Origin of the sequence: Jeotgalicoccus psychrophilus DSM 19085 (assembly GCF_000425845.1) — a bacterium.
Classification (GTDB): domain Bacteria; phylum Bacillota; class Bacilli; order Staphylococcales; family Salinicoccaceae; genus Jeotgalicoccus; species Jeotgalicoccus psychrophilus.
Window position 1 is genome coordinate 1 of the sequence record NZ_AUEF01000015.1, and the last position, 56928, is coordinate 56928.

64 protein-coding genes, 3 tRNA genes and 1 riboswitch are annotated in these 56928 nt (G+C 41.5%); of the genes, 6 read left to right on the forward strand and 61 right to left on the reverse strand.

What is annotated here, in order from left to right; all coding sequences use genetic code 11:
* Window positions 1–101 precede the first annotated feature (101 nt).
* The 3 genes from H625_RS0106600 to H625_RS0106610 all read right to left on the reverse strand — a co-directional run bounded on the left by H625_RS0106600 (window position 102) and on the right by H625_RS0106610 (window position 571).
* Window positions 102–175, reverse strand: a tRNA-Gly gene (locus H625_RS0106600).
* Window positions 176–202: 27 nt separating this feature from the next.
* A tRNA-Leu gene (locus H625_RS0106605) sits at window positions 203–291 on the reverse strand.
* Between the two features lie 205 nt (window positions 292–496).
* Window positions 497–571: transfer RNA gene (locus tag H625_RS0106610), tRNA-Glu, on the reverse strand.
* Between the two features lie 314 nt (window positions 572–885).
* Here H625_RS0106610 and H625_RS0106615 point away from each other — a divergent pair.
* The gene (locus tag H625_RS0106615; protein WP_026859219.1) at window positions 886–2385 is read left to right on the forward strand and encodes a catalase; all 1500 of its coding nucleotides are present in this window, start codon (window positions 886–888) and stop codon (window positions 2383–2385) included.
* Window positions 2386–2426: 41 nt separating this feature from the next.
* Here H625_RS0106615 and H625_RS0106620 read toward each other — a convergent pair whose 3' ends face one another.
* The 15 genes from H625_RS0106620 to H625_RS0106690 form a co-directional block, all read right to left on the reverse strand.
* Window positions 2427–4568 carry a Tex family protein gene (locus H625_RS0106620; RefSeq protein ID WP_026859220.1) on the reverse strand — a complete coding sequence of 714 codons (2142 nt, stop codon included), beginning with the start codon at window positions 4566–4568 and terminating at the stop codon, window positions 2427–2429.
* A 60-nt stretch (window positions 4569–4628) separates the two neighbouring features.
* Entirely contained in the window at window positions 4629–5408 is a 780-nt protein-coding gene (gene sigB, locus H625_RS0106625) for an RNA polymerase sigma factor SigB (RefSeq protein ID WP_026859221.1), read from the reverse strand.
* Entirely contained in the window at window positions 5386–5859 is a 474-nt protein-coding gene (gene rsbW, locus H625_RS0106630) for an anti-sigma B factor RsbW (protein WP_026859222.1), read from the reverse strand. The genes sigB and rsbW overlap by 23 nt, the downstream gene beginning before the upstream one ends.
* Window positions 5860–5862: 3 nt before the next feature.
* Complete coding sequence (locus H625_RS0106635; protein ID WP_026859223.1) at window positions 5863–6189, reverse strand: STAS domain-containing protein; 327 nt, start codon at window positions 6187–6189, stop codon at window positions 5863–5865.
* An 81-nt stretch (window positions 6190–6270) separates the two neighbouring features.
* The gene (locus tag H625_RS0106640; protein WP_051239008.1) at window positions 6271–7290 is read right to left on the reverse strand and encodes a SpoIIE family protein phosphatase; all 1020 of its coding nucleotides are present in this window, start codon (window positions 7288–7290) and stop codon (window positions 6271–6273) included.
* Window positions 7291–7335: 45 nt separating this feature from the next.
* Window positions 7336–7713: a type II toxin-antitoxin system PemK/MazF family toxin gene (locus tag H625_RS0106645; RefSeq protein ID WP_026859225.1), complete on the reverse strand. Its 378-nt coding sequence runs from the start codon at window positions 7711–7713 to the stop codon at window positions 7336–7338.
* Window positions 7714–7899: a hypothetical protein gene (locus H625_RS0106650; protein ID WP_026859226.1), complete on the reverse strand. Its 186-nt coding sequence runs from the start codon at window positions 7897–7899 to the stop codon at window positions 7714–7716. It lies immediately after the preceding gene.
* Between the two features lie 80 nt (window positions 7900–7979).
* Window positions 7980–9131, reverse strand: a complete 1152-nt coding sequence (gene alr / locus H625_RS0106655; protein ID WP_026859227.1) for an alanine racemase — start codon at window positions 9129–9131, stop codon at window positions 7980–7982.
* On the reverse strand, window positions 9121–9480 hold the full coding sequence (gene acpS, locus H625_RS0106660) for a holo-ACP synthase (protein WP_026859228.1): 360 nt from the start codon (window positions 9478–9480) through the stop codon (window positions 9121–9123). The genes alr and acpS overlap by 11 nt, the downstream gene beginning before the upstream one ends.
* A complete protein-coding gene (locus H625_RS0106665) occupies window positions 9477–9962 on the reverse strand; it encodes a PH domain-containing protein (protein WP_026859229.1) in 486 nt (161 codons plus the stop codon). Before H625_RS0106665 ends, acpS begins: the two co-directional genes overlap by 4 nt.
* Complete coding sequence (locus H625_RS0106670) at window positions 9919–11484, reverse strand: PH domain-containing protein (protein WP_026859230.1); 1566 nt, start codon at window positions 11482–11484, stop codon at window positions 9919–9921. The genes H625_RS0106665 and H625_RS0106670 overlap by 44 nt, the downstream gene beginning before the upstream one ends.
* Window positions 11477–11941: a PH domain-containing protein gene (locus H625_RS0106675; RefSeq protein ID WP_026859231.1), complete on the reverse strand. Its 465-nt coding sequence runs from the start codon at window positions 11939–11941 to the stop codon at window positions 11477–11479. The genes H625_RS0106670 and H625_RS0106675 overlap by 8 nt, the downstream gene beginning before the upstream one ends.
* Before the next feature lie 97 nt (window positions 11942–12038).
* Complete coding sequence (locus H625_RS0106680; RefSeq protein ID WP_026859232.1) at window positions 12039–13556, reverse strand: DEAD/DEAH box helicase; 1518 nt, start codon at window positions 13554–13556, stop codon at window positions 12039–12041.
* 66 nt (window positions 13557–13622) lie between these two features.
* Complete coding sequence (locus tag H625_RS0106685) at window positions 13623–14336, reverse strand: alpha/beta hydrolase (RefSeq protein ID WP_245573112.1); 714 nt, start codon at window positions 14334–14336, stop codon at window positions 13623–13625.
* Complete coding sequence (locus H625_RS0106690) at window positions 14323–15675, reverse strand: UDP-N-acetylmuramoyl-tripeptide--D-alanyl-D-alanine ligase (RefSeq protein ID WP_026859234.1); 1353 nt, start codon at window positions 15673–15675, stop codon at window positions 14323–14325. The genes H625_RS0106685 and H625_RS0106690 overlap by 14 nt, the downstream gene beginning before the upstream one ends.
* A 94-nt stretch (window positions 15676–15769) precedes the next feature.
* Here H625_RS0106690 and H625_RS0106695 point away from each other — a divergent pair, with 94 nt between their 5' ends.
* Entirely contained in the window at window positions 15770–16957 is a 1188-nt protein-coding gene (locus tag H625_RS0106695) for an FtsW/RodA/SpoVE family cell cycle protein (RefSeq protein WP_026859235.1), read from the forward strand.
* A gap of 40 nt (window positions 16958–16997) precedes the next feature.
* On the opposite strand, the gene H625_RS13740 is transcribed toward H625_RS0106695, so the two are convergent.
* Window positions 16998–17147, reverse strand: coding sequence for an Lmo0850 family protein (locus H625_RS13740; RefSeq protein WP_169516118.1), 150 nt, complete (start codon window positions 17145–17147; stop codon window positions 16998–17000).
* Window positions 17148–17270: 123 nt separating this feature from the next.
* On the opposite strand from H625_RS13740, the gene cls reads away from it, so the two are divergent.
* Window positions 17271–18755 (forward strand): cardiolipin synthase, encoded by a 1485-nt coding sequence (cls, locus tag H625_RS0106705; RefSeq protein WP_035785361.1) that lies wholly within the window; start codon window positions 17271–17273, stop codon window positions 18753–18755.
* A 178-nt stretch (window positions 18756–18933) separates the two neighbouring features.
* Here the strand turns inward: cls and yidC are convergent, their stop codons facing one another.
* The 8 genes from yidC to H625_RS12740 form a co-directional block, all read right to left on the reverse strand.
* Complete coding sequence (gene yidC / locus H625_RS0106710) at window positions 18934–19797, reverse strand: membrane protein insertase YidC (protein WP_026859237.1); 864 nt, start codon at window positions 19795–19797, stop codon at window positions 18934–18936.
* Window positions 19798–19896: 99 nt separating this feature from the next.
* Window positions 19897–20511: a thiamine phosphate synthase gene (gene thiE, locus H625_RS0106715; RefSeq protein WP_026859238.1), complete on the reverse strand. Its 615-nt coding sequence runs from the start codon at window positions 20509–20511 to the stop codon at window positions 19897–19899.
* A complete protein-coding gene (thiM, locus tag H625_RS0106720; RefSeq protein ID WP_035785363.1) occupies window positions 20511–21275 on the reverse strand; it encodes a hydroxyethylthiazole kinase in 765 nt (254 codons plus the stop codon). The genes thiE and thiM overlap by 1 nt, the downstream gene beginning before the upstream one ends.
* A 5-nt stretch (window positions 21276–21280) precedes the next feature.
* Window positions 21281–22075, reverse strand: a complete 795-nt coding sequence (thiD, locus tag H625_RS0106725; protein ID WP_026859240.1) for a bifunctional hydroxymethylpyrimidine kinase/phosphomethylpyrimidine kinase — start codon at window positions 22073–22075, stop codon at window positions 21281–21283.
* A 71-nt stretch (window positions 22076–22146) separates the two neighbouring features.
* A riboswitch (TPP riboswitch) is annotated at window positions 22147–22246 on the reverse strand.
* Between the two features lie 42 nt (window positions 22247–22288).
* Window positions 22289–23854 (reverse strand): ABC transporter permease, encoded by a 1566-nt coding sequence (locus tag H625_RS0106730; RefSeq protein ID WP_026859241.1) that lies wholly within the window; start codon window positions 23852–23854, stop codon window positions 22289–22291.
* Window positions 23851–24726: an ABC transporter ATP-binding protein gene (locus H625_RS0106735; RefSeq protein ID WP_342664942.1), complete on the reverse strand. Its 876-nt coding sequence runs from the start codon at window positions 24724–24726 to the stop codon at window positions 23851–23853. Before H625_RS0106735 ends, H625_RS0106730 begins: the two co-directional genes overlap by 4 nt.
* A gap of 113 nt (window positions 24727–24839) precedes the next feature.
* Window positions 24840–25694 (reverse strand): transglycosylase family protein, encoded by an 855-nt coding sequence (locus tag H625_RS13980; protein WP_026859243.1) that lies wholly within the window; start codon window positions 25692–25694, stop codon window positions 24840–24842.
* Window positions 25695–26153: 459 nt separating this feature from the next.
* Window positions 26154–26702 carry a single-stranded DNA-binding protein gene (locus tag H625_RS12740; RefSeq protein WP_051239009.1) on the reverse strand — a complete coding sequence of 183 codons (549 nt, stop codon included), beginning with the start codon at window positions 26700–26702 and terminating at the stop codon, window positions 26154–26156.
* 196 nt (window positions 26703–26898) lie between these two features.
* Here H625_RS12740 and H625_RS0106750 point away from each other — a divergent pair, with 196 nt between their 5' ends.
* Window positions 26899–27327: a YwpF family protein gene (locus H625_RS0106750; RefSeq protein WP_026859244.1), complete on the forward strand. Its 429-nt coding sequence runs from the start codon at window positions 26899–26901 to the stop codon at window positions 27325–27327.
* Window positions 27328–27380: 53 nt separating this feature from the next.
* Here H625_RS0106750 and fabZ read toward each other — a convergent pair whose 3' ends face one another.
* From fabZ to H625_RS0106900, 30 genes are all read right to left on the reverse strand, one after another.
* Window positions 27381–27824, reverse strand: coding sequence for a 3-hydroxyacyl-ACP dehydratase FabZ (gene fabZ, locus H625_RS0106755; protein ID WP_026859245.1), 444 nt, complete (start codon window positions 27822–27824; stop codon window positions 27381–27383).
* Window positions 27825–27832: 8 nt separating this feature from the next.
* The gene (locus tag H625_RS0106760) at window positions 27833–28021 is read right to left on the reverse strand and encodes a DNA-directed RNA polymerase subunit beta (protein ID WP_026859246.1); all 189 of its coding nucleotides are present in this window, start codon (window positions 28019–28021) and stop codon (window positions 27833–27835) included.
* A gap of 12 nt (window positions 28022–28033) precedes the next feature.
* On the reverse strand, window positions 28034–29326 hold the full coding sequence (gene murA, locus H625_RS0106765) for a UDP-N-acetylglucosamine 1-carboxyvinyltransferase (protein WP_026859247.1): 1293 nt from the start codon (window positions 29324–29326) through the stop codon (window positions 28034–28036).
* A 70-nt stretch (window positions 29327–29396) separates the two neighbouring features.
* Window positions 29397–29627 carry a DUF1146 family protein gene (locus H625_RS0106770; RefSeq protein ID WP_245573113.1) on the reverse strand — a complete coding sequence of 77 codons (231 nt, stop codon included), beginning with the start codon at window positions 29625–29627 and terminating at the stop codon, window positions 29397–29399.
* 56 nt (window positions 29628–29683) lie between these two features.
* Window positions 29684–30088 (reverse strand): F0F1 ATP synthase subunit epsilon, encoded by a 405-nt coding sequence (locus H625_RS0106775; protein ID WP_026859249.1) that lies wholly within the window; start codon window positions 30086–30088, stop codon window positions 29684–29686.
* 16 nt (window positions 30089–30104) lie between these two features.
* A complete protein-coding gene (gene atpD / locus H625_RS0106780; protein ID WP_026859250.1) occupies window positions 30105–31520 on the reverse strand; it encodes a F0F1 ATP synthase subunit beta in 1416 nt (471 codons plus the stop codon).
* A gap of 21 nt (window positions 31521–31541) precedes the next feature.
* Entirely contained in the window at window positions 31542–32417 is an 876-nt protein-coding gene (gene atpG, locus H625_RS0106785; RefSeq protein ID WP_026859251.1) for an ATP synthase F1 subunit gamma, read from the reverse strand.
* 30 nt (window positions 32418–32447) lie between these two features.
* Window positions 32448–33956 carry a F0F1 ATP synthase subunit alpha gene (atpA, locus tag H625_RS0106790; protein WP_026859252.1) on the reverse strand — a complete coding sequence of 503 codons (1509 nt, stop codon included), beginning with the start codon at window positions 33954–33956 and terminating at the stop codon, window positions 32448–32450.
* Between the two features lie 15 nt (window positions 33957–33971).
* A complete protein-coding gene (locus H625_RS0106795; RefSeq protein WP_026859253.1) occupies window positions 33972–34514 on the reverse strand; it encodes a F0F1 ATP synthase subunit delta in 543 nt (180 codons plus the stop codon).
* Window positions 34514–35032 (reverse strand): F0F1 ATP synthase subunit B, encoded by a 519-nt coding sequence (locus H625_RS0106800; RefSeq protein WP_026859254.1) that lies wholly within the window; start codon window positions 35030–35032, stop codon window positions 34514–34516. The genes H625_RS0106795 and H625_RS0106800 overlap by 1 nt, the downstream gene beginning before the upstream one ends.
* Window positions 35033–35131: 99 nt before the next feature.
* Complete coding sequence (gene atpE, locus H625_RS0106805) at window positions 35132–35347, reverse strand: F0F1 ATP synthase subunit C (protein WP_026859255.1); 216 nt, start codon at window positions 35345–35347, stop codon at window positions 35132–35134.
* 47 nt (window positions 35348–35394) lie between these two features.
* Window positions 35395–36129 (reverse strand): F0F1 ATP synthase subunit A, encoded by a 735-nt coding sequence (gene atpB, locus H625_RS0106810; protein WP_026859256.1) that lies wholly within the window; start codon window positions 36127–36129, stop codon window positions 35395–35397.
* Between the two features lie 4 nt (window positions 36130–36133).
* A complete protein-coding gene (locus H625_RS0106815; RefSeq protein ID WP_026859257.1) occupies window positions 36134–36496 on the reverse strand; it encodes an ATP synthase subunit I in 363 nt (120 codons plus the stop codon).
* Window positions 36497–36622: 126 nt separating this feature from the next.
* A complete protein-coding gene (gene wecB / locus H625_RS0106820) occupies window positions 36623–37762 on the reverse strand; it encodes a non-hydrolyzing UDP-N-acetylglucosamine 2-epimerase (RefSeq protein WP_026859258.1) in 1140 nt (379 codons plus the stop codon).
* A gap of 19 nt (window positions 37763–37781) precedes the next feature.
* A complete protein-coding gene (upp, locus tag H625_RS0106825; protein WP_026859259.1) occupies window positions 37782–38411 on the reverse strand; it encodes a uracil phosphoribosyltransferase in 630 nt (209 codons plus the stop codon).
* 62 nt (window positions 38412–38473) lie between these two features.
* Window positions 38474–39709 carry a serine hydroxymethyltransferase gene (locus H625_RS0106830; RefSeq protein WP_026859260.1) on the reverse strand — a complete coding sequence of 412 codons (1236 nt, stop codon included), beginning with the start codon at window positions 39707–39709 and terminating at the stop codon, window positions 38474–38476.
* A 14-nt stretch (window positions 39710–39723) separates the two neighbouring features.
* Window positions 39724–40272 carry a TIGR01440 family protein gene (locus H625_RS0106835; RefSeq protein WP_035785368.1) on the reverse strand — a complete coding sequence of 183 codons (549 nt, stop codon included), beginning with the start codon at window positions 40270–40272 and terminating at the stop codon, window positions 39724–39726.
* Window positions 40241–40669 (reverse strand): ribose 5-phosphate isomerase B, encoded by a 429-nt coding sequence (gene rpiB / locus H625_RS0106840; RefSeq protein ID WP_026859262.1) that lies wholly within the window; start codon window positions 40667–40669, stop codon window positions 40241–40243. The genes H625_RS0106835 and rpiB overlap by 32 nt, the downstream gene beginning before the upstream one ends.
* 63 nt (window positions 40670–40732) lie before the next feature.
* A complete protein-coding gene (locus tag H625_RS0106845) occupies window positions 40733–41143 on the reverse strand; it encodes an arsenate reductase/protein-tyrosine-phosphatase family protein (RefSeq protein WP_026859263.1) in 411 nt (136 codons plus the stop codon).
* On the reverse strand, window positions 41136–42185 hold the full coding sequence (locus tag H625_RS0106850) for an L-threonylcarbamoyladenylate synthase (RefSeq protein WP_342664944.1): 1050 nt from the start codon (window positions 42183–42185) through the stop codon (window positions 41136–41138). Before H625_RS0106850 ends, H625_RS0106845 begins: the two co-directional genes overlap by 8 nt.
* Window positions 42178–43032: a peptide chain release factor N(5)-glutamine methyltransferase gene (gene prmC / locus H625_RS0106855; protein WP_026859265.1), complete on the reverse strand. Its 855-nt coding sequence runs from the start codon at window positions 43030–43032 to the stop codon at window positions 42178–42180. The genes H625_RS0106850 and prmC overlap by 8 nt, the downstream gene beginning before the upstream one ends.
* Window positions 43019–44098, reverse strand: coding sequence for a peptide chain release factor 1 (gene prfA / locus H625_RS0106860; protein WP_026859266.1), 1080 nt, complete (start codon window positions 44096–44098; stop codon window positions 43019–43021). Before prfA ends, prmC begins: the two co-directional genes overlap by 14 nt.
* Window positions 44099–44198: 100 nt before the next feature.
* On the reverse strand, window positions 44199–44459 hold the full coding sequence (locus H625_RS0106865; protein ID WP_026859267.1) for a type B 50S ribosomal protein L31: 261 nt from the start codon (window positions 44457–44459) through the stop codon (window positions 44199–44201).
* Between the two features lie 116 nt (window positions 44460–44575).
* Complete coding sequence (gene rho, locus H625_RS0106870; protein ID WP_425402154.1) at window positions 44576–45868, reverse strand: transcription termination factor Rho; 1293 nt, start codon at window positions 45866–45868, stop codon at window positions 44576–44578.
* Between the two features lie 275 nt (window positions 45869–46143).
* Complete coding sequence (glpX, locus tag H625_RS0106875; protein ID WP_026859269.1) at window positions 46144–47109, reverse strand: class II fructose-bisphosphatase; 966 nt, start codon at window positions 47107–47109, stop codon at window positions 46144–46146.
* 93 nt (window positions 47110–47202) lie between these two features.
* Entirely contained in the window at window positions 47203–48468 is a 1266-nt protein-coding gene (locus H625_RS0106880) for a UDP-N-acetylglucosamine 1-carboxyvinyltransferase (protein WP_026859270.1), read from the reverse strand.
* A gap of 33 nt (window positions 48469–48501) precedes the next feature.
* Complete coding sequence (gene fsa, locus H625_RS0106885) at window positions 48502–49143, reverse strand: fructose-6-phosphate aldolase (RefSeq protein ID WP_026859271.1); 642 nt, start codon at window positions 49141–49143, stop codon at window positions 48502–48504.
* Between the two features lie 234 nt (window positions 49144–49377).
* Window positions 49378–50994 carry a CTP synthase gene (locus H625_RS0106890; RefSeq protein WP_026859272.1) on the reverse strand — a complete coding sequence of 539 codons (1617 nt, stop codon included), beginning with the start codon at window positions 50992–50994 and terminating at the stop codon, window positions 49378–49380.
* A 130-nt stretch (window positions 50995–51124) separates the two neighbouring features.
* On the reverse strand, window positions 51125–51631 hold the full coding sequence (gene rpoE, locus H625_RS0106895) for a DNA-directed RNA polymerase subunit delta (protein ID WP_026859273.1): 507 nt from the start codon (window positions 51629–51631) through the stop codon (window positions 51125–51127).
* A 73-nt stretch (window positions 51632–51704) separates the two neighbouring features.
* Window positions 51705–52535 carry a GNAT family N-acetyltransferase gene (locus H625_RS0106900; RefSeq protein ID WP_245573114.1) on the reverse strand — a complete coding sequence of 277 codons (831 nt, stop codon included), beginning with the start codon at window positions 52533–52535 and terminating at the stop codon, window positions 51705–51707.
* Between the two features lie 165 nt (window positions 52536–52700).
* Here H625_RS0106900 and H625_RS12745 point away from each other — a divergent pair, with 165 nt between their 5' ends.
* A complete protein-coding gene (locus H625_RS12745) occupies window positions 52701–54284 on the forward strand; it encodes a BCCT family transporter (protein WP_245573115.1) in 1584 nt (527 codons plus the stop codon).
* A gap of 75 nt (window positions 54285–54359) precedes the next feature.
* A complete protein-coding gene (coaW, locus tag H625_RS0106910) occupies window positions 54360–55154 on the forward strand; it encodes a type II pantothenate kinase (RefSeq protein ID WP_026859275.1) in 795 nt (264 codons plus the stop codon).
* Here coaW and H625_RS0106915 read toward each other — a convergent pair.
* The 4 genes from H625_RS0106915 to H625_RS0106930 are packed head-to-tail and all read right to left on the reverse strand — an operon-like array spanning window position 55147 to window position 56900.
* Window positions 55147–55854, reverse strand: coding sequence for an ATP-binding cassette domain-containing protein (locus tag H625_RS0106915; RefSeq protein WP_026859276.1), 708 nt, complete (start codon window positions 55852–55854; stop codon window positions 55147–55149). The two genes, coaW and H625_RS0106915, sit on opposite strands and share 8 nt — an antisense overlap.
* A gap of 1 nt (window position 55855) precedes the next feature.
* The gene (locus tag H625_RS0106920) at window positions 55856–56272 is read right to left on the reverse strand and encodes an OsmC family protein (RefSeq protein WP_026859277.1); all 417 of its coding nucleotides are present in this window, start codon (window positions 56270–56272) and stop codon (window positions 55856–55858) included.
* Between the two features lie 19 nt (window positions 56273–56291).
* On the reverse strand, window positions 56292–56636 hold the full coding sequence (locus tag H625_RS0106925; protein WP_035785370.1) for a carboxymuconolactone decarboxylase family protein: 345 nt from the start codon (window positions 56634–56636) through the stop codon (window positions 56292–56294).
* Between the two features lie 51 nt (window positions 56637–56687).
* Entirely contained in the window at window positions 56688–56900 is a 213-nt protein-coding gene (locus H625_RS0106930; protein WP_026859279.1) for a hypothetical protein, read from the reverse strand.
* Window positions 56901–56928 lie beyond the last annotated feature (28 nt).

The following is a 56928-nucleotide window of genomic DNA, read 5'->3' on the forward strand; positions in this document are numbered from 1 at the left end:
CTATATAATAGAAGACTTTTTCATTCGGAATTAAAACGTTGACATATTGTCATTCAGTTTTCAATGTTCTCTATTTTGTATTGCTCAGGTAAAATTTCTAATGGAGCGGGTAGACGGGATCGAACCGACAACATCAGCTTGGAAGGCTGAGGTTATACCATTTAACTATACCCGCATGGTATATATTATAATAAATTTTCAATGGTGCGGCTGAGAGGACTTGAACCTCCACGGGATTTAACTCCCACTAGGCCCTCAACCTAGCGCGTCTGCCGATTCCGCCACAACCGCAAAGCTTATTATATGTATTAACTTTTGGTTAATATGTTTTGAGCGACAAGAACTAGTATATCTCGTTCAGCCGTTAATGTCAACAACAAATTTCATTTAGTTTAAATCTTTTATCTTAGCCTGTTACGTTTCCGTTAACTGGTTAGATTATTTATTATACTTCAGTAAATACTTGAAGTCAACAGTTTGTTTTAAACAATTTAAATGGTGACCCGTACGGGACTCGAACCCGTGTTACCGCCGTGAAAGGGCGGTGTCTTAACCGCTTGACCAACGGGCCATCTGTTTTATACAACGTTTATTAATATACAGAGTAATTGATATGAAGTCAACAGTTTCTGCCGAATTTATATAAATTTTTTATTGTTTTTTAAAACCTTCTATATAAAGGCAAATATTGAGCTGCGACTATATTATTGTCAGTCTTCTCATTTAGACACTCCCCCTCTCTCTTAACAATTAAATATTAAATAATTGTACAGCATATTAATCCAGTAAATAAAATTATTATTATGCGGTTTCGGAACTTGCTTTTGCGCATTTAGCTTGGTATAGTTTATTTATAATCATTCTAATTAATGGAGGCAGTTATTGATGACAAACAAAGATAATAGACTTACTACTCTTTTTGGCAATCCTGTTGGCGATCGTGAAAACACAATGACAGCTGGCCCTCGCGGACCACTTGTTATGCAAGACCCGTATTTCCTCGACATGATGGCTCATTTCGACCGTGAAGTTATACCTGAACGCCGCATGCACGCTAAAGGTTCTGGCGCTTATGGTACATTCACAGTTACCAATGATATTTCTCAATATACAAAAGCAAGCATTTTCAGCGAAGTTGGCAAGCAGACTGAAATGTTCGCACGCTTCTCAACTGTAGCTGGTGAACGCGGTGCAGCTGATGCTGAACGCGATATTCGCGGATTTGCTTTAAAATTCTATACTGAAGAAGGTAACTGGGATTTAGTAGGTAATAACACACCTGTATTCTTCTTCCGTGATCCTAAATTATTCCCAAGTTTAAACCACGTTGTAAAACGCGACCCTAAAACTAACATGCATAACGCTGAAAGTAACTGGGACTTCTGGACTAACTTACCTGAAGCACTTCACCAGGTAACAATTATTATGACTGAACGCGGAATTCCTAAAGGTTTCAGAAACATGCACGGATTCGGTTCACACACTTACAGCATGATTAATGAAAATAACGAACGCGTATGGGTTAAATTCCACTTCCGCACTCAGCAGGGAATTGAAAACTATTCCGCTGAAGAAGCAGCTGAATTAGTTGGTGTTGACCGCGAATCTTCACAAAGAGATTTATTTAACACTATTGAAGAAGGCGACTTCCCTAAATGGAAAGTATACATTCAGGTAATGACTGAAGAACAGGCTAAAAACCACCCTGACAATCCATTCGACTTAACTAAAGTTTGGTATAAAGGCGATTATCCATTAATCCCGGTTGGTGAATTCGAACTTAACAAGAACCCTGAGAACTACTTTGCAGAAGTTGAGCAGGCAGCATTTGCTCCAACTAACATTGTTCCTGGTATTGGTTTCTCACCAGATAAAATGCTTCAGGGTCGTTTATTCTCATATGGAGATACTCAAAGATACCGTCTAGGCGTTAACCACCACCAGATTCCGGTTAACTCACCTAAAGGTGCAGCAAATGTCTGCCCATTCAGCCGTGACGGCGCAATGAGAGTTGACGGTAACGAAGGTTCTTCATTAAACTACTACCCGAACAGCTATGGTGCTCATAATTCACAGCCCGAAGCTAAACAGCCCGCGCTTGATCTTGAGTACAGCTCAGTTTACGAACACAACTTCCGTGAAGATGACGACAACTACTTCGAGCAGCCTGGTAAATTATTCAGACTGCAGTCAGACGAAGATAAACAGCGTCTATTCTACAACACAGCAAATGAAATGACTGGTACAACTACACGTACTAAACACCGCCATATCTTTAACTGCTATCAGGCAGATCCAGATTACGGTAAAGGTGTTGCAGCAGCATTAGGAATCGACATCAACGATGTTGATTTAGAAACTCCTGATTACTTCCACAACATGTAGTCTAATGAAAAAAACGGAAACGACTCAGTCGTTTCCGTTTTTTATATATTTTTCATCGTCAGTGATATTCTGTTTTTCTTCACATCGACATCCATTACTTTAACTTCAACAATATCTCCAGTGTTCACCACTTCAAGTGGGTGTTTGACAAAGCGGTTCGAAATCTGTGATACGTGAACCAGTCCATCCTGCTTCACACCAACATCAACAAATGCGCCGAAGTCCGTCACGTTTCTAACTGTACCTGATAAAGTCATGCCTGTTTTTAAATCTTCAATACCGAGAACATCTGATTTTAACAGCGGCGTATCGTACTTATCGCGAATATCTCTCATCGGCGCTTTCAAACTTAAAACAATATCTTCAAGCGTCGGCACACCGATACCCAGCATCTCTGCTGTTTCCTTAATATTTAAAGCATCGAGTTTTTCACTCATTATATCTTCACCGAGATTTTCAATTGTTAAACCGATTGATTTGATGAGCTGGTAAGTGTTTTTATATTGTTCCGGGTGAATCGGCGTCACGTCAAGCGGCTCTTTCCCGTTGAATATTCTAAGGAAACCAACACACTGTTCGTAAGTTTTGTCCCCTAAGCGCGCCACTTTCTTCAATTCACTTCTCTTTTTAAACCCGCCATTTTCTTCTCTGAACATGACGATGTTTTTACTTATTACCGGCGACAGCCCTGCAACGTGCTGCAGCAGCGTCGTCGATGCCGTATTTAAGTTAACACCTACTTGGTTTACAGCCGTTTCTACGACAAAGTTTAATGACTCTGTTAAGAATTTCTGATTAATGTCATGCTGATACTGTCCGACACCGATAGATTTCGGATCGATTTTAACCAGTTCACTCAGCGGATCATGGACACGCCTTGCGATTGATACTGCACTTCTTTCCTCAACATTAAAATCCGGAAACTCTTCTCTTGCGATATCAGATGCTGAATATACACTGGCACCCGCTTCATTTACGATAATATACGGAACATCCAGAGTTTCGTCTTTTATCAGTTCACCGATAAACTCTTCAGATTCTCTTGATGCCGTACCGTTCCCTATCGCAATTAATGATACATCGTATTTTTTTATTAATTTTAAAATGACTGCTTTAGCTGCATCTCTTTTGTTTACAGGCTTATGTGGAAATATAACATCTTTCGCGAGGTATGAACCTGTATCGTTTATTACAGCAAGTTTGCATCCTGTACGGTATGCAGGATCCAATCCTAAAATCACTCTGCCTTTTAACGGCGGCTGGAGCAGCAGTCTTTTCAAATTTTCTTCAAAAACAACGACAGCATGTTTCTCACTCGTCTCCGTTAAGTCAGCACGTACTTCTCTTTCAAGTGACGGTAAAATCAGACGCTTCAAGCTGTCTTCAATTGCTTCAGTCAGCAGCTCTTTCGTTTTAACATGCTGAGCGATAACCTGTTTTTTTAAGTAGTTCGCTATTCTTTCGGCATCATGCGTTAATTTAACCGATAAAACCTTTAATGTTTCACCGCGGTTTAATGCCAGCACTCTGTGCGGAACGATATTTTTAACTCTCTCTGCATAATCGTAGTACATTTCAAATACACCCTGCTCATCTTCAGCATTCTTTTTAACTGCTGAAACGATTTCCGATGTGTCTTTAATAATTTTTAATATGTACAGACGGTATTGCGGACTATCTGAAATAATCTCTGCGATAATATCTTTGGCGCCTTTGATTGCCATGTCAGCAGATGTAACTTCATCAGTTAAGTAGTCCGCTGCTATATTTTCAATATCTCTGTGTTTACCTGCTAAAATAATATTCGCAAGCGGTTCAAGTCCAAGACGCTTCGCTTCAGTCGCACGTGTTTTCTTTTTCTGTTTAAACGGACGGTATAAATCCTCCACCCGGCTTTGTTTCGTCTGTTTTAAAATATCCTGACGCAGTTCTTCTGTCAGCATCCCCTGCTCATCGATCAGACGAACAACTTCCTCTTTACGCTTATTCAGGTTTTCAAGATACAGATACTTCGTTTCAATTTCTTTAATAGCAACTTCATCGAGCCCGCCCGTCTGTTCTTTACGGTAACGCGCGATAAAAGGCACTGTATTTTTCTCTCTAAGAAGTTCCAGTACTTTTTCTACATTGTTTTTATTAATTTTCATTTCAGATGATATTTCATTTACTAAATCATGCATCATAATATGTACTCCTCTAATGATAAGAACCCAATCTAAAATAGACCGGGCTCATTTATAAATTTATTCAGCTTCTTTAACTGCTTCTCTCAGTTTCTTAATTGCAGAACGCTGCAATCTTGAAACATGCATCTGGCTTAAACCGATTTTTTCACCGGTTTCTTTTTGGCTGAGACCTTCAATAAATGTAGATTTTATAATTTCCTGTTCTCTGTCGCTTAGGATGGGCAATACTTTCTCTAAAATCATACGCTTTTCAGCCAAGTCATAATTGTCATCCTGTTGTCCCATAACGTCGAGCAGTGTTACCGTCGAACCATCCTTATCCGCTTCGATTGAATGATCGACACTTAATGCATTATAACTCTGACCCATTTCCATAGCTTCAAGGACTTCTTCTTCTGTCACTTCAAGTTTCATTGCCAGTTCCTGGATTGTCGGTGATCTTTCCAGCTCATTCGTCAGAGCATCCGTCGTATTTTTTATTCTCGGACCGAGTTCTTTAATTCGTCTCGGTACGTGAACACTCCATGTCTTATCCCGCAGATAACGTTTAATTTCCCCGACTACTGTCGGCACTAAAAAAACTTCAAACCTGCGTTCAAAAGATGTATCAAAACGTCTGATTGCACCTAATAATCCCAGCATCCCGACCTGTACTAAATCCTCATGATGCGACTGGCCGCGTGAATAACGGTAAGCGAGCGATTCCACAAGCTTCGTATAATTTTCCACGAGTTCGCTTTGTGCTATATCATCTTCTGATTCCTGATATCTTTTAATCAGCTCGTTAACTTCTTCAGGCGGCAGTCCGTAATTTCTATTGCGAGATCGTTTCTCCATTCGGGTGCACCTGACTTTCGTTAATATACTTCGTCATGCTTATCGTAACACCAGGTTCTTTTCTAAAGGAAACTTTGTCCATCAGTGTCTCAATAAGGAAAAGGCCAAGCCCTCCTTCTCTGAGGTAATCAATATTGTCATCTTCGTTATAAGGTCCGAGCTCTTCTTTAATTTTTTCATAATCAAAGCTCTGTCCGTTATCTGCAACAATAATCTCAACCTTGTCGCTGTACACTGCGAATCCTACAGAGATTTCACCCTGTTCATTATCTTGATAAGCATGTTTAACTGCATTCGTTACAGCTTCAGAAACTGCAATTTTAGAATCTTCAATATCATCGTACGTCGCTCCGGCTCTCGATAAAACACCTGACAGTGTCAAACGGATGAGACCTACGTATTCTGCACTTGACGGAAATTTCATTTCTATTAAATCATATTGTGGCATCATTCTTCAGTCGACCTCCGACTTCTTATTAACATACATTAAATCGCGTAATCCTGTAATTTCAAAAAGTTTTAAAATTCTATCGTTTACTCCAAGAACATGGAGTTCTTTATCGTGTTTATTAAGATCTTTAAGTGTTCCAACGAAAATACCGAGCCCCGTAGAGTCCATATAGTTCAATTCACTTAAATCGACAATTAAATCATGCTGTCCCGCTGTCGCAACAGGTTCAAAAACCCGCTTTAATTCCGGTGCGGTATATACGTCAAGTTCGCCGCTGACACTGACTAAATACTCCCCGCTATTCTCCGTAGCATCTATTTTTATATTCATATTTATGTATGCACTCCAATCAATCATTCGTAAATTTTATACCTTAATCTTTGTACCCTGTATTAACATCTTTAAAACTTTTTAATTTGCACTTTTATTTTTTATTATAAACATTGTTAAATCATCTTTATAATTCTGATTGCGCATACGTGTCAGCGCTTCGTAAATATACTGTACGATATCCTGAGGGTGCTGATCGCGTGCTTCTCGGATCATTTCTTTAATATCATCCATGTTAATAAATGTGCCGTCATGTTTTCTAAGTTCTGACACTCCGTCAGTAAAAATGAACAGCATATCATTTTTCTCAAGTTTCGACGATACTTCTTCATATTCGGTATCTTTCATTACACCGAGTACAAGTCCTTTACCGTCCAGTTCTTCGAACTCATCATCTTCATAGTGATATAAAAATGCTGGTTCATGCCCTGCACTTGAAAAACATAATGACTGATCATTAAAATCATAGAGACCGTAAAACATCGTGACGAACATATTTTTGTTGACGTTTTTTTCAACGAGTTCATTTAATCGTTTTAAAGATTTCGACGGCGGATTGGACGACGAAGTCAGGTCCATTCCGAATTTCAGCATCGACATCGCTATCGCAGCAGGTATCCCTTTACCGATAACATCGGCTACTGCGAACGTCAGCTTGCCATCGCTGTGTTCAATAATATTAAAATAATCCCCGCTCACTTTGCGTGCAGGAACACTAATTGCGCCAATTTCAACATTTTCAATTGCCGGGATTGCAGTTTTTAACATTGTTTCCTGCAGACTCGCAGCCACATCCATTTCCTGGTCATGACGCTCCATCTTGTTGAGCATTGCTTTGTAATCCTTATATGTAAATCCAAAACGAATCATAATTTCCTGCAGCACATCGAGCGACGTTTTTACATCTTCATAGTTCGTGAGAGGGATTGCACTAATCAGTTCAATATGAAGTGCCACCATTTCATCAGGCGAAATGTCCAGATCAACCGCCTTTTCGCTGAACTCATGGGCCTTGCCTGCAAGTAAATCTTCATTGCCGTCTGCTATGTAATCATTAATCAGCCTTTTGTATTCTTCAACCAGATCATCAATATATGTCATATTAAAACACCTCCATCTTTAAAATAGACTTTTGTACACAAAAGTCTATTTTCTGTTTGCCTTATTCTTTTTTCTTTTCTTTTTCGGTTCTAATTCCAGACTGACTTTCAGCGCATCATTAACTTCGCGCATTTTGTCTTCATCCAGATATGTAAGCTTTTCCTGTAACCTGGTCTTATCGACCGTGCGAATTTGCTCCAGCAGTATTACCGAGTCCATATCCAGTTTATAAGCTTCTTTTGATATTTCCACATGTGTAGGTATCTTCGCTTTATTTATTTTCCCAGTAATGGCTGCAACTATCACAGTCGGACTGTGAAGGTTACCTACATTATTTTGGATAATAACAACAGGGCGTTTCCCCCCTTGTTCTGAACCCTGCACAGGTGAAAGATCGGCCAGATAAACTTCTCCTCTTTTCATCTATTCACCATCTTTACTATCGTTACATGCAGCACATTCCAGTTCCGTGACAGTAATGCCGATGCTGTACGCTTCACTTTCAACGTGAAAACTTTCCCGTGCGATTAATAAATTAATCTCCGCCATTTCAATGTAGCCATTTACCAATGCTTTTTCGAGCTCGTTATTTGCAGATGAATAAGACAAGACAGTCAGCTCCATAAAAATTAATTATTGAATTAATCATAACATTTGATGCATTTTGTTGCTATTAATCAAATGCTCATTTAGTTAATTACTTCGTTATAGATTAACTCAATATCTTTGCCGGTATAGCGACGGGGAATGCGGCGGCCGAAAGAACACAGCGATTCATATGAAATAGTACCCGTATAGTTGCTGTAACTTTCCATCGACTGGTCTGAATTCTCTTGATCATCGATTATAATAACTTTCTCTTGTGCATTAGTCTGTTCCGGAACTTTAATCATCAGTGCATCCATGCAGATGGTCCCGACGATTTCACAATCGGCACCACCTTCTAATTTAACTTTATACCCATTATGCTGTCTTAATAACCCATCTGCATATCCAATCGGCAATGTTGCGACAGTTTCCTTTGTTTTTGCAGTATATTTTCTGCCGTAGCTGACACTGTCACCCGGTTCAAGATGATGAACAGCCGTGATTTCAGTCGATAATCTCACCCCCGGATTAAGTTTCACAGCAGTTTCAGCTTTTGTATACTCGCTTGGATAGTAACCGTACAGCGCAATACCTGAACGGACAGCGGTCGTGAAGTCTTCTTTTAAAGTGAGGGCACCGCCTGAATTTGATATGTGGACATACTCCGGACGTTCAACCTGATTAACAATATCTTTAAAGAGATTAAATTCAGCTGCAGTAATATCATTATCTTCATCGCTTGAAGTAAAGTGGCTGAAAATCCCTTCATAAATAAAACGGCTGAATGAGTTAATTTCATTAATCATCGTTTCTATTTCACGGAGATCCGAAGTCCCGTAGCGGTTCATGCCTGTATTTACTTTAATGTGAATCCAGACTGCTTTGTCATGTCTGTCATTCACTTCACTTTTCGCTTCTTTCAGCCACTCAAGATTCGGGGCCGTGACTGCAATACGGTGCTGTATTGCTTTATTAATATGTTCAGGGCTGATTGTCCCGAGTACAAGTATTTTCTGTTTAATACCGTGCATACGGAGATCAATCGCTTCATCCAGTGTTGCTACAGCAAAAAACGACGCTCCCGCTTCTGCCAGATGTTCACTGACAGCTTTTGCTCCGAGTCCGTAGGCATTGGCTTTAACTACTGCAATAAGCGTTTTTTCCGGATTAATCCCCTGAACCGCTCTGTAGTTTTTTTCTATAGCCTTAAGGTTCACATCGAGCACTGTATTTCTGTAATACTTATCGCTCATCATTTGCCTCCTCAATAATCACTGTCGCAACAGCGTAATCCCTCGAATGGGATATTGATACATGCGCATTCGGTGCATTCGTTAAGGACGGTTTGCCGCTCGCATCATTCATACAGTTAATTTCATTAAAACTGACTGCACTGCCGATACCTGTACCGAGCGCTTTACTGTATGCTTCTTTTACAGCGAAGCGTCCTGCGAGATAAGATATTTTACGTTCTTCATTCTTTATTTCTTTATAATGATAAAACTCGTCCGGCGTTAAAATTCTTTTCGCTAGACGATCTTCTTTATTAACTTTTGAAATACGTGATATTTCAATAATATCTGTACCCAGTCCTAAAATCATATTGTTCCCTCACCCTGCAGTTCATTCACATTTTTATTAATCAGTTCGCGGATATCATGACGCAGCTGATCAGCCTTATCTGTTTCAAGTTCCGGAATAAATAATTTCTCAGCAGAAGTCTGCAGCGAAATACCTTTTAAGTTCATCCGTTTCATAATTGGACCAACAGTTGTATCGATGTTTTGCACGCGGTACAGCGGCACTGCTACTTCAGATTTAAACCAGATGCCGCTGTGAATGTGTATTTCATCTTCCAGCACTTGATATCTGAAGTACTTATAGCGGAGTTTCGGAATAATCCATGCATGAACGATAATAATATAAAGCACAATCGCAGCGGGAACCAGAAAAATCCACCACGGTATAAAATCGAAGAATATTGATGCAATTCCTATAGCAGCACCAATAATCAGCCAGATACCTGCGTTAATATACTCTCTAATCCGCCACAGTTTGATCGCTTTCGGCGAGATGCGTTTCATCGTCATGCCCCCTTTCTATAAATGTCCAGATTGTTTCAATATCATGTTTTTCAATAAACTTAATTTCTGCTGACGAACTGGCAATACCGCCCGGTGTCGACACTTCAATATGACCTAAATCAGCATGGTGCAGAAACGGATTTCGGCGGTATGTCGTATCGATAATTTTATCGCGCTTGATTGCATAATGACGGCGTGTAAAGAACGATGCTGTCATCATATTAATTTCATCTTTATAAATGGCATAACCGACATTTCTCGCACTGTAAATTCCGCTCGCAATCAGGAGCAGCAGAATCACAGCTGCCCCAATATAAAAGTACAGCATAAATGTTTCTCCGTGGAAAAAGTAAGCCATAACACTTATTCCTATAATGAAAAACAGTAATGTAAGCTGGAAGTAGCGGCGAATTGCACGGAACGGCACGATGCGTTTCGGCACATCCAAATGGTAGTTCGGGAAAATATCCCCGAGAATGCTGTACAGTTCTTTTTTCTTTATAAACGGCAGCAGCTGAACTTTTCCGTCGATCGCATCAGACTCAAGCGAATCGCTCGTAATCGATACGGACAGTGCATAATACCCGATTAACCGGCGTAAAATACTGTCTGAGATAATAACATTTTGCACTCTGTTTATATTGACACTCTTATTCCTTTTAGAAAATAAGCCGTATTCCACTGTCAGATCCTCACCGCTTTGTTTTAAGGTGTAATCATAATTTCGCACCATTATAATCACCGTTCCGATGACGTAGCCGATAATTACAAAGACCATCGATGCGATAACAATGCTGAAAATCAGACTTCTCACAATACCGCTGACATACTCGAAATAGTTTTCTATCAGTATTTCTCCGCCGACAACGTTCAGAACGCCGAAGAATATCGCAGCAAAGACTCCGAGTCCGCCGCTGGTCATCGCCATTAAAATAAGTTCTTTAAAATTCATCTTCTTCAATGTAGCGAATTCACGTGCAGCAGTTTTAGGCGTAATTTCTGTATTCTGCTCTTTCGGCCAGACACTCGCATCTCCAATATTTACTGCAGTTTCTTCACTTTCAATATCCTGCTGAGTCTCGTAAATGACTTTCTGGATATCTTCCCCCTGTGATTTTTTAATCGTGTCGATTTTTATACCGTCACCCGGAGTTAAAATATCGAGCTGAACCGCTCCAAAAATACGGTGAAAAAAAGGCTGATTAAAATCAATCGACTGAATACGTTTAATATCCAGCTCTTTTTCATTGCGGGTGAATATCCCGTTTTTAAAAACAAATTTATTATTTTCAAGCCAGAATCTCGTACGGTATATATTAAGCATATCGAATCCTGTAAACACGATAAAAATCAGCGCGAGTATGCCGATGCCGCCAAACAGCATCCACGGATTAATTGAACCTGAAAAAAGTTCTTCCCGCATGTTAAAAAAGATAATAATGGCAGGGAAAAACGTCGTTTTAATTCCTTTTACTACACTCCCGGCATATGCAACAGGATGAAGCTTCTGAGGATTATACATCAGTTTTTTCCCCCTTTACTATATCGATGATATTCCTTTTCAGCTCGCGTGCTTCATCAGTTTTTAAAGGCGGCATATCAATGCCGATACCCGCAGTTTTAATACGAACAGAACCAAGATCATACCGTCTCGACAGAGGACCCGTTTTAAATTCAACACCCTGAGCCCTTTTAAGCGGAATCATCTGTGTTTTCACCGTAAAGAAACCCTGTCTCACAATTATTCTGTCGGTGAGCAGTTCATAAGATGTCACCTTTGTATAAATCCATGGCCGCAAGAAAACAAATCCAGCCAGCTCTAAAATGAGCAGCACGATAAAAATGTAATACAGCCACACCGGCCAGGAAAAGAAATATACTGCGATGCCGGCTGCTGTAAATATAAGAATACTGGTTACCCATACTAATAATGCTTTGACTGTCATGTACGGCCTGACGCGTTCGTTCAACTCTATCATAAGCAACCCTTCCAACTGTTAGTTTAACTCTATGATACAACACTCAGAAAACATAAAAAAGCATTCACTTAAAAGTGAATGCTTTATAAAATCATTATTATTTCTGATGATCTTTGAATACACGGCCTTGTTTGCTGGTGCGTCCGCCTGATGACGGTTTGCCGCCCTGACGTTTGCCGCCGCTGTTTCTTGCTGGTCTGCCGCCATTATCGCGTTGGCGTCTATTACCGCCACCGCCTCTTTGGCCGCCTTTACCATAACTTGATTTACCTCTGCGTCCGCCGTGACCCTTGCGAGAAAGTGGTTTTTCAAATGACAATTGAATATTGTCATCTTCTTTGGCATACAGAAGTTCGTTTACTAACGCTGCAATGACTTCGCGTGATTCATGAGTTTTCATTAACCCATCAGCCACTTCGAAAGTGTGCTCATTCTTGTTATCAGCTAACCATGCACCGATTTTTTCAAAGACTTCGTTTTCACGAGCTTTTTCTACTTCTTTTTTACTTGGTGGACGAAGTGTAACAATTGGTTTCTTCTTGTCTTTTTCAATCTGACGTAAAAATTCCATTTCTACAGGGTTAACGAATGTTAACGCCATTCCTTCTTTACCGGCACGGCCAGTACGTCCAATACGGTGTGTATATGACTCAGTATCCTGTGGAATATCGAAGTTGTACACATGTGATACTCCTGAAATATCTAAACCTCTTGCAGCTACATCAGTAGCTACCAGAATGTCTAATGAATTGTTTTTGAATTTCTTCAATACTTCAAGACGTTTAGATTGAGTAATATCCCCGTGTAAACCTTCCGCACGATAACCTTTTGCAATTAAAGCACTTGTCAATTCGTCAACACGGCGTTTTGTACGGCCGAATACGATTGAAAGCTCAGGCTGATGAACATCAAGGAACGATGTAAATACAGAAAGTTTTTCCAGCTCTTTTACAATTGTGTAATATTCATCGATTAACGGATCTGAATTGTTTTGGTTCATCGTTTTAACGACGTGAGGTTTGTTCATAAAACGCGTTACTAAATCCTGGATTGCCTTAGGCATTGTAGCAGAAAATAGAAGTGTGTGACGGTTGTCTTCAGGTACTTTGCTCATGATGAATTTAACATCATCGATGAAGCCCATGTTCATCATTTCATCCGCTTCGTCTAATACAAGTGTATGAACATCTTGTAATTTAAGCGTACGGCGGTTGATGTGGTCGATCATACGGCCTGGCGTACCAACAATAATTTCTGGTTGTCTTTTTAAATCTTTAATTTGACGATCTATGCTCATACCGCCGAAAATAACTGCAGTAGCTAATTTTTTTCTCTTAGCAAATGCTTTAATTTGTTCGCTGACCTGTACTGCTAATTCTCTAGTCGGCGTTAATATAACAACTTGAGTGCCTGCACCCTTAGTTGTATTCTCTATAATCGGAATACCAAATGCACCGGTTTTACCAGTACCAGTCTGAGCTTGACCAATGATATCTTTTTTCTCTAATGCTAGTGGAATACTTTCCACTTGAATCGGTGTAGGTTCAGTGAACCCCATATCAGTTAGTGACTGAATTGTGTCGTCACTAATACCTAACTCTTTAAAAATCTTCAAACTTTAGTCTCCTTTGACTATTTCATTTCTCGCATGTACAACTTCTCTATAGTAACACTTAACACTTTAATCCACAAGATGTTTTAACTGGCTGTCAAGAAATAAAAATCTCTCGGTGAGAATATTCAGCTCCAGCAGCTTATCTTCTGTGAACATAATCAGGTGTGGTGTGTGTTCCATAAGTACAAGTTTTGAATGCGGGATTCTTTTTTGTGCTTCAATACTCGTCTGGTACGGTACGAGCAAATCAATCTTTCCATGAATTAAGAGTGTATCACAATGAATGCTCTCAAGGTCGCCAATTTTCGCATCCACAATTTTAATGAACTCCTGCATTGCTCTGATGGGAATGTTTTTTAATCTCGGCCTCACTCTGGACATCAGATTCAGCTTCAAATGATCGTTTACCTCAGCGGGCGACAGCTTAATCCTGTTCAGTCTGCTTAATTTCGTATGGTCAAATGCCGGGGCAATTAACACCAGCTTATCAACATGGAAGTTCTGCGCGATAAAACTTGCGAAAACCCCGCCCATTGAAAAACCGATGACGTATATTTTATCGGTGCGTGCAGCTAAATTAAAATACGCTTTCTCCGCTTCTTCATACCAGTCGTATCCGGTTACCCCTGATAAATCGAGCGTCGTGCCATGTCCTGGGTACTGGGGGAATTCATATTCAAAATCATAGCGTTTCTTTAAATATTGAAATGTCGGCTCCAGCTCAAACCGCCCGCCTGTATAGCCGTGTAAAAACAGCACTCCGATTTTAGATATCGTCAATCACCCTCTCCACTGCCATACCGCGTGATCCTTTAAGCAGAATAACTGTATCTTCATTAAAATGTTCAGTTACTTTGTCGCGCAATTCTTCAATTGATGACGTATGCTCTTTCTCACCCACCATTAAAGCATCGTGAATATATTTCGCGCCGTCACCGAAAGTATATATTTTCGTAAACTGATACGTTCCTTCATTAATAAAGTTTGCAACGTCTTCATGAAGTTCCTGTTTGTAACTCCCGAGCTCCAGAATATCAGCCAGTACAAGAATCTTGTTTGTGTGAGCCATGCGGCCAACTGTATCTATGGCGCTGATCATACTCGCTTTTGAAGCGTTGTAGGCATCGTTGACAATTAATGCACCGCTGTCATGCGTCACGCGTTCCATTCTCATACTCGTCACTTCTAGTTTGGACAAGTTTTTCTGAGCTTCCTTAAGTGTCACGCCGAACGTTTCTCCTGCAAGAATCGAAAGAGAAGCGTTCAGTGCGTTGTGAATACCGAGCTGCGGAATAGCGAACTGGACGTCTTTAAAAGTAAAGTGTGTACCCTGATCGTCTTCAGTTACGCTGCTGATTGTGTGCTGATTGCCCTCTAGAAGTCCTGCAGTTTGAATATCATATGCCGTGTCTTTATCCGCAATCGTATCTAGAAGTGGATAGTCTCTTGAATAGATAAATGTGCCGTTATCTTTTAAATAATCGACAATTTCGTATTTTGCTTTGGCAATGTTTTCTCTCGACCCCAGCATTTCGATATGCGATTCACCAACACTCGTAATTACTGCGATATCGGGCTCAGCCATTCTGCTTAAGAAATTTATGTCCCCCATTCTATCCATACCCATTTCCAGAATAGATACTTCCGTATCTTCGTCCAATTGTAAAATTGTCAAGGGCATACCAATTTCATTATTGAAGTTTCCGGGTGTTTTCTGAACTTTGTATTTTGTGCTTAAGACACATTCAAGCATATCTTTCGTCGTCGTTTTACCATTGGAGCCTGTCACTGCGATTACTTTAGGATTTACTAGGCTTAAATACTCCCGGGCAATACTTTGAAGAGCTGCAAGTCCATCGGCCACGTGGATGACCGGATAATCCGACTCTCCGTACGGCTCTTCGCTGAGCGTGACGCCTGCACCTTTTGAAAATGCCATCTCTATAAATTTATGGCCATCGGCATGTTCTCCTTTAAAAGGAACAAACACATTTCCTTCTTCTATAGTACGTGTATCGATAGATACACCTTTAATCATGCTGTTTTTAATTGTTTCTGCACGGCTGTTCATCGTGCCCCCGCAGAATTCAGATATTTGTTCTATAGTCGCTTTTATCATAATATTTCATCCTAATGTTTTGTATTTGCTGTTTATAATTATAAAATAGTTGTATACTAAATGTCATGATTTCTATATGAATTAGGTGACTTTCTTGAGTAATAACAAATATACACGTCAAAATTCAAACTTTTTTGCACGCATCGACTGGATTCTTGTTATTTTAATTCTGATGCTTGCTGCAATCAGTGTCGTTTCCATCAGTTCGGCTATGACCAGCGGTCAGTACGGGACGGATTTCAGCACACGCCAGATTGCATTTTACGGTTTAGGTTTCGTCCTTGCGTTCGCTTTAATGCTCGTACCGTTTAAATTCATTAAAAACTATACGTGGGCGTTATATATTTTCGGTGTGCTGAGCCTGGTTATTTTATATATCGCACCGGTGTCATCGGTGACTCCAATTATAAACGGCGCTAAGAGCTGGTATCAATTTGGATTCTTCAGTATCCAGCCTTCCGAGTTTGTAAAAATTATTTATATTTTAACGATGGCTTACGTCATCAGCCAGCATAACAAATATAAATTAACGAACACATTATCAATGGATTTAAGACTGCTGTTAAAGCTGATTTTAATTTCCATTTTGCCGATGCTCTTTATCCTGCTGCAGAACGACCTTGGAACGGTGCTCGTAATGATTGCTATCTTCCTCGGGCTCGTCGTTGTTTCAGGAATCAGCTGGTGGCTGATTATCCCGACACTTTCTGTTGCCGCGTCAACCGGTCTTGCGTTGATTCTCGGTATTTTATACCGCCCGGATCTGCTTGAACGTTATCTCGGCATACATCCCTATCAGTTCGAACGTATCTACTCCTGGATTACACCGGAAGCTTTTCAGTCGGACAGCGGATTCCAGCTGACAAACTCGCTTATCGCAATCGGTTCCGGCGGCATTACAGGTAAGGGATACACTGATGGGATTATTTATATTCCTGAAAACCATACCGATTTCATCTTTACGATTATCGGCGAGGAATTCGGTTTTATCGGCTCAACTATTGTAATTATCGTACTGTTTATGCTGATTATGCATTTAATCCGTATGGCATTTATGGCAACTGACAGCTTTGCATCGTATTTTGTTATCGGCTATATTGCTTTACTGGTCTTTCACATTATCCAGAATATCGGCATGACAATTCAATTGCTGCCGATCACCGGCCTTCCTCTGCCGTTCATCAGTTACGGAGGAAGCGGATTGTGGTCAAATATGCTCGCTGTCGGAATTCTGCTCAGCATGTATTTCCATCACCTCAGTAAAGGCGCTAAAAACATATAAAAACTGCTGAAGGGGATTACCCTCCTCAGCAGTTTTTATTTTAAATATTATTTTCTTTCAGTCTGAGTTGATCTTTATTTGCTATGCGGTTCATAATTTCAAATCTTGATTTCGAAACCGTCACTTTAACACCGAGTTCATGCAGCATCTGGACGACTTCTTTTACTTTGCTTTTGTCGTTTTTGCGCATATTGACACTCCCTTTTTATAGCTAACTTAATTGTACTCGTTTATGCTATAATTATCTATACTTTTCAGGCATTAATTATTACAGACTTATTAATTTTTTAAATTGCAAAGAAGGTGGACACCTATGACGATACCAATTTGGAACATTTACATCACAGATGCTACTTTAGTAACAATCATTACTGTCATCTTATTTATAATTAACTTCCTTTTAGCCGCCGGACTTGTCTTTCTTGAACGCCGCAGCGCCCAGAGTGTATGGGCATGGATTTTAGTCCTGTTCTTTCTGCCGATCGTCGGCTTCGTGCTCTACATGCTTTTCGGCCGCACAATTTACCGGCAGGAACTTTTCAAACTTGATGAAGATGACAAAGTCGGACTGGAACATCTGGTCAGTGAACAGCTGGAGGAAATCAAACATAACCGTTTAACATTTTCAAACCCCATTGCAGAGAAACATAAAAAACAAATTCATATGCTTCTTTATAATAACCAATCATTTGTGACAAGCAATAATGATGTAACGACTTTTACTGATATGAATGAAAAATTCGATCAGATGTTAAAAGATATTGAAGCTGCTGAAGATCATATCCACTTCCAGTATTATATTTTTAAAATGGATAATATCGGCACACAGCTGTATAAAGCCCTGCTTCAAAAACAAAGAGAAGGCGTCTCTGTACGAATTCTTTATGACGACATCGGCTCCCGGTCTTTATCGCTTAGAAACTTCAGCGATATACGCCATGCCGGAGGTTTGGTCGAGGCATTTTTCCCGAGTAAACTCCCGTTAATCAACCCGCGTATTAATAACCGGAATCACCGTAAAATCGTCGTCATTGACGGCAGGGTCGGATATATTGGCGGTGCCAACGTCGGTGATGAATATCTTGGCCGTGATCCGAAGATGGGTGATTGGCGTGATACTCATCTCCGCATCGAAGGAAATGCTGTTAAATCATTGCAGCTCCGCTTTATGCTGGATTGGAACTCGCATGACACGCGCAACAATATGAAACATGAAGATCATTATTTCCCTGAAATTGACTCTGTCGGCAAGACAACGATGCAAATCGCTTCGAGCGGACCGGATGAAAATTATCAGCAGATTAAATTCGGATACCTGAAGATGATTTACAGAGCACAGCATACGATTCATATTCAGTCGCCCTATTTCATCCCCGATCAGTCAATAATGGAAGCAATTCGTATCTCCATATTATCCGGCGTGCGGGTTAAAATAATGATTCCAAGTTTCCCTGACCATCCATTCGTTTACTGGGCAACGTATTCAAATGTTGCCTCTCTGATGAGAATGGGTGCTGAAGTATACATGTATCAGCCGGGCTTCCTCCATCAGAAAGTATTTATTATCGATGATGAAGTTGTGTCAGTCGGAACGACAAATATTGATAACCGCAGCTTTATTTTAAACTTTGAAGTCAATGCATTTATGTACGGCGAGAAGGAAGCGACGAAACACCGCAAAATATTTGAAGATGATATTAAACATTGCGAAATACTCACAGAGGACAAATATGAAAACCGAGGCTTCCGGATAAAAATGAAAGAAGGCCTTGCCAATTTAATATCACCGATACTGTAACGTATCTTATCCCCTTTAGCATATATGAGCTTCAGGGGACTTTTTGTGCGGATTATTATTGAATTACGGCGGGCTATCACTACCGTAATTGAACATGTCGCCCGGATAAAAAACATCTATGCAACAAAAAAGAGCGGAAGCCTCTTCGGGTTCCGCTCTCAAAAATTTAATATTTTTTTTATTTTTTACGTTTTTTCTTAGGTTTAACTTTAGCGTTTTTAACACGTGCTTCTTTTTCTGCCTGCTCACGTTCGTGTGCAGCGATAATCGGAGCCATTTCTTCGTTAACTTTCTTACGATAGAACGTGTTACCCGCCCAAGTTTGGAATATCAGGAAGATACCGCCGACTGCCCAGTATAATGGGAGTGCTGATGGTGAAATTGCTGAAATCCAGATAATCATTATCGGTGAGATGTACATGAACAGCTGCATTTGTTTGCGTTGCTCTTCTGCTACATATCGTGTTGATACCCATGCCTGAATCGCGTATACAATACCTGCAATTGCAACCATGAAGTAGTCTGTTTGTGTTAAGTTCATCCATAAGAAGTCCGGATGAGAAGTGATTCCGCCTTCTGAAGGGAATCTTAATGCAAAGTATAACGCCATAACAACCGGCATTTGAATAAGAATAGGTAAACAACCCATGTTCAGCGGATTTATATCATGCTTCTTATAAAGACCCATCATTTCCTGCTGGGCTGCCATTTTTTCTTCCTGTGTCGTCGCAACTTTAACTCGCTGCTGGATTGCTTCCATTTCAGGTTTGACAATCTTCATTTTTTCTCTCATCATCATCTGATTTTTGTATGTACGCATCATGAATGGGAAAATTGCTAGTCTCACAATCAGCGTGATGACGATAATAGCCAGACCGTAGTTATTGTCCAGATTATCTCCTAGCCAATGCAGTAACGTATCCATTGGCTGGACGAGAGTGTTATAGAAGAAGCCGTCTCTATTCTCAGGTTCGGAATAGTCACACCCGGCGAGGAACAGTACGAGTACCATAGTCGCTGGTAATAGCCACTTTTTAATCATTTCTTCACCTCTAAGTTTTATCTCACATAAAAAAGATTGTACCATAAATAAATGTGTATAAAAACCAATTTCATAGTATCCGTACAATATTTCACAAAGTTACTGCAACAAAGCTGTCACGGTTTGTTCAATATTATCCGATTGGGTAATCGCCGAGATAACACAAATGCCGTCTGCGTTGTTTTCGAGGCAGGATTTATAGTTTTGTTCAGTTATGCCGCCTATTGCTGCAGTCGGCAGTTTTGTTCTGTTCACTACTTGTTTTAAACCATTTGTACCGATAGCATCTCCGGCATCATCTTTCGATAAAGTGCTGAATACCGGACCGATGCCGAGATAAGATACTCTGTCGAGGCTGCTCGCTTCAAGTTCCTTTACGCTGCCAACCGATAAACCGATAATTTTATCGTTAAAATAGTCAGGCAGCATATCAGGTTCCATATCATCCTGGCCGATGTGAATGCCGTCTGCTTCGATTTCTTCAGCCAGTTTTACATCGTCGTTAATAATAAATGTCACCTCGTATTGTCTGCACAGCGACTTAATTTCCATTGCAAAATCTTTAAGGTCTTCGCCTGTTTTAATATCACTGCCCTTTTCCCGCAGCTGAAAGCATGTCACACCTGACTTGAATGCAGTTTCCAAATCTCCGAGCGGATTTTTAAAACTGCCGGAGCTCGCTATCAGATATAATCTCATAATTTCTTTATTCATTAATAGTTCACTCTTTTCGCAGTGTAGTCATCTTCATTAAAATTATAAATTTCATCGATAAGCTGAACCGCAAATGTCCCGGGCCCTCCTGCTGATGCTGCTGCTTTTTCAGCTGCTATATTATACAGGCTTACCGCATTAACAATACTATCCGCCTTGTTTTCAACAGCTAAAAAGGATGCTGCTATTGCACCGAGCACACAGCCGGATCCTGTAATTCTTTCCTGATAATGATGACCGTTGTGCATTACTATACTCTGTTCACCGGTAACCAGTGCATCTGTTTCACCGGTAACCAGCACAGGCACGTGTAATACCCCATGTGCCGCTTGGGCAATATCAAGAGTATTTCCTTCAATAATAGAATCAACACCCTTAGACACAGCTTCCCGGCCGCTTAATGCATGTATTTCCCCAGCATTGCCTTTAACCAGCGCAATGTCATAATCACTCAGCAGTTTATCCGTTAAATTTCTGCGAAAAGCCGAAGCGCCGTAGCCTACCGGATCCAGTACCACGGGAATATTATACTGATTAGCATAGTTCGCCATCGTTTCATACAGCATTACTTTATCTTCCGAGCATGTGCCAATGTTTAACAGCAATGCGCCCGCATGTTTTAAAATATCCGCCGCTTCACTTTTTTCACCGCTCATAATCGGAGATGCGCCGAGTGCCAAGAGACTGTTTGCAGTAAACGGCTTCACGACATCATTCGTAATGCACACAACGAGCGGCACGTCTTTTCTTAACTGTTCTATCATTATAATTACTCCCCTTTATAACTGAAATGGTTCACCGGTCCGCTGCCTTTGCCGATACCTGGTGAATTTTGTATCGCATTGGTAATATACGCTTTACTCGTTTTGAACGCTTCATCAATCGTCCGGCCTTTCGCAAGCTCCGCAGTTAAAACTGCCGAAAACGTACAGCCTGTTCCATGAGTCTGATCCGTGTCGATGCGTGCTGCTGTTAATGTTGAAATATTTATACCGTCATATAAATAATCAGTCGCATCACCTGACAGATGACCGCCTTTAATAATGACACTCTCTGCGCCCATATCATCAGTGAATATTTTCAGCGCCCGGTGAATATCTTCCTCCGTCTGAATTGTCATATTTGTAATTGCTTCTGCTTCGTGCAGATTCGGGGTCACTATCGTTGCCAGAGGAATCAGCGTATCAATCAGCGTCGACATCGATGCGTCCGTCATCAAGCGGTCCCCGCTCGTTGCAATCATTACCGGATCCATTACGTAGGGAATGTTATATTTTCTAATGTAGTCCGCAATTACAGTCATCATATCCGCCTCGGCGACCATTCCGGTCTTCATCGCATGCGGCACTTCATCTGAAAATATACTGTTCAGTTCTTTGTCGATAAAATCCGCCGGCACGTTGTAAACGTCCTGCACCCCGAGTGTGTTTTGCGCCGTCAGTGATGTCACCGCCGCCATTCCGAAAACGCCCCGTGAATGCATTGCCTTAAGATCTGCGAGTATTCCTGCACCGCCTGTCGGATCAGTGCCTGCAACAGTTAAACCAATTGGAAATTCAACCATAAAATATGTCCTCCTATAATAAAAGCCCACTTCCCGGGGCGAAGTAGGCAGAGTAGATTCAGAGAACTTCCCTGTAATCATCAGCACTTCCCTACGCCAGCATGATCTGGATCAGGTGAAAAGGGACAAGCATTCGCTATCTCAGCCGTATCGGCGCCCCCAGTGGGTTTTATTGTTTTTATTGACACAAGCGTAACACAATTCTTTTAAGCATCAAAGCAAATTGCGGCGCTTAAATACAGCCGTTCCAATCATCAGAAGCATAATGCCAAGACCCGCAATAATTAAGACTGCTGGAATATCCATACTTTCATAAGGCATATTGCTTAAATAATAAAATGGACTGAGCATTAAATACACTTCATCGATATTGATCAGTACGCCGAAATAATTCGCAAAGAATATATAAGCTGCGTAGAGCCATGCTGCAAGATGAAGTTTTTTAGAAATGCCGGCAAAAAGTGCAGATACTCCTATAATAAATATAATGCCCGCACTGTAATTTACAGCAGAAAGCACATAATCTTTAATCGTAATACTTAAATCATCAACATTCATACTCGCGAGATACATGCCGAGTATGGTGAGGAGAAACGATGAAACACCGGCAGCAACTCCGTACAGATAATGTGTGATAAACACTTTCGTGCGGGACACTTTCCGGTTCATTGTACCAGCGATAATCACTTCAAGACGTCCGTCTTTCTCTTCGTTAAGCATGCGCCCGGTAATCATCAGAGCAGGCACCGCAGCCATCAGCGCTGAAATAACGAGCAGCATGCTGATAAAGAACCCTGCCGCATCATTGCTGCCGAGCGACTCCCGGAGCATATCATTTTCTCCGATTAGACTTTCTAAATCACCGAATATGGATCCGTACGACAAACCGGCAGCAAATAGTCCGATGAGCCAGCTGATTATCATTACTCTCATATTAATAAAAGCTAATTTCGGATAACTGTATATTTTTCTCAAATTCTTTTCCTTACCAATTTTTATATAACTGTCTCCGATATCCCGCTTTAAAAATAATACATAGCTGAGTATTATCAAAATTAAAATTACAGTGAACGGTATCAGCCATATTTCTCTATTATCTCCATATACTTCAATCCGGGACAGCCAGTGATATGGTGAAATTACAGAGTATGCTGTATTCATGACATCGGTCACCGCGCGGTATAAATAAAATATAATCAGCAGTGACAGAGCGATGCCGAATGTCATATCTCCACTGTCAAATAAATTTCCGATTACAAGAGTCATAACGAAAAACAATAGACCAAACAATGCCAGTCCAAGTGCATAGTATAAATTTCCAGTAATAGAAAGCCCTTCGATATCATACAAGCTTAAACCGCCGAATAATATAATAAAAACAAGTGAATTTATTAAAATTCCGCTCATCAGCTGAGACGTAACAATTGTCTTCTTGCTGATACCGGCACTAAGTACATACTCTGTTAATCCTGACTCTTCAGCTCTCCGGGCAATACCGTTCGCAATCAAAATACCGAACAGGCCGTGAAACAGTGCCATAAACATCAGCATCTGGTGACCGAACATAACAGCTGATGTATAATCTCCGCCCGGTACCGGTCCAATCAGCGCAACCATTGCAGGATTATCGACGGTCATTTTCATACCTTCCTGCTCCGCCGCGGTACTGTACAGCCCGTTAAATACCGGCGGTACCGATATCGACAAACCGCACAATGCAAATATCCAGAGCGCTGCTTTCATTCTCAGATTTTTCATCAGCAATTTAAAATAAGTCATTTTGCGCCCTCATAATAGCGCATGAAAATATCTTCCAGCCGCGGCGGTGCCGTCGTTAAATTTTTCAGATTATATAATTTTAAATACTTCAGAAATTCCGGAATTTTATCATTATCGATAAACAGATGATATCCGTCAGGTGACTCGGAAAATTCATGAACGAAACTGCGGTGTTTTAGTGCAGTAATATCATCATCCGTCTCGACAATGTATTCCATTCTGGTAATATGCCGCAGTTCTTTCATGCTTCCCGACTCTATAATTTCACCATTTCTAATGATCGCAATACGGTCAGCCAGCTTCTCCACTTCCGATAAAATATGGCTGGACAGCAGAATTGTTTTGCCCGTCGATTTCGCCTGTATTACTTCTTCATGGAATACACGTTCCATTAACGGATCAAGTCCTGTTGTCGGTTCATCAAATATTAAAAGTTCTGCGTCACTTAGAAATGCACAAATCAGTGCAACTTTTTGTCTGTTCCCTTTCGAATACGTCTTACATTTTTTACTGCCGTCGAGTTTAAATTTACCGATCAGACGCAATTTTTCATCGTCATTTTTGTAATCGCGTGACTTCATCATAAAATTAATAACTTCTTCGCCGGTTAAATTCCCCCACAAATTAACGTCTCCCGGGACGTAAGCAATTTTTTCAATGTATTTTTTATTTTTCTTTATATTTTTGCCGTCGTACAGAATTTCTCCCTGTGTCGGTTTCAATGCGCCGATAATCATTCGTATCGTCGTCGATTTACCTGCACCATTCGGCCCGATAAAACCAAAAACTTCACCTTTTTCTAATGTAAAAGAAAGATTTTCAGCAGCGCGCACTTTCCCGAAATGTTTTGATACCTTATTAAGACTTAGCATCGGCAATCCCTCCCTAGTCCTACTCCTAGTTTTCAGTTCAATTTTACCATATTCATTTTAGACATGAAAAAAGATCAGGACAATTGTCCTGATCTTTAAAATTTTTATTTATATTACAGTCTCGCACCGCATACAGGCCAAGGCTGTGAACCTCTTGAATCATATAACTGCTGTGCTCTTTGAGTCTGTTCAGCTGCTGATGCGTCTGAAGCTACACCAGAACCGCCCATTGACTGCCAAGTTTGAGCATCAAACTGGTAAAGTCCGTGGTATAGACCATTTGAACTTACTACGCTAGCGTTGCCGCCTGATTCACATGCTGCTAAAGCACCCCAGTTTAAGCCGCTGTTAGAATTAGAGCTTGTGCTGACATTTTGTGTCTGTGGAGCTGGCTGCTGTACAGGTTGCTGCTGTACAGGTGCTGTTTGTGCAGGCTCTTCAGACTGGTTGTTGTAGCTAGTATCTGTGTTTTCAGTTTGAGCAGGCTCTTCGTATGTTTGTTCCTGTGCAGGAGCTGCTGGAGTTTCCTCAACTGCCGGCGCTTCCTCTACTGGTGCTGCAGCTTGTACTGCGTCACCTGAAACGATTAATTCTTTACCTTCAAAAATAAGATCTGATGATAAGTTGTTCCATTCTTTAAGATCTGCAACAGTTACATCAAATTCAACTGCGATTTCAAATAATGTATCGCCTGCTTTGATTGTGTAAATTTCTGTTTCTTCTTTATCTTCTTCTTCAACTTCTTCTTTTTCTTCTTTCTCGCCGTCGATTTCAATAATCTGACCTGGAACGATAATATCAGAAGTTAATTTATTTTCTTTTTTAATTGATTCAATAGTTACGTTATTTTCTTCAGCAAGAGCCCAAAGTGAGTCTCCTGATTCTACTGTATGAGATGCTGCTTCTGCACTGTAAGCAATCGTCGTTGATACAGCGACTGCTGCACCTAAAGCTAATACTTTCTTCATAAATGTCTTCCTCCAAAAATAATTTGTTAATATATTTTACGACCTTTTTTTGTCGTTTACGTTTTTTTAACTATTTCATATTATAGAGGATAATTATGTTTCATAGGTTACAGGTATATAATAAGATAGCTGTTACTTTACAAGTTTGTTACAAACTCATTTCTGAATGACAAGTTATATTACATAGTCTCTGTATTAGTAATACCATAGTTTCCAGCCTTTTTTTTAAAAGTACACGGAACGTTATCAAATCAGACTTTGTAAAGTTTATGTAATGGGAGAATAGCTGTTGCAATCCGACTGAGTAGTCTGTCATTTGTAACATAACAGTAACGGCTGTAAAGAATCTATTTCTTTAAACATTAAAAAGCATACTGATGAACCGCAGCTGGTCATCAGTATGCATGTGTGTGAGAAATGAATGAGTGTAGAACACAGTTCAAGAGGGTACGTTATTTATTAGGAGACTTTTGCTTTATTATCGTCCGGTGCGGGCTTGTTCTTGTCGTTGTCGTTTTCATCTACAATGCTTGAAATCATTTCAATATGCTTTTCTTTTTCGCTTTTCTGTTCTGCTTTTTCCTGGCTGAGTGTATGTACATACTTTTCGCCAAGTGATTCATTGATATTATAATGATGTACTGCTTGTTCAATTAAGCGGGACGGATTGGATATATCAGTGCGTTCCTGAATCTTATCCGGTACATGTTTTATGCTCTCTGCCCATATTTCCATGCGGTATTCTCTTGATCCGTCTTTTTTAGTAAATGATGTGGTTGCGAGCTGACCGCTGACACATAAAATGTCGCCGGCTTTCGTTTCGTCAAGCACACCCGGTATACTTTTACCAAAAGCTTTACAATAGAGGAAGTGGACTTCTTTATCCCTCCTTGTATCCTTTGGTGCACGAACTGTTGCAATGATAAATGCATTCACACTCCCCTGCGCATTTTTTGCAATAACATTATTGCTGATAAGTTCGCCGACAAGCAATACTTTGTTCATCATTCTTTATCACCCCCCTTCCTAATTACAATGTAAGGGGTGAATAAATATTCTGCAAAAGACAATAATTTCTTTTCAGTGTGATATATAATACAATAATTAGAAATACATACTTTAAATTACTCAGTTTTATTATTACCGGTTATTTTGCACTGCAAATTAACTAATTTTGTACTTTGTTAAAAAGGGGTCAGTAATTATGAAATCGTTTAAAGTGATAGATATGAAGATTATTCAGGAGCAGAACTTTATCGTTCCCGAAGTTAAAGACGGCATTATTATTAATATGGAGTACGGAGACAATCCGTGGATTATTGAGATTGTAACCGCTGGAGATTTATCTTCAATTTTAGAAAAGCTGAAAGGACAGCAGCTGGAAATGATGGTCACTATTACACGGCCGTCCAATGCGCCTGCTAAATTCTCAGCCAGAGTAATGGATATCAATCAGATGGATGATATGATTTCAGTTGTTTTTAAAGGAGCTATTATCGTCCAAGGACCGAACTACGCAGAAGAACTGCTCGAGTTCCTTGTTGAAGAAGGCTACGAAGGCAAAACACTGATTAATGAATTTAACTCTCGGATGGAATCAAAAGAAGACTTCAAAAAAGAAGATGAAGAGTAAAAATAAAAAACCGTCTGAAAATCTTAGCTTAAGATTTTCAGACGGTTTTTTATTTATTTTTCGCCTGTTTTAATATCTGAAATGGCAAATGTTATTTCGCACTGGCATGCAACCTGTCCATCGACAGTTGCAACTGCAGAGCCTTTGCCTATCGGTCCGCGGAGTTTAGTAATTTCTACTGACAGCTCCAAAGTATCACCCGGGGTCACCTGTTTTTTGAATCGGCATTTATCAATACCGGCAAAGAACGCGAGCTTCCCTTTAAATTCTTCCTGCTGCAGCAATGCAACAGCACCTACCTGCGCAAGTGATTCTACTATCAGTACTCCGGGCATAACAGCATAATCCGGGAAGTGTCCTTCAAAAAACGGTTCGTTCCCAGATACCTGTTTTATACCTTTACAGCTTTTACCCGGTTCTACTTCTGTAATTCTGTCTATAAGAAGAAACGGCGGGCGGTGCGGTATTATTGCTTTAATCTGATCGTATGTCAGCATGTCTGTCGTCAACCCCTAGTTAAGTTAATGATATGTTCCCACGTTTCAATACGGAATACTCCAAATGGATTATCCAGTATTCCAAAGCCAATCATCAGTCCTAAAAAGACGAGGACGATTGCAACGTAGAAAAACAATAGAATTCTAACCAACAATGGGAACCTACGGTGAACGATTTTCTGTTGTTGTTCTGCCATAGTATTACCCCTTTACTTTGATGTCACCAAATGCTTATCAGACGCACTGTCGTTCACGCGCTTAATATCTGCACCAAGTGCTTTCAGTTTTTCATGGAAACGCACGTAACCGCGGTCCAGATGCTGAAGTTCAGTTACAGAAGTATAACCTTCTGCTGCAAGGCCTGCAAGTACTAACGCTGCACCCGCTCTTAAATCTGATGCGCGTACAGTCGCTCCGTACAGCTGGTTTCCACCGCGGATGACCGCGTGGTTATCTTCAAGTGAAATATTGGCATTCATCGCTGAAAATTCTCTCACATGCATAAAGCGATTCTCGAATATTGTTTCAGTAACGATACTCGTTCCCTCGATTGTCGTTAAGAGCGCCATCATCTGACTTTGCATATCTGTCGGGAATCCCGGATGCGGCATTGTTTTCAGATCAGTCGGTTTATATTCCTCTGCAGGAATTACTCTTACATCATTGCCTTCTTCGACAAAACGTATACCAACTTCTTCAAGCTTTGCTACTACTGCAGATAAGTGTTCAATCACAACATTCTTCAAAAGAATTTCACTGCGTGTAATCGCACCAGCAATCATAAATGTTCCTGCTTCGATACGGTCCGGGATTACAGTGTGTTCTGAACCATGCAGTTTCTCTACACCGATAATTTTAAGATGACCCGTACCTGCACCAATCACACGGCCGCCCATTGAGTTAATATAGTTCGCAAGATCCGTAATCTCAGGCTCCATCGCAGCATTTTCAATATGCGTTGTACCTTCAGCCAGACTCGCTGCCATCATTAAGTTCTGAGTCGCACCGACACTTGGGAAATCCATGTGGATTTTAGTACCCTGAAGACGACCGTCAATCTTACCTTCGATATAACCGCCAGCCTGTTCGAAAGCTACACCCATTTTTTCCAGACCTTTAATGTGCTGTTCAATCGGACGTGAACCGATTGCACAGCCTCCGGGCATAGCAATATTACAGTAGCCGTAACGGCTTAATAATGGACCCATGACAAGCATGCTTGCACGCATTTTACTAACTAATTCGTAAGGTGCGATACAATTCAATTCTCCGCTCGCATCGATAGTAACACTATTTTTTTCAGCCGATGCTTCTGCACCGAGTGTGGTAATTAATTTTGTTAATGTATTTACATCTGATAATTCGGGTACGTTTTTAATTATTGAGCGTCCTTCGCCAGCCAGCAGCGATGCTGCCAGAATTGGCAATACTGCATTTTTGGCTCCTTCGATCTCAACAGAACCAGACAGTTTTTGTCCGCCCTTTACAATGATTTTATCCATCTTCTCACTCCATATTTCTCTATACCATTCATTATAATAATACGGTGTTTGGGTATCACTTGTAAAGCAATTAGCTGAACATGAGCGCTGCTTCTTGTGTATATCTAAAGATGTCCATGATAAAGTTACTCATCGCTGTACCTAATAAGACACTCAGCATGATAAGCACCAGTCGAATTCGTCCAACATCACCTTTATTAAATGAATTTTCAATCCTTATTCCCTGTAATACCCAGAATGCAAGACCGATACACAAAATATGCAGAATAATATGCATTAACGCGAACTGAGAAAAACCCAAAAAAATTCCTCCTTTCGATAAAAAAAAGACTGGAAGATCCAGTCTTTTAGTTTGAATTAATATTTAGATACTTCTATACGGTTAACCGCGCGCTGTAATGCAAGTTCTGCACGATACGTATCGACACGTTCCTCCTGCGATTTTAAAAGCAGCTGTTCTGCTCTCGCTTTCGCAGACTCTGCACGTTCTGAATCAATATCTTTTGAAAACTCGCCAGCCTGTACAAGTACTGTAATCTGTTCAGGTCTGATTTCTGCAAACCCTTCAGTAACAGCCAGGTATTCGAATTTACCGTTTATTTTAACACGAAGGACACCTATTTTAAGCGGTGTTACAGTCGGAATATGACCGGCCATCACACCAAGCTCACCCTGTTTAGTTTGAAGAACAACGATTTCCGCATCTTCTTCGTGGAAAACAGAACCGTTAGGAGTAACTACATCAAGTGCAATTGTTGCCATGTTTTACCCTCCCGTTTTAGACTTCTACACCTTGCTGACGCGCTTTATCAAGTGCGTCTTCGATGCCGCCAACAAGACGGAAAGCATCTTCAGGAACGTGGTCATACTTACCTTCCAGGATAGCTTTAAAGTCTTGAACTGTTTCTTTAACAGGTACGTAAGAACCTTTTTGTCCTGTAAATTGTTCTGCTACGTGGAAGTTCTGACTTAAGAAGAACTGGATGCGGCGTGCGCGTCCAACAGTATTTTTATCTTCTTCAGAAAGCTCATCCATACCTAGAATTGCAATAATATCCTGCAGCTCACGGTATTTTTGAAGCGTAGACTGAACATCTCTTGCTACTTTATAATGTTCTTCACCAACAATTGCCGGAGAAAGTGCACGTGAAGTAGATGCTAATGGATCCACAGCCGGGTAAATACCCATCTCTGAAAGTTTACGTTCTAAGTTAGTCGTCGCATCTAAGTGAGCGAACGTCTGAGCCGGAGCCGGGTCAGTATAGTCATCGGCTGGTACGAATACTGCCTGAATTGACGTTACTGAACCAACGTTAGTTGACGTAATTCTTTCCTGTAATTGACCCATCTCAGTTGCAAGTGTAGGCTGGTAACCTACTGCTGAAGGCATACGTCCGAGGAGCGCTGATACTTCAGAACCTGCTTGAGTAAAGCGGAAAATGTTATCGATAAACAGCAGAACGTCCTGACCTTGTTCGTCACGGAAGTATTCTGCCATTGTTAATCCTGAAAGTGCTACACGCATACGTGCACCAGGCGGTTCGTTCATCTGACCGAAAACCATTGCAGTTTTCTTGATAACACCTGAATCTTTCATTTCGTAGTAAAGGTCGTTACCTTCACGAGTACGTTCACCAACACCGGCGAATACCGAAATACCACCGTGTTCTTGTGCAACATTGTTAATAAGTTCCTGGATAAGAACTGTTTTACCAACGCCGGCACCACCGAAGAGTCCAACTTTACCACCTTTAGTGTAAGGTGCAAGAAGGTCTACTACTTTAATACCAGTTTCAAGAATTTCAGTTGAAGTTGATAATTCATCAAACTTCGGAGCTAAACGGTGAATTGGATCACGGCGCTGGGAAGCTGAAAGTGGTCCATCTAGGTCGATGTGTTCACCTAATACGTTGAATACACGACCAAGAGTCTCTTCTCCTACAGGTACTGTGATTGGAGAACCTGCGTTCTCTACCTCAGCACCACGGCGTAAGCCGTCAGTAGAACTCATTGCAATCGTTCTGACAATGTTATCGCCGCGGTGTAACGCAACTTCAAGTGTCAGAGAGATTGGCTCTGAATTAGCATTGTCAATTTTAACTACCAGTGCGTTATTAATTTCAGGTAATTCACCTTCATTAAAGCGCACGTCAACTACAGGTCCCATTACTTGGACTACTTGACCTAAAGCCATTTAATTTCCTCCTAATCTCAATTATTCTAGTGCAGATGCGCCACCGACGATTTCTGTAATCTCCTGCGTAATCGCCGCTTGTCTTAAGCGGTTATACTGCAGCTGAAGATCGCCAACAAGCTCAGTTGCATTATCAGTTGCTGCCTTCATAGCTGTCATACGCGCTGCATGCTCACTCGCTTTTGCGTCAAGCAGTGCACCGTAAATCAGGCTTTCGGCATACTGAGGTAAAATTGTTTCCAGAATTGTTTCTTTATCCGGTTCAAACTCGTAACTTGCGAGTGCTGAATCAGAATGATTTGTCTGAATATCAGTTTCTGTTAATGGTAATACTTTACGAACTGTTACCTGCTGCTCTAAAATATTCACAAATTTATTATAAATAATATAAAGCTCATCGATATCTTCGTTTATAAATCCGTTAACCGACTGAGCAGCGATTTCTTTCACGCTGGCAAAGTCCGGCTGATCGGGTAATCCAAGACGATGATTTGTAACATGGAAGCCACGCCCTGTTAAAGTTTCATAGCCAATTTTTCCGAGGACGAATAAATCATATGAATCGGGATTGTTATCATGTCGTTTGCTAGCTTCTTCAGTAATTGCTTTAACGACGTTGTTATTATAAGGACCAGCTTTACCTGTGTCACTTGAAATTATGATATAGCCCGTTCTCTTAATTGGTCTCTCTTCTAACATAGGGTGTGAGCTTTCAGTATCACCGGCTGCAATAGCTCTGACTGTTTCCTGGATTTTATCCATGTACGGCTGGAATTTTTTTGAATTCTGTTCAGCCCGGGTCAGTTTGGAGTTAGCAACCATATGCATTGCACTTGTCAATTGACTCATCTTTTTCGTAGAGCCAATACGACCTTTAATTTCTCTTAGTGAAACCATGAATTCACCACCTTAGTAATTACTTACTTCTTAGTTAGAAGGGTTGAAAAGCTTTTTGAAACTGTTAATTGCTTTATCGTATGCTTCACTGTCAGGAAGTTGTTTAGTTTGAGCGATCTGGTTTAATAATTCAGCGTCGTTCGCTTCAAGCCAGCTCATGAATTCAGCTTCGAAACGTGTAATGTCTTCAACTGGAACATCGTCCAGGTAGCCGTTAACAAGTGCGAAAAGAATTACAACTTGTTTCTCTACTTTTAATGGGGCGTTTTCAGGCTGTTTAAGCACTTCAACTGTACGCGCACCACGGTCAAGTTTAGCTTTTGTCGACTCGTCAAGATCTGAACCGAACTGAGCGAATGCTTCAAGTTCACGGTATGCTGCAAGGTCTAAACGCAGCGTACCCGCTACTTTCTTCATTGCTTTAATCTGTGCTGAACCACCTACACGTGATACTGAAAGACCGGCGTTGATCGCTGGACGTACACCTGAGTGGAACAGGTCTGACTGCAGGAAGATCTGACCGTCAGTAATAGAGATAACGTTCGTTGGAACGAATGCACTGATGTCTCCTGCCTGAGTTTCGATGAATGGCAATGCAGTAATAGAACCGCCGCCTAAATCATCATTTAATTTCGCAGCACGTTCAAGAAGACGGCTGTGAAGGTAGAATACGTCACCCGGGAATGCTTCACGGCCCGGCGGACGGCGTAATAGTAATGATAATTCACGGTAAGCCGCAGCCTGTTTCGTTAAGTCATCATATACGATTAATACGTGTTTACCGTTGAACATGAATTCTTCGGCCATAGATACACCAGCATATGGTGAAATATACAGTAATGGAGCAGGGTCTGCTGCACCGGCAGAAACAACGATTGTGTAATCAAGCGCACCGTTTTTACGTAAAGTTTCAACTGTACCGCGTACAGTTGATTCTTTTTGTCCAATCGCTACGTAAACACAAATCATATCCTGATCTTTTTGGTTAATAATTGTATCGATTGCAATTGTCGTCTTACCAGTCTGACGGTCACCGATGATTAACTCACGCTGTCCGCGGCCGATTGGCACTAATGCGTCAATTGCTTTAACTCCTGTTTGTAACGGCTCATCAACACTCTTACGGTCCATAACTCCAGTCGCAGGACTTTCGATAGGACGTGTTTTAGTAGTATTGATAGGACCTTTTCCGTCGATTGGCTGACCGAGCGGGTTTACTACACGCCCGATAAGTTCTTCACCAACTGGAACTTCCATAATACGTCCAGTACGTTTAACTTCGTCGCCTTCTTTAATATCGTCACTTGGTCCAAGTATTACGATACCAACATTATTTTCTTCAAGGTTTTGAGCAAGTCCAAGTACACCACTCGGGAACTCAATTAACTCTCCTGCCATCGCATCGTTTAAACCATGAGCAAGTGCTATTCCGTCACCCACCTGGATAACAGTACCGACATCGGTAACCTGCATATCCTTATCATAATTTTCGATTTGGCTTCTTAAGAGAGCACTTATTTCGTCAGCTTTGATTGCCATGAAAATGTCACTCCTTTAGCTATTCGCATGTTCTTTAAAATTATTTCTGATACCGTCTAACTGGTTTCTTACAGAACCGTCGTAAACTTTCGAACCTAGAAGCACGCGTACGCCGCCAATAAGCTCTTCATTAATTTCATTCGTAATAAGCAGCTTTTTATAACCTGTTTTATCGATAAATATCTGACCAAGCTGATCCAGCTCTTCTGCAGATAATTTGTAAACCGATTCTACTGTTACACGAGCCTGATCATGACTTTCATCATATAGTGATAAGAACTCGCTGTATATTTCTTCGAGTAATGACATGTGTTTTTTATCCGACAGGATGCGCAGCAGGTTTAATAGAAGTCTGTCGCTTTTACCAAACGCTGCTTCTACCGCTGCCGTTCTTTTATTACGTGTAATCTTCGGGTTATCCATGAATTCGATAAAGTTCTCCACTGAAGCTGCTGCTTCAGTTACTTCAAAGAAATCAGCTTTAACATTCTCAAGATTATCGTGCTGAACTGCTACATCGAACAAAGCACTGGCGTATTTTTGACTGATATTAGCCATTATTTATCGCCTGCTTCCTGTAAGTAGTTCTGAACAAGGTTTTTCTGATCTTCAGAGTTAAGTTCCTTGCGGATCATCTTCTCTGCAATCAGTACTGAAAGTTCAGCAACCTGATCGTTGATATCGCGGACTGCTTTTTCTTTTTCTCTTTCAATATCAGTCTTCGCTTCTGTCATCAGTTGAGAAGAACGCGCCTCAGCATCTCTGATGATTGACTCTTGTTCTTTCTTCGCCTGACTTTTAGCGTTTTCCATAAGTTCAGAGATTTCAGCCTGCGTTGATTTCAGCAGTGCGTCGTTCTCTTCTTTTAAGCGTTCAGCTTCTAATTTTCTGTTTTCAGCAAAATCAATATCGTCATGGATTAGTTGTTCACGGTCATCCATAACTTTCTTAACTGGTTTCCACACATAGTATGACAATACTGCAAGCAGCGTCAGAAAACTCGCGAGTAGAACAAGCGATGTTCCAACAGCCGTGCCCATAGTTTCACCAGCAGCACCTAAAATTAATAGTTCCACCTATGTACACTCCTTTCAAAAAAGTCTCTAACTCTCGTAGTTATTTACATAATAAGATGGCGAAATCTTCAAGCAAGACTTCGCCTTATATAACGACTCTTAGAACGTGAACATCAGTAGGAACGCGATAACGATAGCCATAATTGGAACAGCCTCAACTACACCAATTCCGATGAACATAATCGTTTGTAACGGACCACGTGACTCTGGCTGACGAGCAACACCTTCAACTGTTTTCGAAACAACCATACCAATACCAAAAGATGCGCCAAGAGCCGCTAAACCTGCTGCAATACCAGCTGCTAGTAAATTCATAAAATATTTCCTCCTAGAAAATTGTATATTATTATTTTTTTATTATATTAATGATCATCGCTCACTTTATGTGATAGATAAACCATTGATAACATTACGAATATAAATGCCTGAATCGCACCTATAAATACTTTGAATCCTTGCCATACCATCATAGGAATAAATCCTAATGCGCCTAATACCGTGCCTCCGGTTACTAATCCCAACAGGAGTAACAGAAGTATCTCACCAGCATAAACGTTACCGTAAAGACGTAAACCGAGTGTTAAGTTATATGTAAATTCTTCGATGAATTTGATTGGTGCAAGCCACCACATCGGCGTAACATATTGTTTCAAATAACCGCGCATTCCCTGCATCTTCACACCATAGTAGTGTGTCAGTACTATCATTAGTCCTGCCAGCGTCAGCGTAACGACCGGGTCAGCTGTTGGTGATTTCACCCACAGTGTATGATCCGCGTCCGGTGCGACGAACGACAGCGGTATACCGATTAAGTTGCCGATTAAAATGAATAAGAACAATGTCAGCGCTAAAAAGTGGAACTGTGCGCCTTCTTTCCATGCCATATTGCTTTTAATTATTCCTTTAACGAAGTTCATTAACGCCTCAACGAGCACCTGACCTTTACCGGTCGGACGCACTGCGAGCTTTCTCGTCATGAAAAATAATGTAAAGAAGATAAGCAGACATGTAATGATAATCATCATTGAAGTTGCAAGTTCGAATACGATTGGTATTCCGAACAAATCAAACGACCACGTTGGAATTCCGTGTTCCATTTCTTCACCTCTTCCGTTTAAAAAGTTCTAATGCTGCGCGCCAGAAAATCAGCGCATAAGTGAGGAGCAGCCCGACTAAAATACCGATGATATTCAAAGTTTCAGGAAACCTCACCCATATTAAACAGGCCGCTGCGACAATAAGCATTCTCGTTAACGTTCCTGTTTTAACTTTTTCGCCATCACTGAGCTGTGCCGTTCTTAAATTGTAGTACCAATTATAAGACAGCAGCATCGATCCGAAGATACCGATGCACAACCCTGCAAAGAACGGCAAAGAAGTAAACATATAAGCAATAATACTCAATATTAAAAGTATTATTAAATATTTCATAAAGTTTTTAAAATATCCTTTAAAAATTTTCACTGTCTTTTACGACTCCTCGGGTAATGTAAGCATGTTGTGAAAACAATTACATACTCTAATGATTTTATAGGAGTGCAATTTTTGTGTCAACAAAATATGGAAATTTTAACAACATGTTCACATTTGCTAATCATTTACAGTAAAACTGATAGGTTTTTCTTTAGTTATTCCATAATAATACTTTATGTTGTCGCAAATTCTGCGTGAAGCCTGTCCGTCACCGTAAGGATTTTGCGTTTGTGACATTTCATTGTACAATTCTTCATCTGTCAGCAGCTCTTTTGTCATGTTGTAAATGTTTTCCTGCTCAATACCGGCAAGTTTAAGCGTCCCTGCTTTAACACCTTCAGGACGTTCAGTAGTATCGCGCAGTACAAGTACCGGCTTGCCAAGTGAAGGCGCTTCTTCCTGCACCCCGCCCGAGTCAGTTAAGATCAGGTGGCTTCTTGCAGCAAAGTTATGGAAATCAAGTACATCGAGCGGCTCAATTAATTCAACGCGCTCGTGATCGCCTAAGTACTCCTCGGCAATTTCACGTACTTTAGGATTTTTATGCATTGGATAAACAACTGTCACATCTTCAAATTCGTCAACAATCTGACGAACCGCACCGAAAATGTTATGCATTGGCTGACCGATATTTTCGCGTCGGTGCGCTGTTAAAAGCACAACTTTATTATCTTTATGTTTTTCGATAATATCACTGTGATAGTTTTCATCAACTGTTGTTGCCAGTGCATCGATCGCAGTGTTTCCTGTAACTGAAATCTTTGTATCATCTTTTGCTTCATTCAGCAGGTTCTGACGTGCATCTTCTGTCGGTGAGAAATGAAGATCTGCTAAAACACCTGTCATCTGACGGTTAGCTTCTTCAGGGAATGGTGAATATTTGTTATGAGTGCGGAGACCTGCTTCAACGTGACCGATATCCACTTCATTGTAAAACGCAGCAAGTGAACCTGCGAATGTTGTCGTCGTATCACCGTGCACTAAAATCATATCCGGTTTTACTTCTTTAATAACTGATTCGAGACCGTTAATTACACGCCCTGTAACTTCTGACAATGTTTGGCCCGCTTTCATAATATTCAAGTCGTAATCAGGTGTAATATCGAACGTTGTCAGTACCTGATCAAGCATCTCTCTGTGCTGTGCAGTAACTACTACAACCGGTTCAATATCTTCATCTTTTTTCATTTCGAGTACAAGGGGAGCCATTTTAATAGCTTCAGGTCTCGTACCGAAAATCGCCATAATTTTTTTCATAACAATCTCCTATGATTTATTATCGTGTACCAAATAATCTGTCACCGGCATCGCCTAAGCCAGGAACGATGTAACTCTTCTCATTCAATTTCTCATCGAGTGCTGCGATATAAATATCCACATCCGGGTGTGCTTCTTTTAATACTTCTACACCTTCCGGTGCTGCAATCAGACAGATGAAACGAATTTTTGTCGCTCCATGTTTTTTAACTGCAGTAATTGCTTCCACCGCTGATGCGCCTGTAGCAAGCATCGGGTCGATAACGAAAATATCACGCTCTTCAATATCTCCCGGGAACTTCGCATAGTATTCAACAGCTTTCAGTGTTTCAGGATCCCGGTACAATCCGATATGCCCGACACGAGCCGATGGAATAAGTTTTAAAATACCATCCTGCATACCAAGGCCCGCGCGTAAAATTGGGACGATACCCAGTTTTTTTCCGCTCAGGCGTTTAGCTGTAGTTTCCTGAACCGGTGTCTGTACTGACACATCTTCGAGTGTAAGATCTCTCGTTACCTCATAAGCCATAAGCATGCCCACTTCGTCTACCAATTCTCTGAATTCTTTAGTCGACGTGTTTTCATCACGGATATAGCTCATTTTATGCTGGATTAACGGATGATCCATTACTTGTATCTTTGACATATATCTTCCTCCACTCCAAAAATTAACCGGATGATCCCATCCGGTATATATTATAACGCAGTTTATTTGTATAGTGGATACTTTCCTGTTAATTTAGTCACTTTATCTGAAATCCCATCCAGATTCTCTTCATTTTTAACACGCGTCAGTGTTTCAACGATAATCTGGCCGACCTCTGTCATATCTTCCATTGTAAATCCGCGCGTAGTCATCGCTGGTGTTCCCAGACGGATACCGCTCGTTACGAAGGGAGATGCTTCATCAAATGGAATCGTATTTTTATTAACAGTAATACCGACTTCATCAAGTGCTTCTTCGGCAACTTTGCCTGTGAGACCGAAAGTCTTAACATCAACGAGTACAAGGTGGTTGTCCGTCATACCTGAAACGATACGAAGACCGCCGTCAGCGAGTGACTCAGCCAACGCTTTCGCATTATCCAGAACACGCTGCTGGTATGCTTTAAATTCCGGCTGCATTGCTTCACCGAATGCCACGGCTTTCGCTCCGATAACATGCATTAAAGGTCCGCCTTGAATACCAGGGAAAATATTTTTATCAACAGCTTTAGCATGTTCTGCAGTTGTTAAAATTAATCCTCCGCGCGGTCCGCGTAATGTTTTATGCGTTGTTGACGTTACAAAGTCAGCATGCGGTACCGGGTTCGGGTGCAGTCCTGCTGCAACTAATCCTGCGATATGCGCCATATCTACCAGTAAATACGCACCGACTGCATCAGCAATTTCACGGAACTTTTTAAAGTCCAGTGTTTTAACATATGCACTGCCGCCTGCAACAATCATTTTAGGCTGTTCTTTTTTAGCGATTTCCATAACTTTATCGTAATCAATTGTTTCAGTGTCCTTCTCAACACCGTAAGATAAGAAGTTAAATAATTTCCCGCTGAAGTTAACAGGTGAACCGTGTGTCAAATGTCCACCGTGCGATAAATCCATACCAAGCACTTTGTCTCCGTGCTCAAGCACCGAGAAGTATACTGCCATGTTTGCCTGAGAGCCTGAGTGAGGCTGCACGTTGGCATGTTCTGCACCAAAAATTTCTTTTGCACGGTCACGTGCGAGGTTTTCCACAACGTCTACATGTTCACATCCGCCGTAGTAACGTTTCCCCGGATATCCTTCTGCATATTTGTTCGTTAAAATAGAACCTTGTGCTTCCAGTACTGCGGGTGAAACGAAGTTTTCGCTCGCGATAAGTTCGATGTTGTTGTTTTGTCTTTCCAGTTCTTTATCAATAACTTCCTGTACTTGTGGATCTTGTGATTTAATATTAGACATTGTAAATCTCCCCTTTATTTATAATGCGCCCTCGGTCCTCCGACTAATTTCGGACGGGTTGTTGCTATCGTCACTACTGCTTCGCCAACTGTTTTAACAGACGTTCTTACCGGTATGGCAACATGTTTTAAATGCATACCGATCAGTGTCTGGCCAATATCAATGCCGCGGTCTGCAATGACCGACTCAACGACAACGGGGTCTGACAGCTCTTTATACGCAAATTCACTCAGACTGCCTCCCGCTTCTTTGTGCGGCACTACTGTAACTTCTTCTAAATTCAAAGCTTCCATCGTGTGTCTTGACGTTGTCAGAGAACGGTTAATATGCTCGCATCCCTGAAATAATAAATGCATGTTTTCCTGCCCTGCAATTTTAGAAAAGTGGCTGTATATAACTTCCGCCGCTTCATCCGAACTGCTTTTACCGATGTGCTTCCCTATAGTTTCCGATGTCGAACATCCGATAACGAGCACTTTCCCCGATGTAAAAAATTCTGTTTCATATAAATCATCAGTCAGTGTCTGTAAATCATTCTTCAATCTTACAAACGCGTTTTTCATGTCTACCACCCTCAAATTCAGTGTTCAGCCATGTGTCCACCACTTCAAGTGCAAGACCCGGGCCGATAACTCTTTCACCCATCGCGAGTACATTGGAATCATTATGTGCACGTGTTGCTTTTGCTGAAAATGTATCGTGCACGAGTGCACAGCGAACGCCTCTAGTTTTATTTGCAGTAATACTCATGCCGATGCCGGTACCGCAAATTAAAATACCTTTATCATATTCTCCCGCAGCTACTTTTTCTGCGACCGGCTTAGCATAATCCGGGTAATCCACAGAATCCGTATTGTCAGGCCCGAGATCTGTAAAATCAATTTTCTTGTCAGTTAAATATTCCGTAACGATCCTTTTTAAATTGAGCCCGCCATGGTCGGATGCAATCACAACTTTCATACACTCATCTCCTTAAAATATATTATAACTATCAGTGCTAAGAGTTTCAAAAGATTACCGGACTTACCAGTTAAATTTATCGATGTATTTTTGCAGATGTATAAATACTTCATCGTATTGCGCTTTTGTGCCACCGTATGGATCGGGTATGTTTTTTATTTCACCATCCGCACATTCAGATATAAGTTTGACATCTGCTGTTGGGAAGTGTTCCAGGATTGCATTCTTATGACTGTTTCCCATAACGAGCAGCGTACTGTTTTCAATATCGTCTTCTGTCAGCTGCTCAGGCTGTGACGGCACCGGCAATCCCGCCTCTTCTATAAGAGACAGCGACTGGCTGCTCGTACTGCTGTTTACAACGGAGAGTCCGCGTGATGAAATGTCCACATGCGGATACTTCATACGTGCGTAACTTTCTGCCAGCGGGCTGCGGCACGTATTTCCTGTACATACAAAAATAATTTTAGTCACTCCGAATCACTTCATTCCCCGTCGCTTTATAAACACGGTTCATCAGTCCTTCAGATTCCGGCACTTTATCGAAACCGTGTATGAAAATAATATCCACGTCCGATGTATCCATGATACGCAGAGCTGAATATAAGTTCCGTGCCGCTTCTTTATAGCTATCCCGTTCCCTGCACAGACTGATAAACTGCATATCTTCGCCGACGAATTCCCTGCTCGTTTCCGGAGCAATAATACCCACTTTCTGATCGCGCCCGACAGGCAGCTTCGTATTATTGTTGATACCCCCTTCGATAACAATCAGCGGCTGTCTTGGTGCATAATGTTTATATTTCATACCTGGTGAAATCGGTTTGTCGGTTTGTTCAGTTACCGTATCGACAGCTGCTTCCAGAACTTCTTCCAGTTCTTCTTTCGTCACCGCACCCGGGCGGGCAATTCTGTAAGGGAACTGCGTGCAGTCGAGCACAGTGCTTTCGATACCGTAAATTGCCGACTCACTGTCGATAACACCGTACAATTTATTCTCAAGATCATCGATGACGTGCTGCGCATTCGTCGGCGATGGTTTGCCGCTGATATTAGCACTGGGAGCAGCAAGCGGTATATCAGCATACTGCAAAATTTTTCGTCCCACCGGATGGCTCGGCATGCGCACCGCAACGGAATCGAGTTCCGCCACTGCATTTGTGGATAGATAATCTCCTTTTAACGGCAGGATAAAAGATATCGGCCCCGGCCAAAATGCTTCCATTAATTTAGTCACGCGTTCGTCAAGCGCAGCTGTAAAATCTTTCAGCTGGCCAATATCATGTATATGTATAATTAATGGGTTATCTCCCGGACGTCCTTTGGCAGAAAAAATCTTATTAATTGCCTCTCCGTTCCGGGCATCAGCCGCAAGACCATAGACTGTCTCTGTCGGGATACCGATAATTTCACCGTAAGTAAAAGCAATTTTTATTTCCTCGAGCTGTTCGTGGAGCTCTTCTTTTTTACTCTCGTCAGTCAAATCGGCTTCGGTAATATTCCATATTTTAGTCACTGTATTCACCCCACGTAAAATGTAATATTCTATCTTGTTGATTAATATCTTTAACCACCTGCACGACAACGCCCGGCCAGACGCTGCCGATATATTCCTTTAATGCATCTGCCTGACTAAAGCCAATTTCAAAATATACCCGGCCGCCGGGTTTCAGCACGTCTGAGAGCCTACGAATCATTGCTTTATAAAGCGCCAGTCCATTATCGTCTGCAAACAGCGCTGTACCAGGTTCGTATTCAAGAACGGACGGTGTCATAAGATGTTTCTCATCCTCGCTTATATATGGAGGATTAGAGATGATTATATCAGCTTTAATTTCTTTATCCACTAATGGTGCAAATAAGCTGCCCTCCAAATATTCAACATTGACTCCGAGGCGCTCTCCGTTCTTTTTGGCAGTTCTGAGGGCGCCCGCTGACAGATCCGTAACTATTACCTTATTCGATTTCCAGTGAGCCGCTAATGTTAAGCCGATTGCACCTGTCCCGGTACCGATATCGACTGCTGTTAAGCCGAGATCATTTTCATTCTTCAGGACGAATTCCACGAGCTCTTCTGTTTCATTTCTTGGAATCAGCGTGTCCGGCGTTACTGTAAAGTAAGCATCGTAAAAAAATGCTTCTCCGAGTACATACTGGTAAGGTTCATTATGGCAGACACGTTCGATGACGGATGCGAATTTTTCATAATCTTCTTTTGGCATCATATCTTCTCCGTATATCATCAGCTTTGCAAAATTCATTCCAAATAGTTCTTCCATTACAATCGAAGCCACGCGGATTTCCTGTCCAGATACACTTAAAGAGGCTTCCGCCTCTTTAAGTACCGCTTTATATTGTTTCATTGTTCAATTCTTCCAGTTTTGAAGTCTGCTCTTCAATTGCCAGCGCTTCAATAATTTCATCGAGATTCCCGTCAATAATCTGATCCAGTTTTTGAATTGTTAAACCGATACGGTGGTCAGTCACACGGTTTTGCGGATAGTTATATGTCCGGATACGTTCAGAACGGTCTCCGGTACCTACTGCTGATTTTCTCTTTTCAGCATATTCCGCATGTGCTTCCTGCTGCATCATGTCGTAAACGCGCGCTTTAAGTACTTTCATTGCGCGCTCTCTGTTTTTTATCTGTGATTTTTCATCTTGTGATGTTACTACCGTGCCGCTTGGCAGGTGAGTAATACGAACTGCCGAGTCAGTCGTGTTAACGTGCTGTCCGCCGGCACCGCTTGAACGGTACGTGTCAATTTTAATATCTTCGTTGCGGATATTCACTTCTACGTCTTCTACTTCAGGCAATACCGCGACAGTTGCAGTAGATGTGTGAATACGTCCGCCTGATTCTGTTTCCGGTACACGCTGAACGCGGTGTGCACCATTTTCAAACTTAAGTTTTGAGAATGCCCCTTTACCCTGAATCAGGAAGCTGATTTCTTTAAATCCGCCGTGTTCACTGCTTGAAGCGTCAACAGTTTCCGTGCGCCATCCCTGGTCTTCGGCATATCTTGTATACATTCTAAACAGATCTCCTGCAAAAATCTGTGCTTCGTCGCCGCCTGCAGCACCGCGAATTTCCATAATAACGTTTTTATCGTCATTCGGGTCTTTAGGGATGATAAGAATTTTTAGATCTTCTTCCAGTTTCGGCAGCATGCTTTCAGACTCTGAAATTTCTTCTTTCAGCATTTCAATCATTTCCGGATCGTCTGTTTCTTTCAGCATTCCTTTAGATTCTTCAATTGTTTCCATGTGTCCTCTGTATACGCGGAAGACTTCAACAGTATCGTGAATATCACTTTGCTCTTTAGAATAAGTGCGCAGTTTGTCAGGATCGCTGACTACATCGGGGTCGCTGAGTAATTCAGTTAACTGTTCATATCGATTTTCTATTATTTCGAGTTGATCAAACATAAGAATACGTCCTTTTCCTGGTACTTTTTAGTTACTTTATTATAGCATATTTTTAAGACAAAAAAACTGCACTGAGAATCTCAGTACAGTTGAAATTTTGTTATTCTTGGTTGCTTGATTTAAGACCGAATTTTTTGTTGAATTTCTCAACACGGCCATCTGCAGATGCGAACTTCTGACGTCCTGTGTAGAACGGGTGTGAATCTGAAGATATATCTAAACGAATAACCGGGTACTCGTTACCATCTTCCCACTCCATAGTTTCAGAAGAAGTACGTGTAGATCCACTTAAGAATTTAAATTCTGTAGTTGAATCTAAAAAGATTACTTTTTTGTATTCAGGATGAATTCCTTGTTTCATAATTGTCAGCTCCTTTGCCCTGGACCATCTGGAACAGAGTTATTTGTGGCTATCACCACGCATTACTTTGCCATTATACATGCTGAGACTGTAAAAATCAATATCCGCACGAAAATTTATATAACCGGTTTTCCTGTCTTCTGAGAGCTGACCATACGGTCTCTCAGTACATCGAAAAACTCTTCGTTCGTCTTCGTTGTTTTTAAAATCCGGAGGAAACGCTCTGTAAAGTCGGAGGAATCCTTAAACAGATTTCTCAACTGCCATAAAATCTCAAGCTCTTTTTTATCGAGCAGCAGCTCTTCTTTACGCGTGCTCGAACGTCTGATATCGATTGCCGGATAAATACGGCGTTCACTTAAATTACGGTCGAGGTGAAGTTCCATGTTCCCCGTACCTTTAAACTCTTCGTAAATAACATCGTCCATACGGCTGCCTGTATCAACAAGTGCAGTCGACAGAATCGTCAGGCTGCCGCCTGCTTCGATATTACGTGCTGCACCGAAGAAATGTTTCGGACGGTGTAAACTCGCAGGATCAAGACCACCCGATAATGTACGGCCGGATGCCGGAATCACTAAGTTGTAAGCCCGTGCCAGACGCGTAATTGAGTCCATTAAAATGATAACATCCTCGCCCATTTCAACGAGGCGTTTCGCACGTTCCAATAATAATTCTGCAACTTTAACATGGTGCTGAGGCGGCTCATCAAAAGTTGAATGCACAACATCAGCATTTTCAACTGAACGTTCCAGATCCGTAACCTCTTCCGGACGTTCGCCGATTAGGAGGATAAAGAGTTTCACATTCGGATGATTCGTCGTAATTGCCTGAGCAATTTCTTTTAACAGCGATGTTTTACCCGCTTTAGGCGGCGCAACAATCATTCCGCGCTGACCGAAACCAATCGGTGTCACAAGGTCCATAATACGCGTCGACATATCAGCCGGCTCGTTCTCAAGTCGGATACGCTCATCCGGATATAAAGGCGTCAGTGCCTGGAAATGCGGGCGTTTCTTCACTTCTTCAGCATTATGGTCGTTAATAAAATCAACCTGGAGAAGACCGTAATACTTCTCATTTTCCTTAGGTTTGCGGACTTTACCGGTAACCTTATCACCTTTTTTCAGTTCAAAACGGCGAATCTGCGATGCAGATATATAAATATCTTTCTCACCTTTTGAATAGTTTACCGTACGGAGGAAACCGTAGCCGTCCTGCTGAATATCATCGAGAATACCCTCCATGTAATAGTTACCGTCTTTTTCCATTTCAGCTTCTAAAATTGCAAGAACTAATTCTTTTTTATTTAATTTGCTGTAGTTCGATAACCGTAAACTTTTTGCACGTTCAGTTAATGCTTTAGTCGTATTATTTTTATACAAAGCATCGAATGTTTCATATTTCATATCCTGTGTCTTTGATTTCTCAGACAATATTTACACTTCCTAATACTGATTTTATAAATTTATGTTCGTATATCGTTTTGTATATTTTTGGATTAAATTTAGAAATTGCGCTGGAGCTGCGGGTTGAATCCTTCATTTGGAGTACAATGCTGAAGTTTTTTTGAAAGGCATATATATATTACATCCGGAGCACAGCCGATGTCAAAGAAAAAACTGCCAGGATGAACCTGAACGTGCCACCGTCGGTTCCCGGCGGCGCACTCCAGAACATTTAATTACTTATCCACAATCATATTCGGTTTCTTCTTCATGCTGTGACGGCTGTTCACAAATCGAACAGTTCCTGACTTAGCGCGCATTACGACAGATGATGTTTCAGCAAAGCCGCTTTTAAACTGGACGCCTTTCATCAGTTCACCGTCAGTCACTGCTGTTGCTGCAAAGATTGCATCGTCACCGCTGACTAAATCTTCAAGTCCGAGTTTTTTATCCGGGTTGACACCCATCTCTACGCAGCGTGCATATTCCTCATCATCTCTCGGCAAGAGACGCCCCTGGAAGTCTCCTTCAAGCGCCTTAATTCCAGCTGCTGCAATAACACCTTCAGGTGCACCGCCGACGCCCATTAAAATATCGATTCCAGTCCAGTCAAAACAAGTATTAATTGCCGCACCGACGTCACCGTTATCAAACATAATAATTCGTGCACCGAGTGTACGGACCTGATCAATAATCTCTTTGCTGCGTTCGCGTTTAATAATTGTTACTGTGACGTCTTCAACATTTTTGTTTTTCGCTTTTGCTACTGCACGGATATTTTCTTCCACAGACATATCAATATCGATAAAACCACGGCAGTCCGGTCCGACTGCGAGTTTCTGCATATACATGTCAGGAGCGTGCAGAAGATTGCCTTTATCAGCAACCGCGAGTACTGTCATTGCTCCTAAAGTGCCTTCTGCGACAGTCGTTGTGCCTTCCAGCGGATCGACCGCAATATCGAGTTCCGGACCGTCTTTCGTTCCGAGTTCTTCCCCGATATAAAGCATTGGTGCTTCATCAATCTCGCCTTCACCGATTACAACTTTACCTGTCATCGGAATCGTTTCAAACAGACGGCGCATTGCTTCTGTCGCCGCATCATCCGCTTCATTCTTCAGACCTTTCCCTGTCCATGCTGCACTGGCAAGTGCGGCTGCTTCTGTCACTCTTACGAGCTCCATCGATAATCCTCTTTCCAAAACTGTCTCCCCCTAATATCCGTGCTGATTTTCCTAAACTATTATAACACAGAAAAAAGACTGAAATCCTTATGAATTCCAGTCTTCTCATCCTTAATCTTCTAAAGTGTCACGCCAAATATCCGCACCGAGCGCTGACAGTTTTTTAACGATATCTGAATATCCTCTATCGATATGATTAACGTTATGAATTGTCGTTACGCCGTCAGCAATGAGGCCTGAAATTAACAGACATGCGCCTGCACGGAGGTCGCTTGCATACACTTCCGCACCTTTAAGCTGTGACGGATAAATCAGTGCACTGCCGCTTTTCTTCTCAATATGAGCACTCATGCGGGACAATTCATCAACATGTCTGAATCTTGCCGGATAAATGGTTTCAGTAATTTTACTGACACCATCAGCTAAAAACATAAGCGGTGTTATCGGCTGCTGCAAATCCGTTGCAAAGCCCGGATACACTTGGGTTTTTATCGACACAGCATTAAATTTCTCAGGCTTGTTAATTACGACATAGTCGTCGCCGATGTCCAGTTCAACACCCATTTCTTCCAGTTTTGCCGACAGTGATTCCATATGCGTCGGGATAATATTATTCACTCTATAATTCTTTCCGGCAACTGCACCGACAATCATATAAGTACCGGCTTCAATACGGTCAGGAATAATATTGTGAGTCGTACCGTGCAGCGATTCTACGCCTTCGATACGAATTGTATCCGTACCTGCACCTTTAATATTTGCACCCATGTTATTAAGCAGTGATGCCACGTCGACGATTTCAGGTTCTTTCGCCACGTTTTCTAAAACCGTGCGCCCTTCTGCACAGCTCGCTGCAAGCATCATATTAATCGTTGCACCAACTGATACAACATCGAAAAATATTTTTGCGCCTGTCAGTTTCTCTGCCGTCAGATACATCGCGCCGTGCTCGTTTGTTACTTTAGCGCCAAGTGCTTCAAATCCTTTAATGTGCTGATCGATCGGTCTCGGGCCAAGCGGACAGCCGCCCGGCAGTCCGATAACACATTTCTTAAAGCGCGAGAGCATCGCACCCATCATATAATATGAAGCGCGTAAGGATTGTACTTTGTTGTTCGGAAGCGGCATATTCACTGCTTCTTCAGCATTGACTTCCAGTGTCGTCCCTGATAATTCCGTTTTAATATTCAGGTCATTTAAAAGACTCATCAGCGTTTTAACGTCACTGATTTCAGGCAGCCCCTCCAGTCTAACTGTACCGGAAGAAGCCATGAGCGACGCTGGAATCAGTGCAACCGCACTGTTTTTAGCCCCGCTGATATCAACTTGCCCCGTCAATGAATTACCGCCCCGGACTTTAATTACATCTTCAGCCATATAAAAGCTCCTTGTCATTTAATTATGTGGAGACTACTTATTGTTCCAGTCGTTTAAGAATTGTTCGATTCCTTTATCAGTTAAAGGGTGGTCTGTTAATGTCTTAATTACTTTATAAGGAATCGTTGCAATGTCAGCACCGCGAATTGCTGCGCCGTGCATATGACCCGGATTACGGATTGATGCTGCGATAATTTCAGTATCGATATCGTGAATTGCGAAAATCGCTGCGATATCTTCAATTAACTGCAGTCCGTCCAGACCAATATCGTCAAGACGACCGATAAACGGCGACACATAAGTTGCGCCCGCGCGTGCTGCTGTCAATGCCTGCACTGTGTTGAATACTAAAGTAACGTTTGTTTTAATGCCTTCAGAAGCAAGTACGCTGACTGCTTTCATACCGTCAGCTGTCATCGGTATTTTAACAATAATATGCTCGTGAAGTTTCGCAAGTTCACGTCCTTCTTCGATCATGCCTTTAGCGTCAAGCGAGATAACTTCCCCGCTGACAGGTCCGCCGACAAGTTCGCAAATTTCAACAAGTCTATCGTGGAATGAAATATCTTTCTCTTTAGCTACTAATGACGGGTTTGTTGTTACACCGCTCAGTACGCCCCACTCGTGGATTTCTTTAATTTCGTCCATATTTGCTGTATCTATAAAGTATTTCATCTTGTTTTCGTCCTCCAATAATGTGATATTACTATCATTATAAATTAAAGCTTCTCAAACTGACAATGCTTTACCATTAACAGTTCATTAAAATTCTTTAATAATTGCTGTATCAGCTGTCGTGACAAGCTTTAGAAACAGTCAAAGAAATAATAATTTAACTCGTTGCGACTAAAAAATCAGCCGGATTTCCTCCGGCTGATTAATTTTTCACTTCATTTTTTATAAAATTTATTATTTTTCTTCTTCTAAATCCATATTCAGGCTCGCTTTAATTAAACCGCTGAATAACGGATGCGGACGTGTTGGACGCGATTGGAATTCAGGGTGGAACTGAACACCCACATAGTAAGGGTGATCTTTAAGTTCGACCATTTCCACAAGACGGCCATCAGGTGATGTTCCGCTGAAAATCATGCCCGCTTCTTCAAGCTGTTCTTTATATGCATTATTAAACTCGAAACGGTGACGGTGGCGTTCATCCACTTCGTTCACCTGATACAGTTCGCGTGCTTTCGTACCTTCTTTAATAACACATGGGAAGCTGCCAAGACGCAGCGTTCCGCCAAGATCAACAACATCTTTCTGATCCGGCATTAAATCGATAATCGCATGCGGTGTATGCTCATCAAGTTCAGATGAGTTCGCACCTGTTAAACCGGCAACGTTACGTGCAAATTCAACTGTTGCAAGCTGCATACCGAGGCAAATCCCAAGTACCGGCACTTTTTCTTCACGTGCATAGTTTAATGTCAGGATTTTACCTTCGATGCCGCGGTCGCCAAATCCTCCAGGCACAACGATACCGTCAACTTCACTTAAAATTTCTTTATAGTTCTGAGGTGTAACATCCTGTGAATTAATCCAGTGAATATCGATGTCAGCGTGTACTTCATAACCTGCGTGGCGAAGTGATTCAGCAACTGACAGGTAAGCATCCTGAAGCTCCACGTATTTACCGACTAAACCGATTTTAATCGTTTTATCGATTTTGCTTAAGTTATCGAGAAGGTGTTTCCAGTCATCAAGCTGTGCTTCACCCGTTGCTTCGATATTCAGGTTTTCAAGTACTAAATCATCCATATCCTGTGCCTGAAGTGACATTACAAGTTCGTAAATTGTCTCTTCATCTTTTGCGTTAATAACACTCTTCTCGTCGATATCACAGAACAGTGCAATCTTATCGCGCAGATCTTCTGTCATCGGAAATTCAGAACGCACAACAATCATATCCGGCTGAATTCCAAGTCCTCTAAGCTCTTTAACACTGTGCTGTGTCGGTTTAGTTTTCATTTCACCGGCAGCTTTAATATACGGCAGAAGCGTACAGTGAATGAACATTACATTTTCTTTACCAAGGTCGCTTCTTAACTGGCGGATTGATTCGATAAACGGCAGTGATTCAATATCACCTGCTGTACCGCCGATTTCAGTAATTACGATATCAGCTTTTGAAGATTCACCCGCTTTTTTAATACGTGATTTAATTTCATTGGTAATGTGCGGAATAACCTGCACAGTTCCGCCGAGATAGTCACCGCGGCGTTCTTTCCTAATCACCTCGGAGTATACTTTCCCAGCAGTAACGTTTGAATATTTACTTACATTGATATCTATAAAACGCTCGTAGTGTCCTAAGTCCAAGTCCGTTTCCGCGCCGTCTTCAGTAACAAACACTTCACCGTGCTGATAAGGGCTCATCGTACCCGGGTCAACGTTTAAGTACGGATCAAATTTCTGAATTGTAATGTTAAATCCTCTGTCTTTTAATAATCTGCCGAGAGATGCAGCTGTAATTCCTTTACCTAATGATGACACTACGCCACCTGTTACAAAGATAAATTTTGTCATGTAAGTATCCTCCTGTATAAAATAAAAATAGCTCCCTTTCACCTGCGTGAAAAGGAGCTCGTTTACTAGTCCCTGTTTTAGGGAGCCCAAATAAAATACTATCACTTTAAAACAAAAAGTCAATTAAAAATTAGTATGCATCTGCTTCATCATCGTAATCATCTTCGAGTTTTTCTTTTTCTTCAAACTCGATTTCTTCGTCAGCATCTTTGCTGGCAATTTCTTCTTCTTCTTCACCGTGAAGTGTCTCATCGATTTCTTCCTGGTCTTCGCCTAACTCTTTCGCACCCGGGAAGTCTGCATCGACTTCTTCTTCGATATATTCTTCCTCAGCTGCGGCCTCAATTTTGTGAATTGTCGGTGCAATCTTATCGCTGATATCATCTACTGCATACCACTCGCGGAGACCCCACACGCCGTCATCTGTGCTGAGGAAACGTCCATCAGTGTTTAAGTCCGTATAGAATTGTAAAATACGGTTTTCAATTTCACCTTCAGTGTAATTGCCGATCTCTTTAAATTTATCAGTCATTTCATAAAGATTTGTTTCTTTGCCTTTATCTTCTAAATATATGTGCGACATATCTATAAACGAATATTCGTCCATCATTTCTTTTGTATAGCTGTCCAGTCTCATTTACGTCATCCTTTCAAGATGTAAATACCTTAGGATATAATACAAATATTTGTCAGATGTTTCAAGCTTTATATTAATATCTTACTAATTTAACATAACGGTTTGTATTTTCCGGGTCATCAATCAGGACAAATCCCGCATTTGTAAACAGACTTAAAAACGCCGGATCCGACACTGTAACCGTTGCAGTATGCACCTCATTAATCTTCCGTCTGACCACTGTTGCAAACTGACGCATCGCGCTTTCCGCCACCCCTTCTTCACGGTCTGCTTCCTCTACGTATATATGTTTAATATCCAGTACACCTTCTTCAAGTTCCGCTTCGATATACCCGGCTTCCCTGTCATCCCGCTTAAGTATCAATTTAACTCCAGGTCTTAGCGTCTCTTCATCGAGCTCCAGTCTTAAATTCGGCACATAGCTGCGGTTTAAATCCAGATAATAGAGCCGTTCTTTGCCGATTGGCCCCTCTTCTTTCGTCGCCAGATGCAGGAATCCTGCACGTTCATATAAATTCCACGCTCCCGTATTCTCACCATCCACAACTAAATATAAATGATCGAATGCTGAAAAATTCTCCTGTACGTACACCGGCAGATTTTGTGCAACCGCTGTACCGTAACCGTTCCCCTGATATTTTTCATTAATCGATAAAGAGCGCACGTACACGACTTCGTGAGGCGTATCATAGCCTTCGTGCTGATAATGCTTATGCAGCACGAAAAATCCTATGACCTCTCCCAGGTCCGTAACGACAACATTGGCAGTACGGTTCTTGTCTTTAAGCGCATCATCAAGCACTTCAAGCGGCATGCTCGAATATACCCGCTGTCTTTCGCTCAATATGTAATTCTTCAGGTGTTCTCTGTCCGCCTCTGTAAACTCTCTAATCTTAATATCCATGTTTAACCCCTTTTTTGACATCTTTTTATAGTTTGCTATTATAGTTCCATACCCCCTATAGTGACAATTTAGACATTACATTACAACTTTCATTATTTCAGCGTTTTTTGTTGGTATTGTATGGGTAATAGGTAAGGAACTAATATCAATTTAGGAGGAACTCACTTGACGAATGATGACAGCACTACGTCAAAGCAAAGTACAGATCCGGAAAAGCCGGAGAAATTTAATATGAGGCAGCTCGGCACTGTTTTCTGGGTATCAACTGCGATAATTTTAGTTGTTTCCGCAATTGCAATGATTATCCCGGACCAGTTCCAGGCTGCTTCAGAAAATATCTATGCAGCAGTTTCACAGTACTTCAGCTGGTTTTTCCTGCTGGTAGTATTTGGATTTGGAGTATTTCTATTATTCCTGGCACTTTCGCCTTACGGCCGTGTTAAACTCGGCGGCGATAATTCTAAACCTGAATTTTCATTCTGGTCATGGATCGGAATGTTATTCTCAAGTGGTTTAGGTGTCGGATTAGTTTTCTATGGTGTCGCTGAACCGATGGAACACTATATGAAATCACCATTCCTCGGCGGCCCTATTGAATCAGCAGAAGCTGCCAGAATCGCAATGGGATATACTTATTTCCACTGGGGTATTTCACAGTGGTCAATCTTCGGTGTCGCAGGTCTTGCAATTGGATATTTCCAATTCCGTAAAAACCGCGATGGATTAGTATCAACAGCTCTCGAGCCTCTATTTGGTCTCGAGTATAATCAGAATGCCAGAAAAGCAATCGACATCCTTGCAATCATTGCAACGATTACAGGTATGTCAACGTCAGTAGGTTTAGGAATTATGCAGATGGACGGCGGTCTCGATATCGCTTTCGGCATACCATCCGGTCCGTTAACGCAAATTATTCTAACTGCATTAATGACAGGATTATTTATTTTCTCAACAATTACAGGACTTAAGCGCGGGATGAAATTTCTCAGCAGCTTAAACATGATTCTTGCATTGGTAATAACGGTGTTTATTATGGCCGTTGGTCCTTTTACATTTATTATGGAAACAATTATTGTCGGCCTCGGTGACTACCTGACGAATTTCGTCGGCTACTCATTACGCCTGCAGCCTTATTCAGGCGAAGCCTGGGTTCAGGATTGGACAGTATTCTATTGGGCATGGGTAATCGCCTGGAGCCCGTTCATCGGTTCATTCGTTGCGCGTGTATCCCGCGGACGCAGTATCCGTGAATACGTTATGGGTATTTTAATCGTTCCGCCTATGCTGTCCTTTCTGTGGGTCGGTGCACTCGGGGGCACAGCGATTTATTCGGATTTATTTAACAACACAAATATCGGGGAAATCGTCTTAGATGACCAGACACAGGCGCTGTTCGCATTGTTCGAGACTCTGCCGTTTTCATGGCTGACCTCAGCAATCGCGATTATACTGATCTTCACATTCCTTGTAACATCAGCTGACTCAGCAACATTTATCGTTGCAGGAATGAGTATCGGTAATACGGATAATCCGCCTACCGGACTGAAAATACTCTGGGGACTTCTTCTTGGTATCTTAACAATCGCATTAATTCTTGCAGGCGGTCTCACAAGTCTTCAGGCAGCTTCGCTGCTCGCCGGTCTGCCGTTCGCCATTATTCTCATAATGATGATCGCATCCGTCTCGAAAGGACTTAGAAGAGAACCGAACGAAGCAATGAAACGTAGACAACGACGTAAAAAGTATTAAAATAGAAGTAATGATTAGAACAGCGCTCAATAATCTTGAGCGCTGTTTAATTTCGCATTTGTGAGGAGTAAAGATATGAAGATAGGAATCGACGCCGGCGGTACACTAATTAAAGTTGTATTATTAAGTGATCTCAGCAGAACCTTCAAAAAGTATCCTGCTGCAGAAATCGACCAGGTCATTAATATGCTGAACAGTAAACACGCTGCTGATGATGTTTATTTAACCGGAGGAAAAGCTGAGTACATTCAGGAGAAATTGAATTTTGATACGACTGCTTCGATAGAATTTGATGCAACATTCCGCGGTCTGACCCAGCTTTTAAAAGAAGCGGATATGGACCTCGACCGTTATGTTTATTTAAACGTAGGCACCGGAACGAGTTTCCATCAGGCTACACAAAATTCACAAAAACGGGTCGGCGGTTCCGGAGTCGGCGGCGGCACGATGATCGGTTTAAGCTACCTGCTTACCGGCATCGGAGATTTTGACACGATAATTGAACGTGCAAAAGACGGCATCCGTGACAATGTTGATTTAAAAGTTCACCATATTTATAATGGCAGACCGTCACCGATTCCCGGTGACTTAACGGCGAGCAACTTTGGACATATTTTGAACGCACAAAAAACTGCCTCGACCGAAGATCAGCTGATTGCTGTCATCGGGCTCGTGGCAGAGACTGTCACTGCAATGGCAATTAATTTAGCCGATGCATTCGAGACGAAAGATATGGTATTCATCGGTTCGACTTTACTGGATAATAAAGTCATGACCGATATTATTTACAGATACAGCGAATTGAAAAATGCCCGGGCTTTCGTCGTGCCAAATGGCGAATACAGCGGTGCACTTGGTGCAATCAGCTGACCGCGATTACTTTACCCTCGTAATGAATAATTTTCATTTCACGTGAAAAAGTACCGGTAAGCATTCTCTCAGTTACTTCTTTAACAGGCACTTTAACTTCGGTTAAGGTGCCTTTTTTCATACATGTTACTGTATCTGCGTAACGGAGTGCGAGATTTAAATCATGCATAGCTATAATAATGACTTTATACCGGCTTATGTCTTTAAGCCACTTCATTACCAGATGCTGATAGTTAATATCCAGCCCCTGTTCGATTTCATCAAACATCATTACCTGCTTATTTTCCAGATGAAGCTGCGCACATAAAGCACGCTTAAATTCACCGCCGCTTAAACTGTCGGCAGACGAATATTGAAACTTTTCCAAGCCGAATTTCTGTAGTGTCTGCCGGACGTCTTTTTGAGACGGTCTTGTTTGTGCAGTCATTTTAATAAAATCTCCAACAGTAATTTGAAACGGTACATTCTGCTGGGGCAAGTAGCTGATATAATCTGCTGTCTTGTCGATCAGCTCATTATTCAGCTCTAATTCACGGACTGTAATTACATGTGGATTGTAGCCGGTAATACCGGTCAATACAGAACTTTTCCCGCTGCCGTTTTCACCAAGCAGCACGTGGATGCCCGGTTCAAATTCAACATTTTCTGCTGCGGCGCTGAAGCTGCCGTAATAGATACCAAGCTTTTTTATATGGAACATATTATAGCGCTGCGCCGTTTAATATTACTTTTAAGTCGACATCTGCAACGAGTGAATGGACCGCAGAGCAGTATTTATCTTTTGACAAATCTGCTGCTCGCTGCGCCTGTTTTGCTGTGATATCTCCATCAATTATAATATTCATCGTGATGTGTTTATAATATTTCGGTTCTGTTTCTGCACGTTCTCCGTCCGCTTCAATTTCAAGCTTCGTCACTTTTTCCATATGATGTCTTAAAATAACGCCCATATCGATTGCCATACAGCCTGCAGCACCGTGAAGCACCATTTCCATCGGTGACGGCGCTGACGCATCCCCGCCCGCAGCTTCATTCGCATCCATTGCTACTGTATGTCCCGTCGTTTCGCCTGTCGATTCAAATTTTAACTTCTCCTGCCACTTTAAGTTAACTTTCATGCTGATTCCCCCGTTTAAATTATTTTGTTTCCACTGCTTCATCAAATGCTTCCAGTGCTTTACCGCCGTAGACACTTGCTGGTCCGCCGCCCATAACGATTGTTACCGCAACGATATCACTTATTTCTTCACGCGTTGCACCAAGTTTAACGAGTTTATTCACATGGTTTCCGATGCAGCCCTCGCATTTATCCGCAATCGCGTATGTGAGTGCTACATATTCTTTCGTTTTTTCATCCAGCGCATTCGCTTTGTAGCCTTCCTGCTGAAGTTTTTTAAATGCTCTCATAAAATCAGGCTGCTCTTCCTGGATACGCCCCGTATTTTTTTGTGCTCTCTTATTAATTTCTTCAAAGTTTCCCATTTAAACACACCATCCTTCAATATATTTTATTTAAAATACAAAAAGAACCGCTTAGGCGCGATTCTCTTTACCATTTTCGATTCTTCTCTCCCGGTATTTAATTAAGACAGCTGTATACACGATAAATAAAACTGTCATAAAAATCCCGATTACTGTGTAGGACAGCGGTGAAGCTTCCGTATAAGATGCCATCGTCGAGAAGATGATACCTGCTGTGAACAACGTTAAGAGCAGCGCGTACGTCAGTAGCTGGACAACTTTCATTTAATCACCTGATTTTTAAAATTATAGT

What these genes read in the sequence shown, in the direction of transcription:
- H625_RS0106615 (WP_026859219.1), top strand. Translation starts at nt 886, where the DNA reads ATGACAAACAAAGATAATAGACTTACTACTCTTTTTGGCAATCCTGTT.
- H625_RS0106620 (WP_026859220.1), bottom strand. Translation starts at nt 4,568, where the DNA reads ATGATGCATGATTTAGTAAATGAAATATCATCTGAAATGAAAATTAAT.
- sigB (WP_026859221.1), bottom strand. Translation starts at nt 5,408, where the DNA reads ATGGAGAAACGATCTCGCAATAGAAATTACGGACTGCCGCCTGAAGAA.
- rsbW (WP_026859222.1), bottom strand. Translation starts at nt 5,859, where the DNA reads ATGATGCCACAATATGATTTAATAGAAATGAAATTTCCGTCAAGTGCA.
- H625_RS0106635 (WP_026859223.1), bottom strand. Translation starts at nt 6,189, where the DNA reads ATGAATATAAAAATAGATGCTACGGAGAATAGCGGGGAGTATTTAGTC.
- H625_RS0106640 (WP_051239008.1), bottom strand. Translation starts at nt 7,290, where the DNA reads ATGACATATATTGATGATCTGGTTGAAGAATACAAAAGGCTGATTAAT.
- H625_RS0106645 (WP_026859225.1), bottom strand. Translation starts at nt 7,713, where the DNA reads ATGAAAAGAGGAGAAGTTTATCTGGCCGATCTTTCACCTGTGCAGGGT.
- alr (WP_026859227.1), bottom strand. Translation starts at nt 9,131, where the DNA reads ATGAGCGATAAGTATTACAGAAATACAGTGCTCGATGTGAACCTTAAG.
- acpS (WP_026859228.1), bottom strand. Translation starts at nt 9,480, where the DNA reads ATGATTTTAGGACTGGGTACAGATATTATTGAAATATCACGTATTTCA.
- H625_RS0106665 (WP_026859229.1), bottom strand. Translation starts at nt 9,962, where the DNA reads ATGAAACGCATCTCGCCGAAAGCGATCAAACTGTGGCGGATTAGAGAG.
- H625_RS0106670 (WP_026859230.1), bottom strand. Translation starts at nt 11,484, where the DNA reads ATGTATAATCCTCAGAAGCTTCATCCTGTTGCATATGCCGGGAGTGTA.
- H625_RS0106675 (WP_026859231.1), bottom strand. Translation starts at nt 11,941, where the DNA reads ATGATAGAGTTGAACGAACGCGTCAGGCCGTACATGACAGTCAAAGCA.
- H625_RS0106690 (WP_026859234.1), bottom strand. Translation starts at nt 15,675, where the DNA reads ATGATAAAAGCGACTATAGAACAAATATCTGAATTCTGCGGGGGCACG.
- H625_RS13740 (WP_169516118.1), bottom strand. Translation starts at nt 17,147, where the DNA reads ATGCGCAAAAACGACAAAAGCAAAGTAAAAGAAGTCGTCCAGATGCTG.
- cls (WP_035785361.1), top strand. Translation starts at nt 17,271, where the DNA reads ATGACGATACCAATTTGGAACATTTACATCACAGATGCTACTTTAGTA.
- yidC (WP_026859237.1), bottom strand. Translation starts at nt 19,797, where the DNA reads ATGATTAAAAAGTGGCTATTACCAGCGACTATGGTACTCGTACTGTTC.
- thiE (WP_026859238.1), bottom strand. Translation starts at nt 20,511, where the DNA reads ATGAATAAAGAAATTATGAGATTATATCTGATAGCGAGCTCCGGCAGT.
- thiM (WP_035785363.1), bottom strand. Translation starts at nt 21,275, where the DNA reads ATGATAGAACAGTTAAGAAAAGACGTGCCGCTCGTTGTGTGCATTACG.
- thiD (WP_026859240.1), bottom strand. Translation starts at nt 22,075, where the DNA reads ATGGTTGAATTTCCAATTGGTTTAACTGTTGCAGGCACTGATCCGACA.
- H625_RS0106730 (WP_026859241.1), bottom strand. Translation starts at nt 23,854, where the DNA reads ATGACTTATTTTAAATTGCTGATGAAAAATCTGAGAATGAAAGCAGCG.
- H625_RS0106735 (WP_342664942.1), bottom strand. Translation starts at nt 24,726, where the DNA reads ATGCTAAGTCTTAATAAGGTATCAAAACATTTCGGGAAAGTGCGCGCT.
- H625_RS13980 (WP_026859243.1), bottom strand. Translation starts at nt 25,694, where the DNA reads ATGAAGAAAGTATTAGCTTTAGGTGCAGCAGTCGCTGTATCAACGACG.
- H625_RS12740 (WP_051239009.1), bottom strand. Translation starts at nt 26,702, where the DNA reads ATGATGAACAAAGTATTGCTTGTCGGCGAACTTATCAGCAATAATGTT.
- H625_RS0106750 (WP_026859244.1), top strand. Translation starts at nt 26,899, where the DNA reads ATGAAATCGTTTAAAGTGATAGATATGAAGATTATTCAGGAGCAGAAC.
- fabZ (WP_026859245.1), bottom strand. Translation starts at nt 27,824, where the DNA reads ATGCTGACATACGATCAGATTAAAGCAATAATACCGCACCGCCCGCCG.
- H625_RS0106760 (WP_026859246.1), bottom strand. Translation starts at nt 28,021, where the DNA reads ATGGCAGAACAACAACAGAAAATCGTTCACCGTAGGTTCCCATTGTTG.
- murA (WP_026859247.1), bottom strand. Translation starts at nt 29,326, where the DNA reads ATGGATAAAATCATTGTAAAGGGCGGACAAAAACTGTCTGGTTCTGTT.
- H625_RS0106775 (WP_026859249.1), bottom strand. Translation starts at nt 30,088, where the DNA reads ATGGCAACAATTGCACTTGATGTAGTTACTCCTAACGGTTCTGTTTTC.
- atpD (WP_026859250.1), bottom strand. Translation starts at nt 31,520, where the DNA reads ATGGCTTTAGGTCAAGTAGTCCAAGTAATGGGACCTGTAGTTGACGTG.
- atpG (WP_026859251.1), bottom strand. Translation starts at nt 32,417, where the DNA reads ATGGTTTCACTAAGAGAAATTAAAGGTCGTATTGGCTCTACGAAAAAG.
- atpA (WP_026859252.1), bottom strand. Translation starts at nt 33,956, where the DNA reads ATGGCAATCAAAGCTGACGAAATAAGTGCTCTCTTAAGAAGCCAAATC.
- H625_RS0106795 (WP_026859253.1), bottom strand. Translation starts at nt 34,514, where the DNA reads ATGGCTAATATCAGTCAAAAATACGCCAGTGCTTTGTTCGATGTAGCA.
- atpE (WP_026859255.1), bottom strand. Translation starts at nt 35,347, where the DNA reads ATGAATTTACTAGCAGCTGGTATTGCAGCAGGTTTAGCGGCTCTTGGC.
- atpB (WP_026859256.1), bottom strand. Translation starts at nt 36,129, where the DNA reads ATGGAACACGGAATTCCAACGTGGTCGTTTGATTTGTTCGGAATACCA.
- wecB (WP_026859258.1), bottom strand. Translation starts at nt 37,762, where the DNA reads ATGAAAAAAATTATGGCGATTTTCGGTACGAGACCTGAAGCTATTAAA.
- upp (WP_026859259.1), bottom strand. Translation starts at nt 38,411, where the DNA reads ATGTCAAAGATACAAGTAATGGATCATCCGTTAATCCAGCATAAAATG.
- H625_RS0106830 (WP_026859260.1), bottom strand. Translation starts at nt 39,709, where the DNA reads ATGTCTAATATTAAATCACAAGATCCACAAGTACAGGAAGTTATTGAT.
- H625_RS0106835 (WP_035785368.1), bottom strand. Translation starts at nt 40,272, where the DNA reads ATGAAAAACGCGTTTGTAAGATTGAAGAATGATTTACAGACACTGACT.
- rpiB (WP_026859262.1), bottom strand. Translation starts at nt 40,669, where the DNA reads ATGAAAGTTGTGATTGCATCCGACCATGGCGGGCTCAATTTAAAAAGG.
- prmC (WP_026859265.1), bottom strand. Translation starts at nt 43,032, where the DNA reads ATGAAACAATATAAAGCGGTACTTAAAGAGGCGGAAGCCTCTTTAAGT.
- prfA (WP_026859266.1), bottom strand. Translation starts at nt 44,098, where the DNA reads ATGTTTGATCAACTCGAAATAATAGAAAATCGATATGAACAGTTAACT.
- H625_RS0106865 (WP_026859267.1), bottom strand. Translation starts at nt 44,459, where the DNA reads ATGAAACAAGGAATTCATCCTGAATACAAAAAAGTAATCTTTTTAGAT.
- rho (WP_425402154.1), bottom strand. Translation starts at nt 45,868, where the DNA reads ATGAAATATGAAACATTCGATGCTTTGTATAAAAATAATACGACTAAA.
- H625_RS0106880 (WP_026859270.1), bottom strand. Translation starts at nt 48,468, where the DNA reads ATGGCTGAAGATGTAATTAAAGTCCGGGGCGGTAATTCATTGACGGGG.
- fsa (WP_026859271.1), bottom strand. Translation starts at nt 49,143, where the DNA reads ATGAAATACTTTATAGATACAGCAAATATGGACGAAATTAAAGAAATC.
- H625_RS0106890 (WP_026859272.1), bottom strand. Translation starts at nt 50,994, where the DNA reads ATGACAAAATTTATCTTTGTAACAGGTGGCGTAGTGTCATCATTAGGT.
- rpoE (WP_026859273.1), bottom strand. Translation starts at nt 51,631, where the DNA reads ATGAGACTGGACAGCTATACAAAAGAAATGATGGACGAATATTCGTTT.
- H625_RS0106900 (WP_245573114.1), bottom strand. Translation starts at nt 52,535, where the DNA reads ATGGATATTAAGATTAGAGAGTTTACAGAGGCGGACAGAGAACACCTG.
- coaW (WP_026859275.1), top strand. Translation starts at nt 54,360, where the DNA reads ATGAAGATAGGAATCGACGCCGGCGGTACACTAATTAAAGTTGTATTA.
- H625_RS0106915 (WP_026859276.1), bottom strand. Translation starts at nt 55,854, where the DNA reads ATGTTCCATATAAAAAAGCTTGGTATCTATTACGGCAGCTTCAGCGCC.
- H625_RS0106920 (WP_026859277.1), bottom strand. Translation starts at nt 56,272, where the DNA reads ATGAAAGTTAACTTAAAGTGGCAGGAGAAGTTAAAATTTGAATCGACA.
- H625_RS0106925 (WP_035785370.1), bottom strand. Translation starts at nt 56,636, where the DNA reads ATGGGAAACTTTGAAGAAATTAATAAGAGAGCACAAAAAAATACGGGG.
- H625_RS0106930 (WP_026859279.1), bottom strand. Translation starts at nt 56,900, where the DNA reads ATGAAAGTTGTCCAGCTACTGACGTACGCGCTGCTCTTAACGTTGTTC.